This window comes from Christensenella massiliensis, from assembly GCF_040409835.1.
Taxonomy (GTDB): Bacteria; Bacillota; Clostridia; order Christensenellales; family Christensenellaceae; genus Christensenella; species Christensenella massiliensis.
Genome location: NZ_CP117826.1, coordinates 2,240,514 through 2,298,184, shown reverse-complemented (window position 1 = coordinate 2,298,184; position 57,671 = coordinate 2,240,514). Strand labels below are relative to the sequence as shown.

General features: G+C 51.4%; 54 protein-coding genes (1 of these 54 only partly in view). 7 read left to right on the top strand and 47 right to left on the bottom strand.

Going from position 1 to position 57,671, the window contains the following annotated elements:
* From fabF to PUP29_RS11240, 6 genes are all read right to left on the bottom strand, one after another.
* Window positions 1-665: the 5' portion of a beta-ketoacyl-ACP synthase II gene (gene fabF / locus PUP29_RS11265; protein ID WP_079545719.1), read on the bottom strand. Its footprint begins 580 nt before the window's first position; only the first 665 of its 1,245 coding nucleotides appear in the window; it begins with the start codon at window positions 663-665; its stop codon lies beyond the left edge, outside the window.
* 224 nt (window positions 666-889) lie between these two features.
* Window positions 890-1,621, bottom strand: a complete 732-nt coding sequence (gene fabG, locus PUP29_RS11260) for a 3-oxoacyl-[acyl-carrier-protein] reductase (RefSeq protein ID WP_353423366.1) — start codon at window positions 1,619-1,621, stop codon at window positions 890-892.
* Window positions 1,622-1,660: 39 nt separating this feature from the next.
* Window positions 1,661-2,599, bottom strand: a complete 939-nt coding sequence (locus tag PUP29_RS11255) for an ACP S-malonyltransferase (protein WP_079545723.1) — start codon at window positions 2,597-2,599, stop codon at window positions 1,661-1,663.
* A 77-nt stretch (window positions 2,600-2,676) separates the two neighbouring features.
* Window positions 2,677-2,895, bottom strand: a complete 219-nt coding sequence (locus tag PUP29_RS11250) for an acyl carrier protein (protein ID WP_079545724.1) — start codon at window positions 2,893-2,895, stop codon at window positions 2,677-2,679.
* A 58-nt stretch (window positions 2,896-2,953) separates the two neighbouring features.
* Entirely contained in the window at window positions 2,954-3,904 is a 951-nt protein-coding gene (locus PUP29_RS11245) for a 3-oxoacyl-ACP synthase III family protein (RefSeq protein ID WP_079545726.1), read from the bottom strand.
* Window positions 3,905-4,211: 307 nt separating this feature from the next.
* The gene (locus tag PUP29_RS11240; protein ID WP_353423364.1) at window positions 4,212-6,149 is read right to left on the bottom strand and encodes an aconitate hydratase; all 1,938 of its coding nucleotides are present in this window, start codon (window positions 6,147-6,149) and stop codon (window positions 4,212-4,214) included.
* A gap of 161 nt (window positions 6,150-6,310) precedes the next feature.
* On the opposite strand from PUP29_RS11240, the gene PUP29_RS11235 reads away from it, so the two are divergent.
* Window positions 6,311-6,580, top strand: a complete 270-nt coding sequence (locus PUP29_RS11235) for a hypothetical protein (protein ID WP_079545730.1) — start codon at window positions 6,311-6,313, stop codon at window positions 6,578-6,580.
* A gap of 14 nt (window positions 6,581-6,594) precedes the next feature.
* Here the strand turns inward: PUP29_RS11235 and PUP29_RS11230 are convergent, their stop codons facing one another.
* The gene (locus tag PUP29_RS11230) at window positions 6,595-7,179 is read right to left on the bottom strand and encodes a hypothetical protein (protein ID WP_353423362.1); all 585 of its coding nucleotides are present in this window, start codon (window positions 7,177-7,179) and stop codon (window positions 6,595-6,597) included.
* A 126-nt stretch (window positions 7,180-7,305) separates the two neighbouring features.
* Between PUP29_RS11230 and PUP29_RS11225 the strand changes: the two genes are divergently transcribed.
* Window positions 7,306-7,899 (top strand): TetR/AcrR family transcriptional regulator, encoded by a 594-nt coding sequence (locus PUP29_RS11225; RefSeq protein ID WP_353423361.1) that lies wholly within the window; start codon window positions 7,306-7,308, stop codon window positions 7,897-7,899.
* 92 nt (window positions 7,900-7,991) lie between these two features.
* On the opposite strand, the gene PUP29_RS11220 is transcribed toward PUP29_RS11225, so the two are convergent.
* The 7 genes from PUP29_RS11220 to PUP29_RS11190 form a co-directional block, all read right to left on the bottom strand.
* A complete protein-coding gene (locus PUP29_RS11220) occupies window positions 7,992-9,707 on the bottom strand; it encodes a DUF7507 domain-containing protein (protein ID WP_353423359.1) in 1,716 nt (571 codons plus the stop codon).
* 31 nt (window positions 9,708-9,738) lie between these two features.
* The gene (locus tag PUP29_RS11215) at window positions 9,739-10,803 is read right to left on the bottom strand and encodes a branched-chain amino acid aminotransferase (protein WP_079547776.1); all 1,065 of its coding nucleotides are present in this window, start codon (window positions 10,801-10,803) and stop codon (window positions 9,739-9,741) included.
* A 28-nt stretch (window positions 10,804-10,831) separates the two neighbouring features.
* On the bottom strand, window positions 10,832-11,467 hold the full coding sequence (locus PUP29_RS11210) for a YigZ family protein (protein ID WP_079545736.1): 636 nt from the start codon (window positions 11,465-11,467) through the stop codon (window positions 10,832-10,834).
* Complete coding sequence (tyrS, locus tag PUP29_RS11205) at window positions 11,467-12,699, bottom strand: tyrosine--tRNA ligase (RefSeq protein ID WP_353423357.1); 1,233 nt, start codon at window positions 12,697-12,699, stop codon at window positions 11,467-11,469. The genes PUP29_RS11210 and tyrS overlap by 1 nt, the downstream gene beginning before the upstream one ends.
* 20 nt (window positions 12,700-12,719) lie before the next feature.
* A complete protein-coding gene (locus PUP29_RS11200; protein WP_079545739.1) occupies window positions 12,720-13,910 on the bottom strand; it encodes a PLP-dependent aminotransferase family protein in 1,191 nt (396 codons plus the stop codon).
* A gap of 137 nt (window positions 13,911-14,047) precedes the next feature.
* Window positions 14,048-14,260: a zinc ribbon domain-containing protein gene (locus PUP29_RS11195; protein WP_079545741.1), complete on the bottom strand. Its 213-nt coding sequence runs from the start codon at window positions 14,258-14,260 to the stop codon at window positions 14,048-14,050.
* Between the two features lie 11 nt (window positions 14,261-14,271).
* Complete coding sequence (locus PUP29_RS11190; protein WP_434542807.1) at window positions 14,272-15,180, bottom strand: alpha/beta hydrolase; 909 nt, start codon at window positions 15,178-15,180, stop codon at window positions 14,272-14,274.
* Window positions 15,181-15,434: 254 nt separating this feature from the next.
* Between PUP29_RS11190 and PUP29_RS11185 the strand changes: the two genes are divergently transcribed.
* From PUP29_RS11185 to PUP29_RS11175, 3 genes are all read left to right on the top strand, one after another.
* Window positions 15,435-16,127 carry an iron-sulfur cluster assembly scaffold protein gene (locus tag PUP29_RS11185; RefSeq protein WP_079545744.1) on the top strand — a complete coding sequence of 231 codons (693 nt, stop codon included), beginning with the start codon at window positions 15,435-15,437 and terminating at the stop codon, window positions 16,125-16,127.
* A gap of 14 nt (window positions 16,128-16,141) precedes the next feature.
* Window positions 16,142-17,140, top strand: coding sequence for a GGGtGRT protein (locus PUP29_RS11180; protein WP_353423353.1), 999 nt, complete (start codon window positions 16,142-16,144; stop codon window positions 17,138-17,140).
* 603 nt (window positions 17,141-17,743) lie between these two features.
* The gene (locus PUP29_RS11175; protein WP_353424078.1) at window positions 17,744-18,145 is read left to right on the top strand and encodes a recombinase family protein; all 402 of its coding nucleotides are present in this window, start codon (window positions 17,744-17,746) and stop codon (window positions 18,143-18,145) included.
* A 12-nt stretch (window positions 18,146-18,157) separates the two neighbouring features.
* On the opposite strand, the gene PUP29_RS11170 is transcribed toward PUP29_RS11175, so the two are convergent.
* The 5 genes from PUP29_RS11170 to PUP29_RS11150 form a co-directional block, all read right to left on the bottom strand.
* Window positions 18,158-19,435, bottom strand: coding sequence for a DUF2971 domain-containing protein (locus PUP29_RS11170; RefSeq protein WP_353423351.1), 1,278 nt, complete (start codon window positions 19,433-19,435; stop codon window positions 18,158-18,160).
* Window positions 19,436-19,868: 433 nt separating this feature from the next.
* On the bottom strand, window positions 19,869-20,738 hold the full coding sequence (locus PUP29_RS11165; RefSeq protein WP_353423350.1) for a hypothetical protein: 870 nt from the start codon (window positions 20,736-20,738) through the stop codon (window positions 19,869-19,871).
* Window positions 20,739-20,761: 23 nt separating this feature from the next.
* Window positions 20,762-22,267 carry a rhamnulokinase gene (locus tag PUP29_RS11160; RefSeq protein ID WP_353423349.1) on the bottom strand — a complete coding sequence of 502 codons (1,506 nt, stop codon included), beginning with the start codon at window positions 22,265-22,267 and terminating at the stop codon, window positions 20,762-20,764.
* A 74-nt stretch (window positions 22,268-22,341) separates the two neighbouring features.
* Window positions 22,342-23,607: an L-rhamnose isomerase gene (locus tag PUP29_RS11155; RefSeq protein WP_353423347.1), complete on the bottom strand. Its 1,266-nt coding sequence runs from the start codon at window positions 23,605-23,607 to the stop codon at window positions 22,342-22,344.
* Window positions 23,608-23,995: 388 nt separating this feature from the next.
* Window positions 23,996-24,643 carry a hypothetical protein gene (locus tag PUP29_RS11150; protein ID WP_353423346.1) on the bottom strand — a complete coding sequence of 216 codons (648 nt, stop codon included), beginning with the start codon at window positions 24,641-24,643 and terminating at the stop codon, window positions 23,996-23,998.
* Window positions 24,644-24,842: 199 nt separating this feature from the next.
* Between PUP29_RS11150 and PUP29_RS11145 the strand changes: the two genes are divergently transcribed.
* Complete coding sequence (locus tag PUP29_RS11145) at window positions 24,843-25,727, top strand: AraC family transcriptional regulator (protein ID WP_353423344.1); 885 nt, start codon at window positions 24,843-24,845, stop codon at window positions 25,725-25,727.
* A gap of 75 nt (window positions 25,728-25,802) precedes the next feature.
* Here the strand turns inward: PUP29_RS11145 and PUP29_RS11140 are convergent, their stop codons facing one another.
* The 24 genes from PUP29_RS11140 to PUP29_RS11025 all read right to left on the bottom strand — a co-directional run bounded on the left by PUP29_RS11140 (window position 25,803) and on the right by PUP29_RS11025 (window position 53,237).
* On the bottom strand, window positions 25,803-27,119 hold the full coding sequence (locus tag PUP29_RS11140) for a hypothetical protein (RefSeq protein ID WP_353423342.1): 1,317 nt from the start codon (window positions 27,117-27,119) through the stop codon (window positions 25,803-25,805).
* 372 nt (window positions 27,120-27,491) lie between these two features.
* A complete protein-coding gene (locus PUP29_RS11135) occupies window positions 27,492-27,851 on the bottom strand; it encodes an L-rhamnose mutarotase (RefSeq protein ID WP_353423340.1) in 360 nt (119 codons plus the stop codon).
* 214 nt (window positions 27,852-28,065) lie between these two features.
* Window positions 28,066-28,875, bottom strand: coding sequence for an SGNH/GDSL hydrolase family protein (locus PUP29_RS11130; protein ID WP_079545761.1), 810 nt, complete (start codon window positions 28,873-28,875; stop codon window positions 28,066-28,068).
* Window positions 28,876-28,950: 75 nt separating this feature from the next.
* Window positions 28,951-30,276, bottom strand: coding sequence for a hypothetical protein (locus PUP29_RS11125; protein WP_079545762.1), 1,326 nt, complete (start codon window positions 30,274-30,276; stop codon window positions 28,951-28,953).
* Window positions 30,277-30,406: 130 nt separating this feature from the next.
* Entirely contained in the window at window positions 30,407-31,393 is a 987-nt protein-coding gene (locus PUP29_RS11120) for an ABC transporter permease (RefSeq protein ID WP_079545764.1), read from the bottom strand.
* Complete coding sequence (locus PUP29_RS11115) at window positions 31,393-32,883, bottom strand: sugar ABC transporter ATP-binding protein (protein WP_353423338.1); 1,491 nt, start codon at window positions 32,881-32,883, stop codon at window positions 31,393-31,395. The genes PUP29_RS11120 and PUP29_RS11115 overlap by 1 nt, the downstream gene beginning before the upstream one ends.
* A 95-nt stretch (window positions 32,884-32,978) precedes the next feature.
* Entirely contained in the window at window positions 32,979-34,103 is a 1,125-nt protein-coding gene (locus PUP29_RS11110) for a sugar ABC transporter substrate-binding protein (RefSeq protein WP_353423337.1), read from the bottom strand.
* A 691-nt stretch (window positions 34,104-34,794) separates the two neighbouring features.
* Window positions 34,795-35,799, bottom strand: coding sequence for a LacI family DNA-binding transcriptional regulator (locus PUP29_RS11105; RefSeq protein WP_079545769.1), 1,005 nt, complete (start codon window positions 35,797-35,799; stop codon window positions 34,795-34,797).
* Window positions 35,800-35,962: 163 nt separating this feature from the next.
* On the bottom strand, window positions 35,963-36,760 hold the full coding sequence (locus tag PUP29_RS11100) for an SDR family NAD(P)-dependent oxidoreductase (protein ID WP_353423336.1): 798 nt from the start codon (window positions 36,758-36,760) through the stop codon (window positions 35,963-35,965).
* A 67-nt stretch (window positions 36,761-36,827) separates the two neighbouring features.
* Window positions 36,828-37,667, bottom strand: a complete 840-nt coding sequence (locus PUP29_RS11095) for a sugar phosphate isomerase/epimerase family protein (protein WP_079545773.1) — start codon at window positions 37,665-37,667, stop codon at window positions 36,828-36,830.
* A 104-nt stretch (window positions 37,668-37,771) separates the two neighbouring features.
* Complete coding sequence (locus tag PUP29_RS11090; RefSeq protein ID WP_353423334.1) at window positions 37,772-37,927, bottom strand: hypothetical protein; 156 nt, start codon at window positions 37,925-37,927, stop codon at window positions 37,772-37,774.
* A 98-nt stretch (window positions 37,928-38,025) separates the two neighbouring features.
* Complete coding sequence (lpdA, locus tag PUP29_RS11085; protein WP_079545776.1) at window positions 38,026-39,411, bottom strand: dihydrolipoyl dehydrogenase; 1,386 nt, start codon at window positions 39,409-39,411, stop codon at window positions 38,026-38,028.
* Between the two features lie 9 nt (window positions 39,412-39,420).
* Entirely contained in the window at window positions 39,421-40,956 is a 1,536-nt protein-coding gene (locus PUP29_RS11080) for a 2-oxo acid dehydrogenase subunit E2 (RefSeq protein WP_079545778.1), read from the bottom strand.
* Window positions 40,957-40,971: 15 nt separating this feature from the next.
* Entirely contained in the window at window positions 40,972-41,964 is a 993-nt protein-coding gene (locus PUP29_RS11075; RefSeq protein WP_079545780.1) for an alpha-ketoacid dehydrogenase subunit beta, read from the bottom strand.
* An 18-nt stretch (window positions 41,965-41,982) separates the two neighbouring features.
* Window positions 41,983-43,029 carry a thiamine pyrophosphate-dependent dehydrogenase E1 component subunit alpha gene (locus PUP29_RS11070; RefSeq protein ID WP_079545782.1) on the bottom strand — a complete coding sequence of 349 codons (1,047 nt, stop codon included), beginning with the start codon at window positions 43,027-43,029 and terminating at the stop codon, window positions 41,983-41,985.
* A gap of 18 nt (window positions 43,030-43,047) precedes the next feature.
* Window positions 43,048-43,938, bottom strand: a complete 891-nt coding sequence (garR, locus tag PUP29_RS11065; protein ID WP_079545783.1) for a 2-hydroxy-3-oxopropionate reductase — start codon at window positions 43,936-43,938, stop codon at window positions 43,048-43,050.
* A gap of 33 nt (window positions 43,939-43,971) precedes the next feature.
* The gene (locus PUP29_RS11060) at window positions 43,972-44,736 is read right to left on the bottom strand and encodes an MBL fold metallo-hydrolase (protein WP_079545785.1); all 765 of its coding nucleotides are present in this window, start codon (window positions 44,734-44,736) and stop codon (window positions 43,972-43,974) included.
* Window positions 44,737-45,014: 278 nt separating this feature from the next.
* On the bottom strand, window positions 45,015-46,070 hold the full coding sequence (locus PUP29_RS11055; protein WP_079545786.1) for a uroporphyrinogen decarboxylase family protein: 1,056 nt from the start codon (window positions 46,068-46,070) through the stop codon (window positions 45,015-45,017).
* A 4-nt stretch (window positions 46,071-46,074) separates the two neighbouring features.
* Entirely contained in the window at window positions 46,075-47,295 is a 1,221-nt protein-coding gene (locus PUP29_RS11050; RefSeq protein ID WP_079545788.1) for an L-rhamnose isomerase, read from the bottom strand.
* A gap of 127 nt (window positions 47,296-47,422) precedes the next feature.
* Window positions 47,423-48,454, bottom strand: coding sequence for a LacI family DNA-binding transcriptional regulator (locus PUP29_RS11045; protein WP_079545790.1), 1,032 nt, complete (start codon window positions 48,452-48,454; stop codon window positions 47,423-47,425).
* 208 nt (window positions 48,455-48,662) lie between these two features.
* Window positions 48,663-49,811 (bottom strand): uroporphyrinogen decarboxylase family protein, encoded by a 1,149-nt coding sequence (locus PUP29_RS11040; protein WP_079545791.1) that lies wholly within the window; start codon window positions 49,809-49,811, stop codon window positions 48,663-48,665.
* A gap of 74 nt (window positions 49,812-49,885) precedes the next feature.
* Window positions 49,886-50,878 (bottom strand): LacI family DNA-binding transcriptional regulator, encoded by a 993-nt coding sequence (locus PUP29_RS11035; RefSeq protein WP_353423332.1) that lies wholly within the window; start codon window positions 50,876-50,878, stop codon window positions 49,886-49,888.
* Window positions 50,879-50,948: 70 nt separating this feature from the next.
* Window positions 50,949-52,031 carry a uroporphyrinogen decarboxylase family protein gene (locus PUP29_RS11030; RefSeq protein ID WP_079545795.1) on the bottom strand — a complete coding sequence of 361 codons (1,083 nt, stop codon included), beginning with the start codon at window positions 52,029-52,031 and terminating at the stop codon, window positions 50,949-50,951.
* Between the two features lie 105 nt (window positions 52,032-52,136).
* Window positions 52,137-53,237, bottom strand: coding sequence for a uroporphyrinogen decarboxylase family protein (locus PUP29_RS11025; protein WP_079545797.1), 1,101 nt, complete (start codon window positions 53,235-53,237; stop codon window positions 52,137-52,139).
* Between the two features lie 277 nt (window positions 53,238-53,514).
* On the opposite strand from PUP29_RS11025, the gene PUP29_RS11020 reads away from it, so the two are divergent.
* Window positions 53,515-54,384 carry a helix-turn-helix transcriptional regulator gene (locus PUP29_RS11020; RefSeq protein ID WP_079545799.1) on the top strand — a complete coding sequence of 290 codons (870 nt, stop codon included), beginning with the start codon at window positions 53,515-53,517 and terminating at the stop codon, window positions 54,382-54,384.
* 6 nt (window positions 54,385-54,390) lie between these two features.
* Here PUP29_RS11020 and PUP29_RS11015 read toward each other — a convergent pair whose 3' ends face one another.
* Genes PUP29_RS11015 through PUP29_RS11000 form a run of 4 tightly spaced genes read right to left on the bottom strand, consistent with a single transcriptional unit; the run spans window position 54,391 to window position 57,444 of the window.
* Window positions 54,391-54,723, bottom strand: a complete 333-nt coding sequence (locus tag PUP29_RS11015) for an L-rhamnose mutarotase (RefSeq protein ID WP_353423331.1) — start codon at window positions 54,721-54,723, stop codon at window positions 54,391-54,393.
* Between the two features lie 45 nt (window positions 54,724-54,768).
* Window positions 54,769-55,521 carry a fumarylacetoacetate hydrolase family protein gene (locus PUP29_RS11010; RefSeq protein ID WP_079545803.1) on the bottom strand — a complete coding sequence of 251 codons (753 nt, stop codon included), beginning with the start codon at window positions 55,519-55,521 and terminating at the stop codon, window positions 54,769-54,771.
* Between the two features lie 29 nt (window positions 55,522-55,550).
* Window positions 55,551-56,684: a glycerate kinase gene (locus PUP29_RS11005; RefSeq protein ID WP_079547777.1), complete on the bottom strand. Its 1,134-nt coding sequence runs from the start codon at window positions 56,682-56,684 to the stop codon at window positions 55,551-55,553.
* Between the two features lie 13 nt (window positions 56,685-56,697).
* Window positions 56,698-57,444: an SDR family NAD(P)-dependent oxidoreductase gene (locus PUP29_RS11000; RefSeq protein WP_079545805.1), complete on the bottom strand. Its 747-nt coding sequence runs from the start codon at window positions 57,442-57,444 to the stop codon at window positions 56,698-56,700.
* Window positions 57,445-57,671 lie beyond the last annotated feature (227 nt).

Sequence of the window (57,671 nt, the reverse complement as noted above, 5' to 3'; positions counted from 1 at the left end):
ATAGAGGCGCGGTCGAGCCGGTCCGTCGTTGTGACCGCATGCAGGCCAAGAAAGCCTGATATCGCCAGCATTTTAATGGGCGATTCCGCGCCGCCCGCAAGCATTGCATCCATATAACCGTCGCGGATCATGTGATAGGCGTCTCCAATAGAATGCGTCCCCGACGCGCAGGCCGTCGTGACCGTTGTGTTGTAGCCCCTCAGGTCATGCTTGATCGCAAGATAGCCGGAGCCCATGTTACTGATCATCATCGGTACAAGAAGCGGGTTGACGCGTCTGAAGCCCTTCGCATTCAGCTTCGTTACTTCCGTTTCCATCGTATCGAGACCGCCGATCCCGCTTCCGACCAGAACGCCGAAGCGGTACCGGTCATACGGCATTTCCCCGCCCGGTGTGAAGCCTGCGTCTTCCATTGCCTGATTTCCGGCGATGACCCCGTATTGGGAATACTCGTCGAGGCGGCGCGCCTCTTTCTTATCCAGATAATCGAGCACATCGAGGTTCTTCAGCTCGCCCGCGAAATGAATGGGCAGCCCCTCCGCTCCCGCCTTAGTCAGCGGTCCAATTCCGTTCACGCCGTTTTTTGTGTTTTCCCATGCCTCTTTTACCGTGTTCCCGTTCGGGGAAAGGATTCCGAGGCCCGTTACAACTACCCGTCTTGCCATAAAGGTTCCCTTTCAAGTCTATCGTTTCACAGGCGCAGCCTGACCGGGACTGCTGCCTGCTATTCTAAGCATATTCGGAACGGATACGCGAAAGCCGTTCCTATGTGATGCAGGATACGCGGATGAAGTTCGGTATTGTACCGGAGTGCTGAATGAAATCGTACATCCCGGTGCGCCGAGATCAGCGCGGAACCGAAAATCCAAGGTTCGCCGCGCAGGATGCGTCACATGTACATGCCGCCGTTCACCGAGAGCACATGCCCTGTGATATAGGACGCCTGCTCGCTCGCAAGGAACGCGACTGCGTCTGCAATATCCTTTACCGTGCCGCCGCGGCGGAGCGGGATGCTCCCTAACACTTCTTCCCGCGCCTTTGCAGGCATGGCATCCGTCATAGGCGTCTCTACAAACCCGGGAGCTACCGCGTTGACGGTGATATTCCTCGAGCCGATCTCTTTGGCGAGAGATTTCGTGAAGCCGATGATCCCTGCCTTGGAGGCGGAATAGTTCGTCTGGCCGCCCTGTCCGGAAAGGCCGACTACGGAGGCCATGCTGATGATCCTGCCGTGCTTCTGCTTCATCATATAGGGTACTGCGTGGCGGCAGCAATTGAATACGCTTTTGAGGTTGACGTTTATGACCGCGTCGAAATCCTCTTCCTTCATGCGTGCGAGAAGCCCGTCGCGCGTGATGCCTGCATTATTGACGAGGACGTCGATCGACCCGAACGTCTCCACCGTTTGCTTCATCATCGCTTCCACTTCGCTGAATTGACTCACATCCGCTTTGATCGCGATCGCTTTTACGCCTTTCTTTTCGATCTCCGCTACCGTGCCCGCATAATCTTCCTCTTCAAATAAATAGTTTACTACGATATCATATCCTTCATCCGCAAGCCGCAGGGCAAGCTCCCTGCCGATCCCGCGGGAAGCGCCTGTAATGAGTGCTGTGCTCATATTCCTTTCCTCCCGTCGCATCTATGCATACACAAACGTTCAGCGCGTTTTCAGCGCCTCGACCGTTTTTTCGTAAGATTCAAAATCATTGATGTTGCAGGTCTTCGCTTCCTTGCTGACGCGCGATACGAAGCCCGCGAGCGTTTTACCCGGCCCTACCTCTACAAACGTATCCGCGCCTGTCGCAAGCATAGCCCGTATACTCTGTTCGAACAATACCGGGTTTGCCGTCTGTTCCGCCATGACGGTCTTCATATTTTCCATGTCTGCCGGATCATAGGGCATTCCTGTACGGTTTGCATACAGCGTAAACTGCGGCATGCCAAATTCCGCAGTTTTGATCTCTTCATAAATATTCTGTGCAGCCCACTCCATGTGCGGCGAATGGAACGCCCCGTTTACCGGAAGCTTCATGCATTTTATTTTATTTTCCTTGCAATATGCCATCATGACCTCGATGAGGCTGAGGTCTCCTGCTACGACAGTTTGGCCCGGACAGTTATAATTGACCGGCAGAAGTATGCCGTCCTCCCGGAACTGCTCTGTGAGCGCTTCGACCTCCTCCGCCGTTTTGCCGAGCACCGCCGCCATAGCGCCGCTGTGTTCTTCGGCCGCTTCCTGCATCCATTCCGCGCGCAGCAGGACAAGACGCAGCGCGTCTTCAAAGGAAAGGACGCCTGCCGCCGCGAGCGCCGCATATTCTCCGAGGGAAAAACCCGCGCCCATATCCGGCTCGAGCCCCGCTGCCGAAAGCGCCGCCCATGCTGCAAAATCTACCGTGAATACGGCCGGCTGTGTATTGATCGTCTGGTTCAGCTCCGCCTGTTCTCCGAAAAAGCACAGCTCCGCGAGCCCCGGGCACACGGCTTCCGCACGGTCAAAAATATCCCGGGCCGCTTCCACGTTATCGTACAGGCTTTTGCCCATTCCTGTTTTCTGCGCTCCCTGCCCTGCAAAGAGCACTGCAAGTCTACCCAAATCAAGTTCCTCCAAAAGATAGCAGACAGACGCAAAATAACATTTTGCGTCCGCCCTCTACCCATTTTGTACGTTTTTTATTTATTGTCTTCGATATATTTTACAAGGTCTGCGACGCTCTTCAGATTCTCCGCATCTTCCACAGACACCTCGAATGCTTCTTCGATATCCATTACGATCTCCACCATGTCGAGGGAATCGATCTCAAGGCTCTCGAATGTAGAATCCATTGTGATGTCGTCAACATCGATATCCATTTTGTCGCTGATGATTTCGGCAATCTTTTCATAGATCATTTCAAATTCCTCCATTTAAGAAAACAATTTATTTTTTATTTGTCACGCTTTCGCGTTATTACCATTCATAGACTGCGCACCCCGATGAAAGCCCGCCTCCAAAGCCTGCAACAACGAGCGTATCGCCCTTTTTCAGCATGCCCTTTTTGTTCATCTGGTCGAGTGCGATCGGGATACTGGCGGCCGATGTATTGGACGTATCGTCGATATTGGAATAAAATTTATCCATCGATACGTCAAGCCGCTGTGCAATCGTTTTTGTGATGCGGTAATTTGACTGATGCATCAGGAACCAGTCGATCTCATCCGGGGTTTTGCCCGTTTCCTCCAGCGCGAGGCGAATGACCCGTTCTGCTTCGCGCGTCGCAAACACATAGACCTCTCTTCCCTTCAGCGCTGCATAGGACGGCTGCACTGCGCCGTCTTTGAGCGTATTCATACCGTTGATCGTGATGAGGCCCTCCGTATCCGGCTTGGAATACACCTCGAAATATTTCATATTATCGCCGCTTTCTATGACAACGGCGCCCGCGCCGTCCCCGAACAGGATACAGCTTGCGCGGTCTTCCATATTCATAAAACGCGAAAGCGTTTCGCTGCCGCACACGAGAAACGGTTTGCTGCCCGGCTTTACGAACCCCGACGCCGCTTTGAGCGCAAACATGAAACCCGTACACGCAGAGTTGACGTCAAAGCAGACCGCTTCCGGGATCCCGAGCTCCCGCTCGATCTGACTCGCAACGGACGGCACGCCCATTTCATTCGTCACGGACGCGACGATGATACCGCCGATATCATCCTTTGTGACGCCCGCCTCTTTCATGGCTATATTCGCTGCGATGACGCACATATCCTTGTTCCACATGCCGTTTTCCACATAGTGGCGGCGCTTGATGCCCGTACGTTTTGTGATCCATTCGTCAGACGTATCTATGATCTTTTCAAAGTCCTCATTGGTCATCACTTTTTCAGGCAGATAGCTGCCTGTTCCCATGATGCGTATACTCATATTTCCTCCTACTTTTTCGCATACACCTTCCGGTGCTCCGGAAGAACAGCCTTTTCCCCCACAGGGAACGCTGAGCATTTCCGTTTATCCATTGCCGGAGCCAGCCGCTTCATTCCGGCTCCTTACGCGGCCGGCCTGATTTGAGGCAGCTTTGACCGCACGAATCTATTTCAGAGACCTCCGGCAAACAGAGGCACATATAACTGCAAGCAAAATTAAGACAGTATAATGATATTCTAATCTTCCGTAAATGTCAATAAAAACGAAAAGACGGCAGGGCGGGAAACCGCCCCTGCCGCCGTATTTTTTATGACCGGCTCGCGTTTTTCGTGTAATTGAGAAGCCCGCCTGCAAGCAGCATTTCACGCAAACGCGGCGATGCGTCGAGCACGACTTCGAAACGGATGCCTTTCGTTTCGTCTTCTACATAAAAACGGTCTTTTCCCTCCACATTTTCACGAACACCCGCGAGCTTCAGCACGTCGCCCTGACTGATCTTATCGTAATCCGCTTCGTCCGCGAATGTAAGCGGCAGGATTCCGTTGTTGATGAGGTTTGCCATGTGAATGCGCGCAAAGCTCTTGGCAATGACCGCCTTGACGCCGAGATACAGCGGCGCAAGCGCAGCATGCTCGCGCGAGGAGCCCTGCCCGTAGTTCTGCCCTGCAATGAGGATCGATCTTCCCGCCTCTTTTGCACGCGCCGGGAAGGTCTCGTCCACCGGCGTAAGGCAATAATCCGCAAGATACGGGATATTGGAGCGGTACGGAAGCAGCTTCGCGTTAGAGGGCATGATGTGGTCCGTCGTGATGTTATCTTCCATTTTCAGCATGACTTCCGCTTCGATCTCGTCCGCGAGAGGCTCATGCTTCGGGAAAGGCTTGATGTTAGGCCCGCGGATGACCTCCACATCGGCAGCGTGCTCCGCCGGCGGAATGATCATATTATCGTTCACATCAAATTTCTCCGGCATTTCGACATCAAGTATGGAAAGATCCGGAAGCTCCAGCGCATCGGACAGATAGCCGTTGATCGCCGTGACTGCCGCCGTTTCCGGGCTGACGAGATAGACGCTCGCACTCTTCGTTCCGCTGCGGCCAAAGAAATTGCGGTTGAACGTGCGGACAGACACAGCATCCGTCGCCGGAGACTGCCCCATGCCGATACACGGCCCGCATGCGCATTCGAGGATGCGCGCACCTGCGTCTATCATGTCGGCCAGCGCGCCGTTCTTCGCAAGCATATTCATGACCTGCTTCGAGCCGGGCGAAATGGTCAGGCTGGTATGCGGATTTACAGTTTTTCCCTTGAGGATCGCGGCTACACGCATCAAATCGCGATAGGAAGCATTGGTGCAGCTGCCGATGCACACCTGATCCACCTTGATTTTCCCAATTTCTTCAATGGTCTTTACATTATCCGGACTGTGCGGCATTGCTGCCATCGGCGCAAGCGCGGAAAGGTCAATTACAATGTGCTCATCATATTCCGCGTCCGCATCTGCTGAAAGCGGCGCAAAATCCGCTTCCCTGCCCTGTGCAGCAAGAAATTCCCGCGTTACTTCATCGCTCGGGAAAATAGAAGTGGTCGCGCCGAGTTCCGCTCCCATGTTGGTGATGGTCGCGCGTTCCGGCACGGAAAGCGTTTTTACGCCTTCGCCTGTATATTCAATGATCTTTCCTACACCGCCTTTTACGCTCATCACGCGCAGGACCTCGAGGATCACGTCTTTCGCGGATACACCGGGCCTAAGTTCCCCTTTGAGCTCTACATTGACAAATTTCGGACAATTCAGATAGTAGGCGCCGCCGCCCATCGCAACTGCGACGTCAAGCCCGCCCGCGCCGATGGCGATCATGCCGATGCCGCCGCCAGTAGGCGTGTGGCTGTCGGAACCGAGCAGCGTTGCGCCCGGCACGCCAAAACGCTCCAAGTTGACCTGATGGCAGATGCCGTTCCCCGGCCGGGAAGCATAGATGCCGTGCTTTTTTGCCACACTCATAATATAGTTATGGTCATCCGCATTTTCAAAGCCGCTTTGCAGGGTATTGTGGTCGATATATGCGACCGAGCGTTTTGTCTTGACGCGGTCTATGCCCATCGCTTCAAACTGCAGATACGCCATCGTGCCCGTTGAATCCTGCGTGAGCGTATAATCGATACGGATCGATATCTCGCTGCCCGGGGTCATTTCCCCGGAAACGAGATGATCCTGTAAAATTTTATATGCCAGTGGTTTTCCCATTCTTTTTCCCCTCCATAATAACTTATAATACGGTGTTTATTTTATACGCTCGGCGCACTTTTTTCAAGTGCCGCGCCTTTCTTTTTGCCCGCTCTTCCGATATAATAAAGGAACGGTGCAAGACTGCGCCGTCAAAAATCCATTGGAAAAGGATGAAATGCATGCTGACATTATGGGGAAAGCTCTATCAGAACGGCAGGACGATATGCGCGGATACGTTCACAAGCCAGAAACCGGAAATATCCGACGCGATACTGGAATGCATCGAGCATTTTGCCAAAGAATTCGATATCGAGGTGCCTATGTGGCACACCAATCATACCAAGCAGCTCGGGCTGTTCCGCAAGGCCACGTTCAAGCCCGATGATTTTGTGGACCGTTTCCCCTATGATAAATTTGAGATACAGATCATCGATTCCGCCGATTCCTGATTTTTGCGGTGCTTTCAGAACAGCCGTAAAAAAAGGACCGCCAACAGCAGCGCGGCGATGGGGAGCATACTCCCGAGGATCAGCTCTTTCCATGTGTGTCTTCCCATGCGAAGCGACGCCCAATAGACCGCCCCTAAAACGGGCAGGCCAAACAGGGCGGCAGGTCCCAGTAAGCAGACAAGCAGCGCAAGCGGCCCAGCGACGCCGCACGCATGACCGCTCGCTTTTATTTTCAAGCCTTTATTGAACAATAAAATAAGACAGCCGGAAAACAGATAGGCAAGATAGACGAGCAGCATGCCCTCCGGTACTGCCGCCGCCACGGCATATAAAATGCCCGCTATATAACCGGCGACCGCCATGAGAATGGCAAGGCTGCGCTGTCCGCTCCTTCCTTTCTCTTTCCATCCCGGAAGCACCTTTTGCAGAGGATAGGCGAGCAACGGCAGCACTGTCAGAAAAAAGACCGCCGCCGCATAGTTCGCACCGCCGCCGAACATCCCGTTCCTTACGCCAAACAGAATACTCAGGGTCAGAAATGCCATGACGGGAGCAAGCGTAATGATACGCACTGCCTTTTCCGCACTGATTTTCCGCATCAAAGCTCCTCTCCTTACATTGTTTTATATTTATATATATGTTATACTAACATACAAATTGTTCAGCAAGAACAGGCACGTCTTATTTGTTACTTATTGATACAAAAAAACGAAAGTGTATGATTTATGGAAGATAAACGGATCGTTAAAACAAAACAGAATTTAAAGCAGACTATGATCTCCCTGCTTGCCCGTCTTCCCTTTGAGAAAATAACGGTCTCCGCGCTCTGCCGTGAAGGGATGACCAGCCGCATTACATTTTATACGCATTATGATGATAAATACGCTCTTGCCGAGGACATGTTCCGCGGTTATGTGGACGAAGCCGTACAGGACTATTACCGATTGCAGGCGGAAAACAATCCCTCCCGCGACGCCCTTCACGGTTATTATAATATGCTGGATTGCATCCTGAACCTGTATTACAACAATCTCTCTTTTTTTGCGTGGGCTTCTCCCGACCGGAATCCCTATTTATATTCTGCTTTCTATCATCATATCTTCGACAATGTCGACGACTATATCAAACGCCACAGCCGCCAGATGCCTTCTAAATATCCCTCGCGCCAGACAGCCGCGCTGCTCTGCAACGGCCTATGGGGAGTGATCAACGAATGCTATACAGGAGGTATTTCGAGGACGGGTATGCGCAGGACGCTTCATTCCATGTTCCATGATATTCTGACATCCGGTCTTTTTCAAAAATCAAACGAATTCTGACCGGTTTAAAAAATCATGCGCCGACAGGCGGAACAAACAAAAAACGGAACGCCGGCCGGGCGTTCCGTTTTTCAATTGTCGCCAATCGTTTCTTAGAATTTATTCCTATCGCTGTATCTTGTGTTCTTTTTATCCACGGGCTGCCTCTGCTGCTTCTGTCTTGGCTGCTGGCGGCGCGGTTCGATCTGTTCGCGCGGCATCTGCCGTTTCTGCTGCCGTGGCTGCTGGTGCACCTGCGGCGGCCTTTGCTGTCCATAAGAGCGTTCGGCCGGCCGGTTTCTCGTCGGCTCCTGCCGTGGGCGCTGCGGCACCTCTCTGCAGTCGCGCCGTTTTCCAAATGCGGTATATCCGGCTTTTTTATTCTTGTGGATCAGTACAGCCAATGCGATCGCGACCGCTATGATCGCTGCAATGATGACAACGAACAGAATGAGCATCGTTCCCATCCCGCCTGCAGCCTGTTTTACCGTCACAGTAGCGGGCTGCTGCGTCTGAGACTGCAGTTTGGTACCGTCCGGCAGCTCGCCGGAGATCGTAAACACATAACTCGTCGTCTGCGCGACCTGTATCTGCTGTGTGATATCCTGCTCGGCGGCCGTCATGGATTCGATCGTCGCGATCGTACCGAGCGTCGCTTCGGAGATCACGATATTTTTCAATTCCTGCCCGCTGTTGTTTTTTACCTTAAAAGTAAAGTCTACCGGCCCGGCCTGACTGATCTCCGGTATGAACGATACGTCCATCGTGAGTGCGGTCGTAAGGTCTACCGCATCGACGGTCACTTCGATCGGCTCCGATTTTGCTTCAACGGTGTTCCCGTCCTCATCTTCCGCTTTCGCCGTAAACACGAAATCCGAGGTTTCCTGCACAGTCAATTCCAGCGTTCCCTTTGCGGCGCTGCCCGCATCGAGCCTGTCGCCCGTAAAGTCGACTTCATTGCCGTCCCCATCCGTCACCTTGAGATTTTCAAGGTCGGCTGAGCCGTGGTTACGCACCGTGACTTCAAACGAGACCGTATCCCCTGCGCTGACCTGCGTTTTGTCAGCTGACGCGACGACCTCAAGGGAGTCCTCGTCCTGCGAGGCACTCGGCTCTGCGCCGTCCACCGTTACGGACACGCGGTCTGCCTTTGCGGTATGCTCTTCTCCGTCTGCCGTATAGGTAAAGACAGGGCTGATATCTACGCTTTCCTTGAGCGATACCGTCCATTTTAATATTTTAGTCTCGCCCGGCTCCAGCGTGAACGTTTTATGGAGCTGCGAGTCGCTGAACTGCCCGGAATCGGGAGAAGTCAGCGAGGCGTCCTCCAGCGTGACGTTCCCCTCGTTTTTCAGGCTGAACGTAAAGGTGACCCGCTCGCCGCTTTCTACCGAATCCTCAGAGGCGCTGGCCGAAGCGGACGCCGCTGCTTTTGAATCCTCCTTGGAGATCGTAAGCGGGTTGGTCTTTATCGTCTGTGTATCTCCGTCTTCATCCGTAAAGGAGGCGGAAAAGATGAGGTCCGTATCCAGCATATCCTCGGAAACGTGCCACGCGCTGTCTGACCGTGTGCCGGACTCTCCTGCCGCGATGCTCCCGATATTCTCAGAGTCGCCGTCCGGGAACTCTACCGTAACGTCATTTATTTCGCCGTCCGATCCATTTTGCACCGTTACCTTAACGGATACCGTTCCCGCTCCGGTGAGAGAGCCGGGGCTAACGCTGGCAGTAATTTTTATACTGCTCGCTGCAAACGCGGTAGCGCTCATGGAAATGCAAAGCGTTACCGCTAGAACAGCAGCCAGCAAAATCGCTACTATTTTCTTCAAACTAATTTACCTCCAAAAAGTGGCGGGGAAATCAGACCGTTTCCGTCCAACCGAATTTATCTTCGATCTCTCCATATTGTATCCCCGTCAGGATGCGGTAAAATTCGAGAGCAAGCTCTCCCATTTTTCCACCTGCGACCGTAACGGTTTCATCCCCGTATACAAATTCTCCGACAGGGCTCACGACCGCTGCCGTTCCCGTACCGAACGCCTCGCTCATCGCGCCGGATTTTGCCGTCTCGATCACTTCCTCGACCGATATCCTGCGTTCTTCTACTGTAATCCCCATATCGCGCGCGATCGTGATCACGCTGTCCCGCGTGATGCCGGGCAGAATACTTCCGTCGAGATCCGGCGTGACCAATTTCCCGTCGATCACGAACATCATATTCATGGAGCCGACTTCCTCCACATATTTGCGTTCCTCAGCGTCCAGCCACAGCACCTGATCACAGCCCTTTTCGTGCGCTTCTACGCCTGCGATGAGGCTTGCCGCATAGTTGCCTGCAGTTTTTGCAAAGCCCATGCCGCCCTTTGCAGCGCGGACATATTCCTGCTCGATCAGAATTTTGACCGGAGAAAGCCCGTGCGCATAGTAGGCGCCGACCGGGCCGGTCATGATGTAAAAAACATATTCCTTTGCCGCTGCAACGCCGATAAACGGATCGAGGCCCATATAGTTCGGCCGGATATAGAGCGACGTGCCTTTTTCATGCGGCACCCAGTCTTTTTCCACTGCGATCAGCTCGCGCAGCGCTTTATGCGCAAGCTCTTCATCGATCAGCGGCATCGCAAGACGTTTGGCTGAATTGTTGAGCCGTTTGAAATTATCCTTTGCCCGGAACAATGCGATACCGCCGTTTACCTGACGATAGGCTTTCAGCCCCTCGAATACCTCCTGCCCATAATGAAATACGGTGGCGGCGGGAGATACCTTAAAATCCTCATATTCTTTGATCTCCGCATCATGCCAGCCCTTTCCCTCGGTATACCGCATCAAAAACATATAGTCCGAGAAAATCCTGCCGAAGCCGAGCTTGCTTTCATCCTCCGGTTTTTTCTTCAGTTCTTTCGCTTGTAAAAATTTGATCTCCATGTTCAGTTCCTCTGCCATATAAAAATATTTATTCCGCCGGCTCTGTTATGTAACATTCGCCGTCTTTTTCATAAATGTCCGCACCCAAAAACGCTTCCCGCAGTTTTTTTTCCACCGCGCCGAGATCTTCCTGCCGGAAAACGGCGCGCGCCTGTATCTTTTCCCCGAAATCTGCGGTGAGCGCCGCGCGATATTCCGAAGCGATGCTTTGCAGCTTTCCATAGTCTGCATAGTCTATCCGGAAGCGCAGGGCTTCCGCCGGGATATGCCGTTCGGCCCGTGCATCCTCAAGCGCCTGTGCGACCGCGCCGCTATAAGCCCGGACGAGCCCGCCTGCGCCGAGCAGCGTTCCACCAAAATAGCGTGTGACCACTGCAAGGATATTGGTGAGCCCGCTTTTGCGCAGAACCTCAAGCATAGGAATGCCCGCCGTTCCCTGCGGCTCGCCGTCGTCCGAGCTTTTCTCGAAATCCCGGTTTGCGCCGAGGATCATGGCAAAACAATTGTGCCGGGCATTATAATGCTCTTTCCGCACCTTTTCGATCTCCTGCCGCGCCTGTTCTTCCGTCTCTGCCGGAATAAGCCGGCACAGAAAACGCGACTTTTTTATGACGAGCTCGCTCGCCGCTTCCTGTGCGAGGCACACATAGGGTTTCGGTATCATCAGCTGCGGATCAGCACCTTATGGAACACTTTCTTTCCCTTTTTGATCATGGCTTCTCCATCTGCAAAGTCCGCTTCTTTGAGCGCGCGGAATTCGTCCGTGACCTTTTCCCCGTTCAGGAGCACGCCCCCCTGTGTGATCAGACGCCGGCCTTCTCCGCGCGACTTCGTGAGTCCGCAGAGGACCATGACGTCGATCAGCTGGCCGTTTTCCGCGAGCTGCGCCGTGGTGATCTCTGTCGTAGGGATGCTGCCCCCTTCGCCGCCGCCGGCAAACAGCGCTTCCGCCGCTTTCTGCGCTTCACAGGCCGCCTGCTCGCCGTGCACCTGTTTTGTTATCTCAAATGCAAGTATCTTTTTTGCATCATTGATCTCATTATCCTGAAGAGACGAAAGACGCTCCACCTCATCCATCGGCAGAAAAGTGAGAAGCGAAAGACACGTCCGGACGTCCGCATCCGCAACATTTCTCCAATATTGATAAAATTCGTATGGCGAGGTCTTTTCCGGGTCGAGCCATACGGCGCCTGATTCCGTTTTTCCCATTTTCTTTCCGTCACTCTTCAAAAGAAGCGTGATCGTAAGGCCATACGCCTTTTTGCCCTCTTCCTTCCGCCGGATGAGGTCCGCGCCCGCAAGGATATTCGACCACTGGTCATCCCCGCCCATTTCAAGCGTGCAGCCGTATTTGCGGTTCAGCACCAGAAAATCATATGCCTGCATGAGCATATAGTTGAATTCAAAAAATGTGAGCCCTTTCTCGAGCCGCTGCTTATAGCACTCTGCCGTCAGCATCCTGTTGACGGAGAAGCATGTGCCGATCTCCCGCAGGAAATCCACATAATTGAGGTCTAAAAGCCAATCGGCATTGTCCACCATGATGGCCTTTCCCTCGGAAACGTCGAGAAAGCTGCCGATCTGCTTTTTAAAAATCTCCGCATTATGCGCGATCACCTCGCGTGTCATCATCCTGCGCATATCGGATTTTCCGCTTGGATCGCCGATCATCGTCGTTCCGCCCCCCACCAGAATGATCGGGATATGGCCCGCGCGCTGCATATGCGCCATCGCCATCAGCTGTACGAAATGGCCGACATGGAGGCTGTCTGCCGTCGCGTCGAAGCCCACATAGAACTTTACTTTTTCCTGAGCGAGCATTTCTCTCAGCCCTTCGTGGGTCGTCTGCTTGACAAAACCTCTTTCTTCCAATATATCAAAAACGTTTTCCGACATCGTTCCTAATACTCCTCTTGTTATTTCGTCAAATATTCATACTGCCGCATCACCTTGCTCATACGGTCTACGCCCGCATCGATCTCTTTGAGGCCCGGCATGGAAAAATTCATCCGCAGCGTGTTTTCGTGGCCTCCCTCCGCAAAGAACGGGCTTCCTGACACAAACGCTACTTTTTCGAGCACGCAGGCGTCGAACAGCTTACGCGCATTCATTTCCTCCGGCAGCGTGACCCAGATGAACAGCCCGCCCTGCGGCCGGGTATACGCTATATTATCCGGGAAATACATGTCGATCGCCCGAAGCATCGCGTCTCTGTGCTCCTTGTAGGTATTGCACAGCATCTCCACATGGTCGTCGTAATGCCCGCGCTGGAGAAATTTCAGCACGATCGCCTGCGACAGATTGGAGGTATGAACGTCCGCCCCCTGCTTTAAGAGGTTGAACTTCGCAATGATCTCCCTGTTTGCGACCGCATAGCCGACGCGCAGACCTGGAGAGATGGTTTTGGAAAAACTCGAAAGTTTGCATACGAGCCCGCAGTCGTCCATAGACTTGATGCTCGGGAGAGGCTCCCCCTCGTAGCGCAGCTCGGCATAAGGGTCGTCCTCCAATATCAGGACCCCGTACCGTTTGCACATCTCATAGACCTGCTTCCGTTTTTCGGCGCTCATCGTGATGCCGGACGGATTTTGAAAGGTTGGTATCGTATAGAAGAATTTGGGACTATACTGCTTTATTTTTTCTTCAAGCACACCGATGTCCGGGCCGTCTCCGCACAGCGGAACCGTTTTTACATCTGCGTCCGCCAGCCGGAACGTTTGAAGCGCCCCCAAAAACGACGGAGACTCCGCCAATACGACGTCTCCTTTTTCCACCATCGTGCGCGCGAGAAAATCGATCCCCTGCGACGAGCCGGAAAGCACGATCAAATCGTCGTCTTCCTTCATGAGCCCCTTATTTTTTTCTTTCAGCACGTCGATCAGCTGCGGGATCCCCATCGTTCCTCCATATTGGAGCACAGACCGTCCCTCGTCTGAAAGCACCTGTTCGCTGATATCTGCGATGGTGGACGCCGGAAAAAGCTCGGGCGAGGGGTTCCCGCCTGCGAAAGAAATCATTCCCGGCACGCCGAGAAGCCCGAATATCTTGCGGATCTCGCTTCCTCCCACGCCGTCAAAGCGTTCTGCAAATCGATACATCTTTTCCATCTGCCCTTCTCATATATAAATAATGATACGCATTATATTATACTTTCTACGGATTGCAAATACAAGCAAAAATCCGCGCCCCCTGCGAGTTTCAGGGCCGCGGATCTCATTTTTAACAATTTATTCATTTTTAAGTTTCAGCGGCCTACCAAAAAATCAAGGATATTCCAGCCGTCCGAGGTCTTTCCTTTATATAGCTCCGTATAGCCGCACTTCGCGCAGCTGACCGTAACGAATTTTTTGTTCTGTACGTCGAACAGTTTAGAAAAATTTCCTCCCGTTGCCTGAAACTGGTCGCTTTCGTATCTCATGCAGCCGCATTTCGGACAGACATATTGTGTTTTTTCCATAGAAGCTCTCCTTAATCAAGATATTTCCCAACGAACGCATGGACCGTATCCCAATAGCGCTGCGGCGCAAGCTGAGCGGCTTCGCCATGCTGTGCGCCGTGCACGACCAGCTTTTCCTTCTCGCACGCCGCCGCGCTGTACACTTGGTCCAACATAAAGAACGGCACGAACGTATCCTTATCTCCATGGATAAAGAGCGTAGGCGTTTTAGATTTTTTTACCTGACAGACTGCCGAGGCTTCCTGAAAGGAATAGCCTGCCCGGCGCTTTGCCATAACATTTGCGATATGCATGATCGGGAACTGCGGAAGCCCGAACACCTTTTTCAGCTGGAGCGTAAATTCCTCCCATACGCCCGTATAGCCGCAGTCCTCCACTGCCGCGCGCACATTTTCAGGCAAAGACTCGCCCGTAGTCATCATGACAGCCGCCGCGCCCATGGAGACCCCATGCAGAACGACCTGCGCTTCCGGGTCTTCCTTTAAAATGACCTCTTTTATCCAGCGAATGATATCGAGGCGGTCCAGCCAGCCCATGCCGTAATAGCTCCCCTCGCTGTCTCCGCTGCCCCGCAGGTCGGGCAGGAACACATTCCAGCCCTGCTCATGCCAATGCTTTGCCGCAAGACCCAGCCCAAGGCCGCTGCCGGAGAAGCCGTGGATACAAAAGGCCCACAGGTGAGACGGCTGTGCGGCAGGAAGCGTGTGTGCCGCGAGGACAAGGCCGTCACAGGAGCGCATGCGGCATACCGCGGGCTCCTGTGCCCGCAGCCATTCATTCGCCCGCTCTTTTTCAGAGCGTTCCTTCGGAGTGCCGTCCGCATTTTTATTCGCGTTGGTCTTCAGCACCTTTTCCTTTGTTTTCCCCGCGTTTACCGCAACGTCGAATATCTTATTTGCCGCTGTCAGTACGACCGCCATGAATACGGCGGCCGCAGCGAGTATGACGATGACCGGAATCACCCGTATCTTCTCCTTCCGCTCCCGTGCCTTTTTTCCAGAATAGCACTCTCAGCCTTTTTATTCAACCGCCGTCCTTGCTTTTCGTATATTCAGGGAGCAAAATATTCGCAAAAATATAATGACGCTGCCGTCTTTCCTATGCTATAATGTATTTTGTATAGCTTTGTATTTTATTATGAAAGCAATAAATTTTAAGGAGGTCAAAAAATCCCATGCAATACTCGAAAGAAGTAGAAGAAATGGTATGCGTGAAAAAGGGCCCGCATCACGGTCCGGCTCCGATACCTGAAGAAGGCAAATGGGTAAAATCCAAACAGATCACGGACATTTCCGGCCTCACGCACGGCGTAGGCTGGTGCGCTCCCCAACAGGGTATGTGCAAGCTGACGCTGAATGTGAAGGACGGCATCATCGAGGAAGCGCTGATCGAAACGAGCGGCTGCTCGGGCATGACGCATTCCGCCGCCATGGCGGGTGAAGCCATCGTAGGCAAGACGCTTCTTGAGGCGCTCAACACGGACCTCGTGTGCGATGCGATCAACACCGCGATGCGCGAGCTGTTCCTGCAGATCGCCTATGGCCGCACGCAGACCGCGTTTTCCGAAAACGGCCTGCCCATCGGTGCGGGTCTTGAGGACCTTGGAAAGGGCCTGCGGTCGCAGGTCGGCACCATCTTCTCCACCAACAAAAAGGGCGTTCGCTATCTTGAGCTGGCAGAGGGCTATATCCTCGAGATGGGTCTCGACAAAAACGATGAGGTCATCGGGTATAAGTTCGTACGTCTCGGCAAGATGATGGAGGATATCCGGAACGGCGTAGAGCCGAGAGAAGCATATCAGAACAACATCGGCACATACGGCCGGTATGACGAAGCGGTCAAATATATTGACCCGCGCAAAGAATAAGGAGGGCGATCGATATGGTTACATTTGAAGGTTATGAGAGAAGAATTGCCCAAATTGAAAAGTGCATGAAGGAATATGGCTTCACTTCTTTGGAGGAGGTCAAGCAATATACGGTCGATAAGGGCCTTGACGTAGACGGCATCGTGCGCGGTATCCAGCCGATCGCATTTGAGAATGCGGTCTGGGCATATACGCTCGGCGCCGCCGTTGCTCTCAAAAAGGGCTGCAAAAAGGCTTCTGAAGCGGCTGAAGCGATCGGCATCGGCCTGCAGGCATTCTGCATTCCCGGCTCCGTCGCAGAGCAGCGCCTCGTTGGCCTCGGCCACGGGAACCTCGCCGCGATGCTGCTGGAGGAAAAAACGAAATGCTTCTGCTTCCTCGCGGGGCACGAATCCTTTGCCGCTGCAGAGGGTGCGATCGGCATTGCCAAAACTGCCAATAAAGTCCGCAAGGAGCCCCTTCAGGTCATCCTGAACGGCCTTGGCAAGGACGCGGCGCAGATCATCTCCCGTATCAACGGCTTTACGCACGTTGAAACGGAATATAATTACGCGACGGGCGAGCTGAAGATCGTTTCTGAAACGAAATACTCGGACGGCGACCGCGCGAAAGTACGCTGCTACGGCGCGGACGACGTAAACGAGGGCGTTGCGATCATGCGCCATGAAAGCGTTGACGTTTCCATTACCGGTAATTCCACGAACCCGACGCGGTTCCAGCACCCGGTTGCAGGCACATATAAGAAATGGGCCATCGAGAACGGCAAGAAATACTTCTCCGTTGCTTCGGGCGGCGGCACGGGCAGAACGCTGCATCCCGACAACATGGCGGCAGGCCCTGCTTCGTACGGCATGACCGACACGATGGGCCGTATGCACGGCGACGCGCAGTTCGCGGGCAGCTCTTCCGTTCCGGCTCACGTTGAAATGATGGGCCTCATCGGCATGGGCAACAACCCGATGGTCGGCGCTTCCGTCGCGGTGGCAGTTGCTGTGGAAGAAGCGATGAAATAAGGCTTCATAAAGCCGTTTTTTGGCGAATAAAAGCCAATTCATTTTAGATTTACAGTTAGACACATCATTTGTGCAAAAATACAAGTGATGTGTCTAACTTTTTTATCGGACACATCATCATGATGGCGGGAGCCTTTCGCAAATGAAAAAATCAGCATGGTGCAGGATAATGGATTGATCTTTAAAGATGACTGCAAGCCCTCGACGATTGCAGGCAGCAGAATTTAAGGAATGCAGCCATTGGGCGCTACAGACGATCGTATAGGCGTAATCATCTTTAAGTCTAATAATGCCTAAAGATGTTCTTATGTCATTAAAGTATACTCTATTAGCAAAGCGCGAAGGGATAAAAATGTATTTCATATGAATTGGTTTTGCTTTTTTAAAATATTACAATAAAGATTGCGTTCTATTGACATAGAATGTATATCCCTTATAATACGATTGAATTATCACAAAGAAAAGAAGCATGCGGAAATGGCAAAGCTTGGATATATATGGGTATCGACGGAAAAACAAAATACGGCGCGGCAAGACGTACAGCTTAGGGGATAAACTCTATCTTGAGAAGCAGAGCGGCAAGAACGCAAACGCGCACTCGGAATTAAAAAAGATGATGAACTTTGTGCGCGAGGGAGATATAATTGTGGTAGAAAGCGCAATACAAAGGATTTACTTTTCCTCGCGGACGAACTCAAAGAGAAAGGCGCGGATTTTGTCAGTTTAAAAGAATCCATCGACACGACAACGCCGCAGGGACAATTTATGCTTACGGTATTTGTGGCAATGGCACAGCTTGAAAGAGACTGCATTTTAGAATGCCAGCGCGAAGACATATTTTGCGAAGGAGCAAGGCAAGTAACAATGATTCAAATCGACGAGAACACCTTTCAAGCAGAATGTGCGAAGTGGCGCGCGGGAGAGATTACAGCTGCCGCAGCCATGAAGCGATTGGGGCTAAAGCCGAATACATTTTATAGAAGGGTAAAAGAAGCAACCGCTTAATTCGCTTCTTTATTATTCCAAAATTGGGTTTTCTATCAATTTATATTCTGTTTCTGCCAATTGCATTTTTGATAATTGTAATTTCTTTTCCTGACAAAGCTCAACTAACTGATTTTCGTAATAGGGTTCAATATTACACCCTAAGACTATTTTGCTTATGCAATCAACGCTAAATTTGCTATCTTTTAATTTTTTGATTTCATCATATAATATGAGCCGCCATTCATCCTCATATTGCCAAATATCACTTTTTTGCAGAAGAGAAAGTATCAAATCAACTGTAGTAATATTGTCTGTAGAAACTTTTATATTTTCCATATCAGAATAATTAAATAGGCTGTCCGGAACCATGGCTCGTTTTTTTGTATATATGACCGGGAATAGGTTTATGAGCAAATCGTCATCAATTTTTGCTCGCTCTAAATCGTACTCCACACAAAATCCTTTATGCTTATTGGCATAATGCGCCCACATCAGCGCATTATCAAAAGAGGTAGAAAAACAAGCTACATAAAATGTATTATTAATAGTATCTCTCATTTTTTTAATTGCTTCACTAATCTCTGGACGAAGACTGCTCATTTGTGCTTTTAGCCCTTTTGTAGCTTCCTTCATCTGTTCCAATCCTAAGGACTCCGCTTGTACACCAAACAGTTGAGGATAGCTAATTATCCCCCGGAGCATTTCACTGATTATTGATGCAGGATTGTTTGAACATGCAGTAGCTAAATCATTTATTTCCGCTTTTCCGCTTATCCCATCTTGGAAAATTTTCCCCATCATTTTCACCATTCCCGCTGTTCTTTGTTCCTCTGTCAAATCCCCCCATTTCAAAAGTTCTGGAATGTCTTCCATTATTTCTAATAAATAACTAAGATTTGGACTTTGTTCATCTTCAGTAAAGCCATCATTTAGAATACCTTCAACCAAAAGAGGTATTGATTCTTCAACTACAGAAGAATTGAAAGATTGGTTTGAGAGTGATTTCGCAACAATTTTTCCAATTGCCGCTTCCATAGAAAAACTGACATATGAATCGAATGGATCATTAAAATTTTTAATTTTCGACATATACAATATTGAATTTTCAATATTCTCTATCGCATATTGTTGTTGATGTTGCACTTTCCCGTTTTTATCAATTACGTCATCTAATATAGGGCAATACTTGTAAATTTTTCCTTTTAGCTTTTCCCTTTTCTGCAACAAGAATTGTGGAGTCAACGAAGGATTCTCAAAACAGTCTATTAATTGTTCACGAACCCATATTTCTTTCTCAATACTATTCATTATCTATTTCCCCTTTACTATGTATTATACTATAGACAGAGTTAAAAATACGGTTCTTCCTAAAATAAGGGGTAATCATTTTAAGAGTAATATTACCTTTTCCATTAAAAAGGTATATTAATATAGCATAATAAAGCAGGCACAAGATGTGCGCGATGAATCGCGCAAAAACGAGACTGGCTTATAAAATTTAAATAAGCTATCACCCGAAAAATCTGATTCCGCAGGGAATTTTGTCTCATGCCAAATTTGCGCGAAATCTCTTCCATCGTATTTTACGTTGAAATGATATGTCTCATTTTGTATATAAACCGATATGTATCAAAAAAGATTCCTGCCGATATCAAAAAATCGGCAGGAACCTTTTGAACCTTCCACAAGAAGCGGCTGGGCCGTTCTTCCTATCATTTATGCCGCGCAATCCGCAGCTGCTTTATGACTGTGACTGCTTCGGCTCACCGCCAAACACGATCTTAGACAGCATCAGGTTTGCAAACGCCGGCTTCCCGCCGAGCGTCACCACTTCACTGAACAAAAATCCGATGAGGCTTCCCTCTCCTATCGTTACCCGCTCGTCAAGCAGCGTATTCACGCCCGCGCAGCCGAATACGATCGTTTTCGGCGTATTGGCAAACCGGTTTGCCGCCTCCTGCGCCCCTTTCCGCGTGGAAAATCGCAGTTCGATCTCTTCCGTATCCAACGCCGCATTCGCGTAAAGTCTGCCGTCCCGCTCCGTAAAATGGACATTTTTCCCATTGTCTTCCGAAAGCGTCAACTGTTCATAGCAAACCGTTCCGTCCGTATACCGCGCCGCCTGTCTGCGATACCATTCCGCCGCGTCCATGCCGTCGATCCGGTCGACATACCGGCCGTCGCATTCGATCATGACGCTGCCTTTCTTTTCATGCACATTCCCTGCAAATACCTGCGTGGGCTCTCCCACGAGCATTACGGCCACCTCTCCCTCTCCCGGCAGCACTCTCGGCCCATGCTCTTCCGTTTGCGCCGCTGTGCCTCCCGCACAGGGCACACCGGGAAACAGTGCAGAAAACGCTTTGATGAATGCTTCGTTGCCAACATTCTCCCGGAAGAGGATCATAGCGCTGTATATCGTTTCTTTCGCATCAGCGGCATACCGCTCGAGCCCGCTCAGCACGGACTCATAGCTTCCTCCGAACGCTTCGCCCAGCACCGTCATGGCAGCGTCCGCAGGATAGCATTCGCTTGCTGTCAATCCGAACGTTTTTCCATCGTCTTCCCGCTTTTCACCCGGCAGGAAAAAACGAAACTCCCAATTTTTCATTCTGTCTCCTTCCTGCGCATCCGCTATTCAATCGGCGCTAAACCGCATACCCGTTTGAAATCCTCATAGGCCTGCGCCCATTCCCGCCTGCTTTCTTCCTCTGCGTCGAATACATCGAAATCATTCGAGTTCCGCACGATATCCCGAAGCTCCTGAAGCGACCCGATCTCGCCGCAGCCATACGCCTGAAGCAGGAGATTGCCGGTTCCCGTCGCCTCTGCCGGCCCGGTGATCACCCGGAACCCCAGCGCATTCGCCGAAAACTGGTTGAGCAGCGCGTTTTTGGTACCGCCGCCAATGATATGCAGTACGCCGACATTCTTTCCCGTCGCCTTTTTCAGCAAGTCTACCACATAACGGTATTTCAGCGCAAGGCTTTCATATACGATGCGCGCGACGGTTCCGATATCGCTGAGGTCTACGCCCGTTTGCCCTGTTCTTTCCAAATATTCTCCGATCGCGGCGATATTATCGTGGGGCGCAAAGAACAGATCGTCGTCAGGCTCGATGAAAGCCGCGAATGGCTTTGCTTTCACAGCCCGTTCCACGATCTCCGGATAGTCGAGGTCCGGCATCGTCCGGTTCCACGCTTTTTTGCACTGCTGGATGATCCACAGCCCCATCACATTTTTCAGGAAAAGATTTTTTCCCAAGCTGCCGCCCGAATTGGATATATTGAGCGCGAAGCTCATATCGTTGATAACGGGCGCGTCCGTCTCTACACCGACCATGCACCATGTTCCCGAGCTGATATAGGCCCAATCGTCCCCCTCCGCCGGAATAGACGCCGCGGCGCTTGCCGTATCGTGTACGGCCGGCACGACGATCTTCACGTCAGGAGCAAGGCCGACTTCTTCCGCGACCGCCGGGTCTATCGTGCCCAGAACGTCGCCCGCAAAAATCATTTTGGTCTTTAGCTTATCGGGAAAGCCGAAGCTTTGGAAAATTTCTTCCGACCAATCCTTTTTGTATGCGTCCAGCATCTGCGAGGTCGATGCGACTGTAAATTCCGCCGCCTTTTTCCCGCTGAGCAGATAGTGCAGGATATCTCCGATGAACAGCATATCCACCGCTCCGTCAAAACGGTCCGGCGTATCGCGCACGACCGAGATCATTTGATTCAGAGTATTGATATTCATAAACTGAATGCCGGTAATATCATATACCTTTTTCTTTCCAAGCTTTTTCTCTATGAACTCAGCGGTGCCGTTGGTACGGCTGTCTCTGTATTGATAGGGCATTTCGAGCAAAGTACCGTCCTCTGCAAGAAAGCCGTAATCCACACCCCATGTGTCTACGCCGATGCTTTCAAGCTCGCTACCGTATTTTGCGACGTAGCTCCGCATGCCCCGTATGATTTCTTCATAAAACCGATATACATTCCAACGCAGCGAATGATGCACGAACATACTTTGCGTAGGGAAACGATGGATCTCCTCCATCGTGAGCCGTCCGTCCTCAATGCTTCCTACGATCGCCCGTCCGCTCTCCGCTCCAAAATCGAATGCCAAATGCCGTTTGACTGCCATGCTGTTTCCTCCGTTTCACACCAAATAGAAGAAGCGGCCCCGGGCGAAATCACCCGGGGTCGCCCGTTCCTATTTTAGTCTCTTCCCAACAAAACGTCTTTTTCATACTGCTTTACTTCGCCGAACCAATCCATGCCGACCGGAACGCCGTTCTTTTCGCAGTAGTAATCCCATACTGCATTGACGGGCATGTTCTTCATTTCCTCTACCAATGCCAGACGGAACGTCGTATCTCCTTTTCTCTCCGCATCCAGAAGCAGCTTCTGCGGCTCAAGCAATGCGGACAGAAGCGCTTTCTGTGTAGCCCGTGTTCCGATTACCCATGCCGCGATACGGTTGATGCTTGCATCGAAGAAGTCGAGCGCGATATAGACTCTTTGGAGCGCATTCGCGCGGACGATCTCCTGCATCAGCGCCATCGTCTCGTCGTTCTGGAGCACAACGTGGTCGCTGTCCCAGCGAACCGGACGGCTCGTGTGTACCAGCATCTTATCGAGGAACTGGAGGACTGCCGATACTTTATCCGCAACGCTTTCCGTCGGGTGGAAATGCCCGAGGTCGCACGTCAGAAGAATATCGCGGGAAACCGCATACCCGAGCGCAAGCTCGCCGGAGCCGACCGTAAAGCTCTCGAGACCGATCCCGAACAGCTTGCTCTCGATCGCGTCCAGAACATAATCCTTGGAAATGTCTTTGGAACGAATCTCATCGAGGCTCTTGATGAACAGGGCGCGCCTGTCATAACGGTCTACCGGAGCGTCCTTGCTGCCGTCCACCATCCAGTGGTTGAGCACGCACGGACTTCCCTGACGCTTTCCCATTTCCGCCGCGATATCACGGCAGCGGATCCCATGCTCTACCCAGAATTTCCGGATATCTTCATCATAGCTCGCCAGCGTATAGCCTGCATCCGCTTTGGGATGTGAGAACATGGACGTGTTAAAGTCCAGATTGATGCCCTGTTCCTTTGCCCACTGCATCCAGTTTTCAAAATATTTTACTTCTACTTCATCGCGGTCGACAAATTTGCCGCCTGTCTCCAGATAAAATTCGTGCAGATTCGCACGCTTCTTCCCGGGGATGAGCGAAAACGCTTTCTCATAGTCCGCACGGAGTTCTTCTGCGTTACGCGCACGGCCCGGATAATTTCCTGTCGTCAGGATGCCGCCTGAAAGCTCCTGCCCGCTTCCCTCGAAACCGATCACGTCGTCTCCCTGCCAGCAATGCATCGATATTTCTGTTGCGTCCAGCGCGTCCATCGCCGCATCTGTGTCTACTCCGAGCTCTGCAAAACGTTCCTTTGCCGCTTCATATTGGCTGATTATGCTTTCTTTCTTCATCTTCCCGTATCCTTTCTATTATTTCTCTCTTGTCGCAAGCCGGAAATATACTCCGGGTATTAAACCGTTTTAACGATTTTTTCAGGGCCATTTGTCCCATGGGGCAAACAGCGTTCCTCTGCCTAATCGATATTTCTTTTTAGTTGGGTTCTTATCGTCTGGATTCTACTTCTATTATACGCCTGCCTCCCGCGCTTGCAATATAGATAATTGCGAAAAAATTTCATATTATTGCCTGTTTCTCAAAAATACATTTCTCTTTTAAAGCACTCTAAAAACTGCTTATGATACAGGCAATATTGTTTCCGCGGCTGCAGGAAGCCGTCTTCTCTTTCTTAAAACTTTAAATATCTTGACTGCAGCATTTACCGGTTTGCCGTTTGGCAACCTATTTCAGAAATGCTCTCTTAAACAGCTCCTCATTTCTCAGGGCATTGAACAGGAAACCGATTGCAAGCGGAATGACGACCGCATGCGCGATCCCAAACAGCGCTTCATAGACGATCGCCACATCTGTAAAGGCTAAAGAGGTCAGTTTATAGTAAATGAACCATCCCGACAGAAACGCGGAGGCCAAAAGCCCTACCCACGATATGGCGCGCGCAAGCTTTTTGTCTTCCGCATTCCATTGACAAAGGACTGCGATCAGCGTTGCCACAAGGCATAGGCTCGGAATATATTCCGATACATAAATCAACCCCTGCTGGAATGTCATGAGGGCAAAATTGAATATATTCACGAAAAACTGCGCGCCGAAATGGTAGGCTAACAAAATAATGCCCCACAGAAAAATACGGATATACACCGCCTTTTTGTTTGCTTTGGAAAGCGCGATCACCGCCACAGCCGCAAGGCATATCACCGTGAATCCGCCGTAGGCATAGAACGTATATACCACCTGCGCAGGCGTGACCGCATCTCCCATCGTAGCTCCATATACGAAAAGGCCGTAAGTCACAAAAAAGGCAAGGCATGCCAAAAGAAGTATACACGCGAGAACAACTGCCGATTTCCGTTTTTTCACCGTTGTATCCATCCAACTATCCTTTCATGAAAACGTTTTAGTAAATCCCGTCCAAACAAGCTTCCGGAAAACATTGAAACCTCTATAAATTATGTTTTATTGCAGGAAAAATTTATGTTTTTTGTTTATTCTTTTATTATATATGATAAAATAAAAGAAGCAATAGAAAAGTTTGTTTATTTTTTTAAATATCTTGTGGAGTAATTTAAATATGGAAACATTAACAAAGGAATTTACTACCGATCTGACAGAAGATTCCACTTGGATCTTCAATACTCCCGGCGAGCTTACAAAATCTTTTCTTTTATATGCGCAGGAGCTCGGATATTTCAAAGCTTCTTCCAATTATTATACCTGTCAGGAAAATATTTCTTCTTATTTGATCATGCTTACGCTTGCCGGACAGGGAACGTATACGGCGGGCGGCAGGCAATATGAGCTTATGCCCGGCGACCTTGTCTTTGTGGATTCCATGGAGCCGCATACGCACCGCACCAGCAAGCAGTCCAAAGGAAACTGGCATATCCTCTGGGTACAGTTCAACGGCATCACCGCGCGCGGCTATTATTCCCAATATAAGACAAAAGATATTCCGGTGCTCGATACCTCGGGCAATCCAAAGATACAGCTCCTGATGGAAAAGCTTCTGTCTGCCAACAAATCAAAAAGCATCGGCGCAGAATTTCTGACCTCCCGCATTTTAGTGGAGCTGCTGACAGAGCTTCTGTTTACTGCCAGGGCAGTCGTTTCGCCTAAAATCAACATGCCCCAGTTCATTCAGGCGGCGCTTTCGGATATTGACGCGCATTTTCCCGAGAACCTGAATCTGGAATATTTTTCGGACAAGCTGCGCCTCAGCAAATATCATTTTGCAAAGGAGTTCAAAAAATATACCGGTTATTCCCCTGTGGAATATCTCATCAACACCCGCATCAACCACGCAAAGGAATATTTGCAGTATTCCGACCTTACCATTACGGATATATCGGAGGCGGTGGGGTTCAACAACACCTGCCATTTCATCAATATGTTCAAGCAAAAGGTGGGAGTCACCCCACTGAAATTCCGCAAGCAATATCAGAACGTTTCCAAATAGGACGGCTGCTCTGTACGCAAAACGCGCCCCGCACAACAGCGGGGCACGTTTGTGTTTGCTTTTCTCTTGCTTTTCTTAAATACGGACGCAGGCGAAGCCCATTGCTTCTGCGAACACTTCCACTTCCTGAGAAATATCCCCGATACCGAGCGAATTATGATGCTGCGGTCCTTCCTGACACCACTCGTTGACAAACTGCGGGATCGGCTTGGATATCTTCAGCCGTCCGTTCGGGTTGCCGACGTGGAGGATATCCCCGTCTACGACCTCTCCGACCGTATAGATCAGCTTGAACGTATCGACGTCCGGGTCGCTCTGCGTCATATTGACCAGCGTGACCGGCCCTTTCTTCAGGTTGAAGTCTACGCCGAGGCCGCGGCCCGTCTTGCCGTGTTGAATATCCAGATGCTGAAGCACCGGTTTTCCTTCGGATACGTTGAAGTTGACCGGGCCGTCGTGGCTGATGAGAATAAAATCATTGTCGTAATCGATCGTATTGAACTCAAGGAACATGCCGCCAGCGCCGACGAGGTCCATAAACTTCATGGCCATTGCCGTCTTGACATCGCCTTCCGTTACGCCCGGGCGGCCCATGGAAGCAAGGCGGGAGCCTGCGATGGTCGACTGTGCACGCAGATGCGTGTAGAGATCGGAAACACCCCACCAATAATAACCGTAGCCGCTGATATCATATTTCTGTTTGATGATCTTGTCGTAGACGACAGCGATCTTCGCGGATTCGTACATGTGCTCGTCTGTTACGTTGTCTTCTACTGCGTAGAAATCACGGAACTGCGCGTTCATGTCTTTGATCTCGTCTTCCGTTACTTTATTGTACTCCACTTCAAATTCTTCGATCTCGGGACGTACGAACATTTTTCCCGTCGCCGTAATCAACTTATGATCGTCCGCCGGCATATCCGTCATATTTGTATAGGGAGCCCCAATGATCGCAAAGTTGAGTTTTTTGAATTCGCGCGCAGCGGCAGCGCCGATCGCATCCCGCTTGATCTCCGTCCAGAACCGTTCGTCCTTGAGAGGGCCGGTGATCACCTTGAATTTACGGTGCATCCGCACGAGGATATTCGCATATTCCGGTACGCAGCAAATACCGCTGTGATGCAGGAAGTCACTTGTAGATGCGGTCTTGAGATCGTAGGTGGAATCCTCATGCGTGACGAGGAGCCGCACCGGTATCTCTGGGCGAAGCGCCCGAACCGCAGGCACGATAATCATGCCTGTTGTATAGCCGAAGGGCAGGATATAAAGAATATCGATCCCCTCTTCTACAAAGCGCTTTCCGGCTTCTTCCGCACGCTCCGGCGTATCTACAAATTTTTCCAGAACGACTTCCCCTACCTGTTCAAACCGCTTCATATAGCGTTCCAGCATTTTCGCCCCGATATCGAGAAATTCAGGGAACTACGGCCAATAGGCTTTCAGTCCTGTGTACATCACACCGATCTTCGGCGTTACCTTTGGTTCCAATTTTGCCATGATTCATTTCCTCCGATTATTTGAATAATACATGCCGCCGCGTATTTTCCTCACATGCAGCCGCAAACTTTTTGCAAAATATTTATATTTATTAATAGGATTTTGAATATTCTTGGATTCTAAAACCATGATATTATTTATTTTTCCGCATGTCAAACAAATATATCCGAAAAGATTTGATTGTAAAATTATACAGCAATATTACTATATTTTTTTGATTTCCACTGCACAACTCAGCGATAAAAGCATGCCAAGAAATCAGAATTGTTACTCCATAAAAAAAACCGGCTCGACACAGACCTCCATCACGGGAACGCCGTCCTCCTGTACAAGGAATCCGTCCATATAGCTTTGCCAGCGCTGCCCCGCCTCACTCTTCGTGATGATATCCAGCGTCTTTTGATAGTCTTCCGCTTCAAAATAGGCATACAACGCCGTGCCGATCATGAAGATACTATAATTTCTGATCCCCGCCTCTTTGTGGACCCGCCACGTTTCCCGGCATAGTTCGAGCTCTTCCGGCGTCGCGTTCCCGTCCGCTTCCCGGTTCATCAACAGGGCATGCCTCCTGACATATTCTTTTTCGCCGCCCGGCTTTACCTGCATTTTCATAAACACTCTCTGCATAGTATCACCCTCCTTTTCTTTCACTATAAAACCCTTTTCCTCCCGGGGCAATCAAATAAATTGCTTAAAAATTTCAGATTTTTGCATGGAAAAAGGCGCCCGAAGCTATCCTGCTCAAGAGCGCCTTTTTCATGGATGGATGAGCTGTATCGCGCAGGCCGGGCCTGCGACGCTCAAATCCAAAACCTATATTTTTATGGTTCTTGGCGGCATGCTACTTCAGCAGCTTCGCCATTTCAGGGAACACCTTTCGGATCAGTATCCCATGTCCCTTTGGGTTCAGGTGCAGTCCGTCTTCGATCGTGATATCCGCCGGGTCATATTTTTCATATTCCGCCCGCATATCGACGAGCACCGCGCCGTTTTTCCGCGCGGTCTCAATGATCACATCGTCATACTCTTTCTGCACATCCCTGCGGTAGAGTATCTCCCACCCGGCAAGGGCGGGTTTCATCTTTTCCATACAGAACGGCGGCAGTGTGATGGCGATCACCTTGCACCCCATTTTCCCAAGCTTTTCAACAAGATAGGCATAATCCCGTGCAAAATGCTCAACGGGCGTATGCGTATACTGATATTCGTCGTCTGTGATGCGCATATCGTTCGTACCGATCATCATGACCGCGATATTCGGCGCAAAATCATTGATGCCCGGATAAAACGCCGTAAAGAGATCGCTCACTTTCAGCCCGGCAATCGAAAAATCCTTGATGAAAATATTTTCATAGGGCGCAAGGAGCCGCTGCATGATGCAACGGTGGCTCATGCGGTAGCTCGTGATGGAATCGCCGAGATAAGCGATACGGAATTCTTTTTCCGCATTCACCTCGGGTGTGCCGTATTCGTGCAGCACCGCTTCCATATTTTCCCGATTACATTTCTCAAAGCCTTCCAGTACGCCGTCTATCTGATCCAGAGGAATATCATAGATACAGGACATTTTCACCTTATCATCATCCCGGAGCCCGATATCTGTATAGGCCTTATGCAGATTGAAGCTTAAATTGAATTCACTTTCAAACATGGTTCCATCCTCACGCTTTCCGCTTCCAACGCAAAAACAGACAACGCCGCCGCCAGACGGCCTTTCAGGTCTGCGTCAGATGCCCACTGTGTCCTTGACCATTTTTACCCATTCGGGAATACGTCCGATATCCCCGGCAACGTCATAAACGTCGCGCACAATAAACTCGACCGGCTGGTTTTTCGTACAGTTCCACGTACGCCCGATATCCTGCCGCATACCGTCCCAATTGCGGTCCGCTCCGCTGATGTAGGCCGGATTCGGTTTCCGGCAATATACATAATCCTTTCCCAGCGCTTCTGCGACACTCTCAAAATTGTTCCAACCCGATACCGAAACCGTGCGAAGCTTCGGGATCGCCTTTTTGATATATTCAATGCGGTCGTCCACCGGCTCGCAGCAGCCATAGGTCACAAGGCCGAACATATTCGCAAACTCCGCTAAATAGGGCAGGAACAGTTCGTTAAACATATCGGGCGAATACAGATTCGTTTCCTGCGACTCGACCCATGTCCAGCAATTTTTCGGAACAGGCTCCGCGCCGCTTTCCACGCCGGGCAGCTCGGATACATAGCCATAGCCGGACGGCCCCGCAAACTGGTTGTCCGTATTGAGCGCCATAATTTTTTCATCCTGAAGCCACCGCACGAAGCGCCGGCGGTCTTCCATCAGGAAGTCCATCAGCTGTTTCAGAGCCTCCGGATGGTCGTAGGGCCAGAACATCAGATTGTCGTTGCCCACAAGCTTAAAGAGGTCCATCGTGATGACAGGCGCATTGTTCCCGCAAAACGGATTGAACCCAAGATCCGGGAAAAAATTGTCATAATTTCCCACTCGTACGGGCAGGATATCTCCGAATATTTCCTCCAGAGTCTGCTTGAATCCAAGCGTGCGCTCCCGGTCCACATAAAATGTGCGCGGACGCAGCTTTTCAAGGTCTTCCGGCGTTCCAATCGGGAAATTGGACATATAGCCCATAGAATCTTCCGCATGATGTTCGACGATCTTTACGCCGTAATCCGAACGAATCACGCGCCACGCAAGCTGAAAATAGTTTTCAAGCACGATATCGTCCTGCACGAGCTCATATTGCTTGATCGCATGCAGAAATGTTTTTTCCGCATTTCTAAGATAAGGATCTTCACATTCCAGTTCGTCTTCCCTTACAAAGCCCGTGACCGAAAACGTTTCGAACAGGATCATCGGCCGTTCCGGCTTTAAATCGCGCAGTGCCGTCCACTGGCGCTTTTTCATTTTCATATCGTCGCTCTGCGCGATCTCCGAATAACGCGCCGCAAGATTTCTGAGCCTCGCCGTCTCTTTTTCTGTAGGTTTGATCTCAAGTCTGCCTACGTCTTCTACCGTTTGCTGATTTGTATAGATCTGATATTTCTCCGCCATTTTTCTCCCCACTTTTCCGTCAAAGCCGTTTCAAAAAATAGAATTTCCGCAGATGCATCTCCCCACGCATCTTTACAGAAACAACAGGGGGCGAACGCCGCCCCCCGCCAATCTTGTGTCTTGGAACAAATCACTGTTTCTTGAGCGCTCCGCTGCGGATAACGTCTATCAGGACTGCGAGTACCAAAATGCATCCTGTGATGACCCACTGCAGATACTGGGAAACGGACAGAAGCTGCAGGCCGTTGGCGACGATCTGGAGGACCAGAATACCAAGCAGCGTGCCTACCATGGAACCGCGGCCGCCCGAGAGGGAAAGTCCGCCAAGGACGATGGCTGAGATAACATCCATTTCAGTACCGTCGCCGTTTTGCGGCAGAGCCGCGCCAACCTGTCCTGCGACGAGCATGCCCGCAAAGCCGGCTGCCAGTCCGCTGATCAGGTAGCAGATGAATTTCACCTTGTTCGCATTGATACCGGACAGACGGCTCGCCACTTCATTACCGCCGACCATATATACCTGACGTCCGAACCGCGTATACTTCAGCAGGAAGAACGCAAGGAAGAAGAAACCGAACGCGATGATGACCGATACCGGAACCAAATCTCCGATGTAACCGCGGCCCATGAAGATCCATGATTTATCAGAAACCTGCAGGGTCACGTCTGTGATCAGCCACGCGATGCCGCGGAATATCTGCATCGTCGCAATGGTCGTGATGATCGGATTGATCTTGAGATAAGCGATCAGCACGCCGTTGATGGCGCCAAAGCCAAGGCCTACGCCGATGCCGATCAGAATCACGACCCAAAGCGGAGCGCCCATGGAAAGGGACGCCGTCGAGCAGACAACGCCGGCGATCGCGCCTACCGAGTTTTGCGAAAGGTCCATGCCGCCCGTGATCATAGCGATCGTCGCACCGGACGCCCGGATGAGCGTGATCGCCGAGGCGAGCAGGATATTCATCATGTTATTGAATGTAAAAAAGTGCGGAGATGCGATACTCATCGCGATGCACAGGCCGATGATCGCAATAATAAGACTCAGATTATTGCCCATGCTCCCCATTTTTTCTTTAAAGCTTCTTTGCCGCAAAGCAGCCTCATTCGTACTCATTATTCTCCTCCTGCCGCAATTTGTAGTATTTGTTTCTGTGTGAAATCTCTCCGATTGAATTCACCTTTGATCTCGCCCTCCTTGAAAATGAGGATACGGTCGGCAATACCGACGGTCTCCGGCAATTCAGACGATATCATAACGACCGCGATGCCCTGCTGGCAAAGCTCCTCCAACAGCTTATAGATCTCTACCTTCGCGCCTACGTCGATGCCGCGCGTCGGCTCGTTAACGATGAGCACCTTCGGGTCTGCCGCCAGCCACTTGGCCAAAACGACTTTCTGTTGGTTGCCGCCCGAAAGGGAATCCACCGACACATCCGGCGACGGTGTTTTGATCTGCAGCTTCCGGATCCACTGATCGATCATCGCCGTTTCTTTTTTCTTATCGATGATCCCGCCAAGCTGGTCCAAGACTGTGATCGACGTGTTGTTGCGTACCGAGTGCATCAGGACAAGGCCTTCGTCTTTCCGGCTGGCAGGCACATAGGCAAGGCCGTACTTTTTGGCGTCGATCATATTTTTGATCGTGACCTTTTTGCCTTCCACATAAACCTCTCCGGCCGTCATTTCCTTCTTGCCGAGGATGCCCTCCACAGCTTCCGTACGCCCCGAGCCGAGCAGTCCGAACAGACCTAAAATCTCGCCTTTGCGTACCTCAAAGCTGATATCGTGTGCGATCTCGCAGTCGACATGCTTCACCTCGAGGATCACGTCGCCGATTTCCGCCTCTACCTTGGGATACATATCCGATACCTCGCGGCCGACCATCAGTTCGACCAGCTCTTCCTCCGTGGTATCCTTAGTATTGAGATAGCCTACCCGTTTCCCATCGCGCATGACCTGAATTTTGTCTGTCACAGCAAACACTTCATCCAGCTTATGCGAAATATATATGATCGCTACGCCTCTCGAGGCCAGATCTTTGATAAATCCATATAATTCCTGCACTTCCGTTTCCGAAAGGGAGGACGTCGGCTCGTCCATAACAAGCACTTTGACGTCTTTGGAAACCGCACGCAGGATCTCGATCATCTGCTTTTCCGCCGTCGTCAGGTTCCCGACCTTTGTGAACGGATCGTATGGCAGATCGAACCGTTTCAGCAGTTCCTGCGCCTGCTGTTTCAGTTTTTTGTAGTCAACTGTCTTTAAAGCGCCTTTTACGGGCAGTTCTCCCATAAAAAGGTTCTCGGCAATCGTCATCTCATCCAAATAATTCAGTTCCTGATATATGATCGCAATCCCCATATCGAGGCGTTCCCGCGCATTCTTTTCCGGCGGGACCAGCTCTCCGTCCAGATAGATCTCTCCTTGGTCATTCACAAGCGCACCGGAGAGTATCTTCATCATTGTGGATTTTCCGGCGCCGTTTTCGCCGATCAGTGCGAGCACCTCTCCTGCTTTCACCTCTAAATCGACATTGTCAAGCGCAAGCACACCGGGGAATTGCTTTGTAACACCTTTCATCTGAAGCCTGTATTCGCTACCCATAGTTTCTCCCCTAATTTGTTTGGAATTTCTTCATGAAAACGGCCGCCGCGCCACGCGGCGGCCGTTCCCCCTTTACTTTGCTTCAAGCCGGACTCTTATTTGATCGTCCATGCAGCCTTATATTCTTCGTATTCTTTGTTATATTCTTCTACCATATCCGGTGTGATGAATACATGGTCGACTGTGATCTTTTCTTCGGGATCTGTGTTTTTGCCGGAAGCAATATCCATTGCAAGCGGAACGATGTATTCACCGTAGCGCTCCGGATAGTAGGCAACGGAACCGGTGTAGCCTTCATACAGGTCGCCGGACAGAGCCGCATCGATGTATACCTGGCTTACATTGTGGGAAGCAAAGATGCAGTCTTCCTGACGTCCGAGCGTCTCAGCCGCTGCCAAAGCGCCCGTCGTCGTTTCGTCATTGACTGCGACCACGCCTACGCTGTGGGCGTCCGGGTGAGCCGTCAGCCATGCCGTCATTTTGTCACGGCCCTGAATCGTCGTTTCGGAACCGCCGCCGCCGAGGTCGATATATTCGATGTTCTCTTCCGGAACCTCGATGCCCTTGCTCTTCAGACCGTCGATTGCGCCGCTCATTCTCTTTTTCACTTCGTCGCCGTTCTCAGAGTTGTAGAACAGAACCAGATATTCGACTTTTCCGTCTTTGTTCTCAAGCGCATAGTCCGCAATCGCCTGACCGCAGAGCTCGCCAGCTACCTGATTGTTTGCGCCCATAAACCACGCTTTTTCGCCGCTTGCGGAAATATATTCCACGTCAACGCCGATGACGCCCTTGCCGCCCGCTTCCTTAACAACATCGATGAGGTTGCCGCCAACCTGACCGTTCACGTTGAAGTCAACGATGACGTTCGCGCCCTGCTGAAGCAGAGATTCCACTTTCGGGATGATCTGTCCGGCATCGAATTCGGATACCGCATACAGAACTTCCACACCATTTTCCGCCGCAACGTTCTTGATGCTGTTGTTTACGTCGCTGTGGAACTGGTTCGATTCTGTGCCGGCATTGAGGCCGATGACACAGGTGGCGTCTCCATCTGCCGCCGGTTCGCTGGCTTCCTCAGAAGCCTCTGTGGTTGCTTCCGTCGATGCTTCCGCGGAAGCCTCGGTCGAAGCAGAGGGCTCAGCTGCAGGTGCGGAGCATGCCGCGAAAGCGAACAATGCAACCAGTACTACTGCTACTACTACTGTGATCTTCTTCATTTCTTTTCCTCCCAGTTTTATTATTTGCGTCTATTTTTCTTTATCTGCCGTTCGAGGCAGATAAACCATTAAATCGTTTTAGCTGCGTTAGCATTAATTAAAACGTTTTAGTTTCGCCGGTAATACGTAAAATTCCTTTTCTTTTTTTCACTTTTGTTTTTGAATCAGTATGCCAATGATGAATTCGGCTAAACGCCTTTGTGTGTAAAGCACAGTCTCCCTTTACAGACTGTTCCGTGTTCTTCCTGCTTTACTGGTTAAAAATTAATACCTTGATAACCGCCACAATATAGTTACCATTACGCGCATAAAAAGGCGCGTTTTTTTGTGGTCAAATTTTTATACGTTTCGCATCAGACAAAATGTTCCTTTAACGTTAAACTTATTTTATTCCAAAAAGAATATCTTGTCAACCATTTTTTATTTCTTTTCTGTAATGATTCTTCCACCCTTGAAATTCTATGTTGTCTTGTGTTTTTTAAATCATAAAGCATAATTACAATCTTGTCAATGATATTTCAACGCATATACTTTAAAATTATAATTTTGCAACAAGATTATTATATTTTTATCTTTTTTTCGCAAAATAGAATCGAATCTTCCAAGCCTCCGGCGACACTATCATGCGCTGACGAAAGCGGCCTACCCTAAAACAGCCGTCTATTGCGCGCTGACACAGCAACTCTCTTTTTCAGGTAGAATGGCGCAGGACAAGGTCCGGACGCAGAACGATATTCTGCCGTTCCTCAAATTTTCCCTGTATCTTATCGATCAGGATCTCCGTTCCCATCCTGCCGATCTTATATTTCGGCTGGCGCACGGTCGTAAGCGGGACCCGCAGATAGGCCGCATATTCGATATCGTCATAGCCTGCGACACGAATATCCTCCGGTATCTTAAGGCCTGCCTCTATGATTGCCTCCATCGCCCCGATAGCAATGACGTCGCAGCCGCAGAACACCGCGTCGACGTCGCCTCCGGACGCAAGTATCCTCTTCATTGCCGAATATCCGTCTTCCACTGCAGGCTTCGCGCCATATAAAAAGCGTTCGTCAAATTCGATGCCGTTTTCCGCGAGCGCGCGCTTATAGCCCACCATTCTGTCTGAATACGACATGATCTTCTCATAGATATTGATAAAATAAATATTCTTCGAGCCTGTTTTGATCAGATAATCCACCATTTGGAAGCTGCCGTTTATGTTGTCGTTCACCACATAGTCGCTCTGATCGCTCTCGCTTTTCCGAATCACAAACACGTACGGTATCCCAAAGGAATCCAAAAATTCCCGATGGTCTTCCCCATTCAGCATCGAGGCAGCGAGAATCAGCCCATCCACACGCTTATTGGCAAGAATACGCACCGATTCCTTTTCCTTTTCCTCATTGGAATAAGCGTTGCACAGGATGATATTATATCCATATTCCGCCGCCGCTTTTTCCACCCCTTCGATCACGGGCGTAAAAAAGGAAAAGGAGCTGTCGGAAACAATGAGCCCTAACGTTTTCGTCGTATTGGTGCGCAGGCTTTTTGCGACCGAATTCGGCATATAATTCATCCGCTTCGCGGTCTCTTTTACGCGCTCCACGGTTTCCCTGCCGATCCCCGGCTCTCCGCGCAGCGCTTTGGAGACCGCTGTGATCGACAGCCCTAATTCCTCGGCTATATTTTTTAAGGTAACTACTTTTTTCGGCACCGAACGCTCCTTTCCGGGCAGATCCCCTCGCCAGAAAGCTTTAGTTTATTTTTAGTTAAATCGTACTAAAATAAACTATTTATGTCAATAGCTTCGGATCGCAGAGGCACAGTATTTTTCCGCAATATTCTTAAATTTTCGTGCAAAAAATCCACTGCCGCGATCAATCGTCATATTTTGCCGTATCCCATTCCGCACAGGCAAGATAGCCGCCGTCCACAATGAGGGATGCCGCCGTTACGCCCGCCGAATCCTCGCACGAAAAAAACAGGCACGATTTTGCGATATCGTCCGGATAAAGCTGACGTCCGAGAGGTACGCGGCGCAGCCTGTTTTTATAATGCGCTTCCGGGTCTTTTTCCGCATTCAGGTGCGTCCGCAGCATGGGCGTCTCCGTAATGCCCGGGCATACACAGTTGCAGCGGATACCATAGCGCGCATAGTCGAGCCCGATGGATTTAGAGAGATTCAGCACCGCTCCTTTGGAGGTGGTATAGACCGGAGTACAGTCCTGTCCGACAAAGCTCGAGATGGAGCCCAGATTGACCACATAGCTGTGTTCATGTTCTTTCAGATATGGAAACGCGTATTTAAAGGAAAGGAATATGGAGCGCACATTGAGGTCCATGACCCAATCCCAATCCTCTACTGTATATTCATGCAGCATTTTTACATCAACGATCCCTGCGTTATTGACGAGAATATCGACCGTGCCGTACCGCTTCACCGTTTCTTCGATAGAAGCCTTGATGTCTTCTTCCTTCGTGACATCGCACCGGAAAAAGAATGCTTCTCCCCCTGCTTCTTTAATTTCCTGCGCGATCTTTTCGCCTTCGGAGACCGTGCGGCCGATCATCGCTACCTTTGCCCCTTCCGCGGCATATAAACGCGCGATGCCTTCGCCGATCCCTTTGTTTGCCCCGCTTACCCACGCAACTTTATTTTCAAGCTTTCCTGCCATGTCAATTCCTCCTTTTATCTTTCCGCCGCTTATGCCGCGCCACATTCTGCGCGGCTGCCGGCTGAGCCTATTTCATTGCGGCTTCCATCACTTTCCGAAGCTGTATCCCCTCGGAGATATTATCTACCCGGTTGGCATTCTGCCATTCCATCCAGATATATTCTACGCCGATAAAGCCCTCATAGCCTACCTGCTGCATCACTTCAACGATGCGCGGATAGTCGATCGTATTTTCCCCGATCACCGCCTGCAGAACGCCTTTCGCTGCGCCGCGTGCGTGGAAATGAGAGGCGTATTTGATCAGCGGCTCCACTTCGCTGTCCGGTATGCCCTCGATGGCAAAATGCGTATAATCGAGCGTAAGCGTGAGCCCCGGCACTTCCCGCACAAGCCTTTCCGCACGCGCAGGCGTATCGGCCACGGAACCGGTATGCGCCTCTGTTCCAAAAATGAGGCCCGCCTCTTTCGCGCGCTCCACACGCCACGCCAATTCCTCCTTTGCGCGAACAAACGAGGTCTCATAGTCTTCCCCTGCAAAGCATACGCCCGGCAGGCAGGTAACATGCTTGCTTCCGCAGGCATTCGCATACTCCAGCGTTTTCAGGAACCAATCGCGCACGCCCTTGCGTATCTCTTTATCCGGGTGATTGATCGCCTTCGGCTCAAAGTCTACATCGCTTTGCAGGAATACATCTGCAACTACGATGCCTGCATCATCTGTTTTTTCCCTGAGCAGCCGTCCGTTGCCCGCCGCATCGCCGAATACGGCCGATGGCTGGAGATGTCCGCGGTTTTCAAACAGTCCGATATCGATCCCATCGAACCCAAGAAGCCCGATCAGCTTGATCACCTTATCATGCTCGAGCAGCGGGAACGTGAAATCTGCACTTGCAAATTTGTATTTCATTCAAACGACTCCTTTCGCTGGTGTTTTCTAAAACGGCCGCCTCAGCCGCGGCAAAAAAACGCGCGACCGCAGCGCTTTTCCACCGGGCTGGAACGATAGACCGTTTATGACTCCTTCTTTTCTGCTTCTTCCCTGCATTTGCTGCATTTCCAGCCGCAATATTCCGCCGGGCAGAAGCAAACCCCATCTTCATAGCATAATCTTATGCCGCAAACCGGACACACTGTTTCTGTGCATTCCGGATTCCGTTCGATCGCCATAGTATTTCCTCCTAAACCGAGCCGTCCGGAAAAAGCTTTCCGGATGCTGTGCGGAACGGGCGCGCGGCTCAAGCCCGTGCGCCGCCCCACAGCGTTCATTAAATATGGATGGCTTCTCCGTTCGCAATATGCGCCGCTTCCATAATGGCCTCGCTGACCGTTGGATGCGGATGGACGACCTCCGCCATCTCTTCGACCGTCATTTCCATTCCAAGATAGCCAACGGCACCCCAAATCATTTCCGTGACATGAATGCCCGTCATGTGCATACCAAGAAGCTGACCGTATTTTTTGTCATAGACCAGTTTAACAAAGCCCGTATCATCCCCGTAGGAAATCGCTTTTCCATTTGCAGACAAAGGAAATACGGCCGTTCCGACATCATAGCCTTCCTCCCGCGCCTTTGCTTCCGTAAGCCCTGCGCTTGCCACCTCGGGCACGGCATAGGTGCATTTCGGAATATTATGATAGTTGATGGGTTCACCCGCTTTTCCGCAAATATGGTTCACCGCACGCATTCCCTGCGCGCTTGCCGTATGTGCGAGCGCCAGCTTGCCCGTTACGTCGCCTATTGCATAAATCCCGGGAACGCTTGTGCACATGTTCCCGTCGACCTCGATATAACCCCTGCGGTCCATTTTGATCCCGTAAAGTTTGAGGTTCAAGCCCTCCGTATTCGGACGGACTCCCGTCGCCGCAAGGATAGCCCTGCTTTGCAGTTCGAACATCTTTCCATCTTTTTCAAACTGCGCGCGGACTGTTTTCCCGTCGTTTTTCACTCCGGTCAATTTCGTACCGGTGTGTACATCAAAGCCTTTTTTCCTGAATTCCTTTTCAACGAGTGCGGAGACCTCCGCGTCTTCATTGGGAAGTACGCGGGGCAGCATTTCTACGATATGCACTTCCGCGCCGTAGGAGCGGAATACCGTCGCAAATTCCATTCCGATCGCCCCGGCACCTATGATTATAATACTTTCCGGTACCTGCGTCACCTGCAGCGCTTTTTTCGAATCCAGCACATTGGGCATCGAATAATCGAGCATCGGAAGCGCAAACGGCTTGCTGCCCGCAGCGATGATGATATTTTCCGCTGTTAGTTTCTCACCGGAGGCGGCAAGGGAAAGCTCTTTTTTCCCCGAAAAGGATGCGGAATCCCGATATACCGTGATTTTATTTTTCTTCATCAGGTATTCGATCCCCTTGACGAGCCGCGCGCTTACCTCGCGGCTGCGCTTTTGCGCAGCCGCATAATCTGTCCTCACTTCTCCGACCGAAAATCCGAATTTGTCTCCCTCCGAAAGGTCCCGCACGATCTCTGCGTTCCGCAACAGGGATTTTGTTGGGATGCAGCCCCAGTTGAGGCATACGCCGCCCAGATTCTCTTTTTCCACAAGCGCCGTCTTTTTGCCGCTGACCGCCGCTTTGATCGCAGCCACATAGCCGCCCGGGCCGCCGCCCAGCACGATCACATCATAACTTGCCATAACAACTCCTTATTTCGCCAAAAGCGCCATGAAGTTCTCCAGCGTCCTGCACAGCTCTTGCGCAAACCGCGACGCCGGCGCGCCGTCCAGCGCCCTGTGGTCGTACGTCAGCGATATCCCCATCGCCTGATACGGCACCGCTTCCCCGTCCACCATCTTAAGACGCGTCTGGATATTGTTCACTCCCAAGATGCCCGTCTGCGGCGGGTTGATCACCGGTGTGAAGTGCTCTACCCCGAACGTTCCGAGGTTCGATACCGTGAACGACGCCCCGCTCAAAAGGTCCGGCGAGATCGTCCCCTCCTGTGCCTGCTTCGCAAGCTCCTTTGCCTTGAGCGCGATCTCGTTCAGCGACAGCTTGTTCGCTCCAAAGATCGTCGGCACCAGCAGCCCTCTCGGCGTATCTACCGCCATACCGAGGTTCACGTCCGTGAAGTATCTCATCTTGTCTCCGAGAAAATGTGCGTTCAGGTCCTTGTGCTTCGGCAGCACGCGCGATACCGCGTACAGGATGATATCGTTGAACGTGATGTTCGCCAGCCCAAGCTTTTCCGCGTTCTCTTTCACGAGCTTGCGGTATGCCATGATCTGCGTCGCGTCGAACGAGAACGAGTGCGTCAGCTGCGCCATTTCCGACAGCGACGCGTGCATCGATTTCGCGATCACCTTCCGGATATTCGGCATCGGCACATCCTCGTACTCCGCCGCCGGCACTGCCGCCCCCGCTGCGTTCGCTGCCGCTGCGCCACCGCTTTCGAGGAAGCGCAGTACATCCTTTTTCACGATCCGTCCGCCCGGTGTTTCCGGGGGGACGAGACGGAAATCGATCCCGTTTTCCTTGGCAATTTTTTTCGCCAGAGGAGAGATCCTAACGCGCGCTCCTGCCGGCACCACAGCCGGAGCCGCCGATGCGATCGGAGCCGGAGCAGGTGCTGCAGGAGAAGCAGCCTCCTGCGCTTTCGGCTCTTCCGCTTTTTCAGGAAGGTCTTCTTCCTTATATTCTACGCCCTCGTCTACGAGCACCATAATATCCGAATAGCATTCCACCGTCTGGCCCTCGTCTGCAAGGAGTTTCGCAACGATCCCGCTTTCCGTCGCATAGATCTCCTGCGTAGACTTATCCGTCTCCGCCTCTATGATCGGATCGCCCTCGTTCACCTTATCGCCCGGCTTTACGAGCCACTTTGCGATAACGGCTTCCGTCATGTTTACGCCTATTTTAGGGAGCTGCATCCTGCGCACGCCCGCCTGAGGAGCAGCGGCTTGCTCTTTTTGGGGTTCCGCTGTTTCTTCCTGATATTCCTCACCCTCGTCTACAAGCACCATGATGTCTGAATAGCACTCCACCGTCTGGCCCTCGTCTGCAAGGAGTTTCGCAACGATCCCGCTTTCCGTCGCATAGATCTCCTGCGTAGACTTATCCGTCTCCGCCTCTATGATCGGATCGCCCTCGTTTACCTTATCGCCCGGCTTTACAAGCCATTTTGCGATAACGGCCTCCGTCATGTTTACGCCTATTTTAGGCAAAGCCATTTTTCTTGCCATAATCCTACCCTCTGTTTATTTGTTGTCGAGAACCTTGTATACTGCATCCTTGATCTTCTGTTCATTCGGGATGCACAGGTCTTCAAGGCCCTTGTTATACGGCATCGGAACGTTCAGGGCGCCTACGCGCACCGGCGGCGCATCGAGAAGATCGAAGCCTCTGTCGATAATTTCGGAAACGATGTCTCCCGCCATTCCGCCACGGAGGTTTGCCTCCTGACACACAACGACGCGGTTCGTTTTGGCGATAGAATTCATGACTGTCTCGTAATCAAGCGGCAGCAGGGAGATGAGGTCAATCACTTCGCAGGAAATTCCTTCCTTTGCGAGCTCCTCCGCAGCTTTCTTTGCACGGATCGCCATCATGGAATAAGCGACGATCGTAACATCCGTACCCTCGCGGCGAACAGCCGCTTTTCCAAACGGGACCGTATAGTTCTCCCCCTCTTCGCCGTCCGGAACCTCGCCCTTGAGCTGATAGCTTCTCTTATGCTCGAAGAAGATAACCGGGTTGTCGTCGCGGAGCGCCGTTTTCATCATTCCCTTTACGTCATACGGCTCGATCGGCGCGACCACCTTGAAGCCCGGGACATGGTTGAACCATGCTTCGAACGACTGGGAATGCTGCGCCGCAATGCCGCCGCCCGCACCAAACGGAGCACGTACTACGAGAGGCATATGAACCTTTCCGCCAAACATATAGCGCATTTTTGCCGCCATATTGACGAGCTGGTCCATACCAAGCGTGATCCAGTCCGAATACAGGACCTCCGCCACCGGGCGGAGCCCCGTTGCCGCCGCGCCCACACATGCGCCCACAAATGCGGGCTCGGAAATAGGCGTATCGATCACGCGGTCTTTTCCATACATATTCATCAGGTCGAGCGTGATGCCGAACGGGCCGCCGCGCACACCGATGTCGCACCCCATCATAATAATCGTAGGGTCTATTTTCATTTCTTCCTTAAAGGCATCGTTTAATGCCTGTCTTACGGTTATGACTGCCATGTTTCGTTCCTCCCAACCTTAGTAGATGATCTCGCCGTCTGCATAGATATCGTCATAAAGCGTATCTGCCGGCGGTTCCGTACATTCGTTCTGCGCGTACTGAATGGCGTCTGCGATCTCTGCAATCGCATCCTGCTGGATCGCGTCTACCTCTTCTTCGCTCAGAAGTTTGTTGCTGATGAAATATTCTTTCATGCGCTTGATCGGCTCGTATTCCCAGAATATCTCGTCTGCTTTCAGGTCTCTGTACCACTGGTCATCTGCTACAAAGTGGCCGAGCAGGCGGATGTAGCGCGCTTCGATGAGCGTGGGGCCGCCGCCGCTTCTTGCCTTTTCCACCGCCTTTTTCACCGCGTTGTATACGTCGAATACATTGAAGCCGTCGATCTGTACGCCCTCGATGCCATAGCCGATCGCGCGCTTATAAAGGTCTGTCTCTTTCGCGACCCAGCCGAGCTTGGTCGCAATCGCATACTGGTTGTTTTCGATCAGGAAAATCGCCGGCAGGTTCCATGCAGCTGCCATGTTGATGGATTCGTGCCATACGCCCTGATTCGTGCCGCCGTCGCCGTGGAAGCAGATAGTAACACGGTTATTTTTCAGTACCTTTGCCGAAATCGCGCTGCCGATCGCAATCGGCATACCGCTTCCTACAATACCCGTTGCGCCCAGCATTCCGATATCGACGTCTGCAATGTGCATCGAACCGCCTTTTCCGCGGTTGAGGCCCTCATACTTTCCGTGAAGCTCTGCCATCATCGCACGTACGTCCGCGCCCTTTGCGATGGTGTGGCCGTGTCCGCGGTGAGTGGAGGTAATGAAGTCATCCTTATTCAGGTTTTCGCATGCGCCTACCGCGATCGCCTCTGCGCCTACATAGGAATGCGCGAGGCCGTAGATCTCATTTTTCATCCACAAAGTCTTTACCTGAGAGTCGAATTCCCGGATGAGGCACATCTGGCGGTACATCCGCTTCTGTTCGTCAAGCGACATCCCCTCAGGCGCCTTCAGTTCCTTGAGTGCCGGCAATGTTTGTTTTACATAAGCCTGTGTTTTCTTATCCATGATTTTTCCCCTTTTGCTTTAATCTCTTCTGACTTCCACGCCCGCCAGTTTCTCATAATGACGGATGATCGCGTCGTGATCGTTTTTCTCCATGCCTGCGACCTTCAGCGCCTGCATGATCTCCATTACTTCCGCCGTCAGCGGTATGGGTGAATTGACTGCGTGCGCGCAGTCGAGCGCATTCTGCAGGTCTTTGATGTGCAGTTCAATGCGGAAGCCCGGATTGAAATTGCCGCTTAAAACCATCGGCATTTTAGCATCGAGCACCGTAGAGCCTGCAAGGCCGCCGCGAATGGCGTTATACACCTTTTCCGGGTCTACGCCGTTCTTTGTTGCGAGCACCATCGCCTCGCTCATGGCCGCGATGTTGAGCGCCACGATGATCTGGTTTGCCAGTTTGGTCACGTTTCCGCTCCCGATCCCGCCTACCAGTACCGCAGACGATCCCATCTTAAGAAGCATTTCCTCTACTTTTTTGAAAGCCGCCTCGTCGCCGCCCACCATGATCGCGAGCGTGCCGTCGATCGCTTTCGGTTCTCCGCCGGATACCGGAGCGTCGAGGAGCGTTACGCCTTTCTTGCTGCATTCCGCAGCGATCTCCTGCGATGCGATGGGAGAGATGGAGCTCATGTCCACGACGATCGTTCCCTCTTTCGCATTTTCCAGTACGCCGCCCGCACCGAGAACGACTTCCTTTACATGCGGGGAATTCGGCAGCATCGTCACGATGACGTCTGCCGCCTGTGCAACTTCCGCAATGGAAGCCGCCGTCTGCGCGCCCGCTTCTCCGAGCTCTTTCACCGCCGCGTCTACGATATCATAAACGATCAGATCATAGCCCGCTTTTACCAAATTCTTCGCCATGGGCTTTCCCATGATTCCAAGACCGATAAACCCTACTTTTGACATATTATTTTCTCCTTTTTCAAATGGAATGCTCTTTTACTTTTTGACCGGATATTCAAATATTCCGCCCGGATCCAGCACGACCGGCTTCGGCGCTTCGGCGCCGTTCTGGTCCCTCATCAGGTTGAGGAGACGCTCGAACTCGCGCACGTCGTCGTTGTCCTTATCCGCATAATGGCATGCTATTGCGTAATCAAGATGCAGCCACTGGCAGGCAAGCGCCGCTTCATACGGCGTCATCTCGCCGGTCAGAAATTCGGGCAGGAAATCGAAGCAGTTTTCGATCGTTACGTTCATCAGGCCGACATGCGGCTTGTGAAGCTCGCCGATCAGCTTCATGTCGGAGAACAGAGCCGTATCGCTCGCGTTGTATACCCGCGTGCCGTCCGGCAGATAAATGATGAAGCCGAGCGAGAAGCCGTCCATCGCCGTGCCGTTGGAAAGTCTTACGGAGGAACGGTGCATGCTTACCACCGGCCTCACCCGGATCCCGCATTCTTCGACCGTCAGCCCCCACACGCTGTTGGTAATCTGCTCTTTCGGGACGCCCTGATCGATGAGCAGGTTCATCGTCTCCCCGCCGCAGATGATCTTGCTGCCGTCGCGCAGCGCGATCTTCGGCGTATCCTTCATGTGGTCGAATGCGCCGTGACTGACCAGTATGAGGTCGATCTTCGGCAAATCATCCGTTTTCAGCGGCGCTTTTGGATTGTCGTCAATATACGGGTCAATGAGGATCGTGGTTCCGTCGTCCGTCGTGATCAGGAAAGACGCAAATCCTAAAAATTGAAACTTTGCCATATTTTCCTCCTTCAAGTTTTGTTCCGAGAGATAACTGTTGTTTGTGCTTTCGAGATTTTTGTTTAACGTTAAACTAATTTTAACAAGCGATGTTCTGCTTGTCAATTCTTTTTTCCAAAATGCCAAAATAGTAAAATTATATATCAAAAAAGCGAAATTATATCTGTGTTTTTCTCAATCTAAACATGATCTGTATTTTTCTCAAAATAAAAACGGACTGTTTCCGTCGTTTTCAACCGGTCAGTCCGTTTTTATAAAGATAATTTATTTTAGTTTAATTATATTTCACCATTGGCAATCTTCTCAAGCGCCTGCGTATCCAGCGGATAGACGCCGAGCTCGCAGACCTGCTCCAGAAAATATTTATAATTGTCCGGGGCGATGCCTTTATGGATGGAATTGCTGGACGAGATGATATGCCCGCCGCCTGCCGAAGCATCCAGAATGCAGCGCGCCGTTTCTTTGCGTACGTCTGCAAGTGGTTTTTCCACCAACGTTTTCACGCAGTCGATATTCCCTTTCAGGGCTATCCTGCCGCCGTACGTTTTTTTCATGTAGGCAATATCCATAGAGCCAAGCGGGTCTATGGGGTCGAGACAATCGATCCCGGAGTCCACAAGCTCGGGCAATACCGCGCGGAGGTCGCCGTCTGAATGCTTGATGACATACAGCCCCTCTTTCTTCAGATTTTGGACGAGCTGCTTAAAGTGCGGATATACCTGTTCTACATACATCTCCGGCCGCATCAGAAGTCCCGTATTGTTGGCGATATCGTCTCCTACTACCACGACCTCTATGCCGAGCTCCCGCAGATTATGGCCGATGCGCGTGCTGTGTTCCACACACATCTGCATCAGCTGGGCCGCAAGTTCGGGTTGCAGATAGAAAGACATCAGAAAATCTTCAAATCCCATCATGTCGCGCGGCAGGGAAAAGATGTCTTTTACACGTGCTACCACGCCTATTTCCCCGTCTGCTTCCCGGAGCGCCTGTTTGATCGAATCAAAGCGGTATTCCGCATCCGGATCCGGCACCTTGAAATTTTTAAAATCGTTCTCGTCTTTGATTGGATAGCCTACGGGCGTGGGATATTCGTCATAGCTGATGCGCGTTACGCCCCATTCATCCACAAAGTGCCGGTCATCTATTTTTTCTTTTGTGTAATTCAGCGATACCGCCACCGCGTCCACGCCCATCTTTTTCGCAAAAGCGATCTGATCGCGGTCCCCGGTGATCGCCTCCGTCACATCGGGGTTCAGCACCCATTCCATGGTGGGTATGCGGTCCGGCTGCTGTCTTTTTAAAGCGGTGAGTATCCTTTCTTTTCCCGTCATTGATTCAACCTCCCAGTGTATTGATCCCGTCAAAGCCGCGCTCCTTACGTATTCTTTCGGCGTGTCCGCCCTGCCGGTAGTTGCGGAGCGGATCCGTATCGGAAAGCCCGAGCTCTATGCGCGCCTCCTCGATCAGGGGCTGCACATCCGTATTGAACGCATCCATCACGATCTTATTCGCGCCCACTACGTCATAGGCTTCCTGCGCTTCTTTCAGCGCAGTGCGGTCGATGATAAGCGCCCGTGCGTAAGCAGTCTGGGCATTCATGACAGAATAGATGATTCCCTCGATGCTTGGCTCGATGTTGTGCGACTGATCCAGCATATAGGTGATATCCGTTTTGACGCCGTCCTGTTCTGCGTCGATGATCTCCTTATAGATCAGGAACAGGTCCATTGGATTGACGGTTCCCGTAATGAGGTCGTCGTCTGCATATCGCCTGTTGTTCATGTGGAAGCCGCCCAGCATATTTTCATCGAGCAGCGTCGAAATGATCTGCTCGATATTGACGCCCGGCAAATGATGGCCGAGGTCTACAAGCACCTTCGCACGTTCGCCGAGTTTATTACACATGAGCATGGACATGCCCCAGTCCGCTATGTCAGTCGTATAGAAAAACGGCTCGAACGGCTTATATTCGATCACGAGCTTCATATCCTCGTCCATTGCGTCATATAGCACCTTCAGGCCTTCGTACAAGCGGTGCTTGCGCTCGCGCAGGCTGTCCTGCCCCGGATAGTTCGTTCCGTCCGCGACCCACATGCCGATCACTTTGGAGCCCATTTCCCGCGCAACGCGGACGCAGTCGAGAAAATGCTGTTTTGTAAACTCCCGTACTTCCGGCTTGGGACTGCAAATGCTTCCGAAAATGTATTCCTGCCGCGAAAACACATCCGGATGTACGGTCCCGATCTTAAGGCCCTTTTCCTCGGCATATTTGCGCACAGGCGCATATTGCCCGTCTTCCGTCACATCCCATGCAACATGGGACGCCATAACAGGCGTAATACCGAGGACCCGCTGTATTTCCGCACAGTCGTCTATCTTATCCCATATTGTACGCGCGGAGCCTTCCTCGCGGAACGTACCGTAGCGCGTGCCCGAATTGCCTACCGCCCACGACGGAAGCTCGATCACCTGTGCCTTTAAACGCGTCAGTACCGCGTTCACGTCCACGCCTTTCTCTGCCAGACTGTCTGCAAGCCGTTTGAAACGTTCGCTCATTTCTTCTTTCCCCCTGTGCCTTTTTTCGTTCGGGCTATTTCGTTAAAACGTTTTAATAGCCCACCTTATCAATCACCGCCTGCGGCGGTTGGAAGCGTTGATGATGAAGCTGTTCTCCATTGAAAATTCAGCAGGATTCCCTGATAATGATCTTCTGCGGAAGAATGACGTGTTTTACTTCCCCTTCTTCGCCTGCAAGAGTCGCTTTCATGATATCCCACGCTATGCGGCCCATCAGCACCTTATCCTGCTCTACTGTCGTAAGCTTTGGCTCGATGAAATCGGTAAACGCGATATTATCGAACCCGACGACGCCGATCTCCTCCGGAATGCGGAAGCCCGCTTCTTTAAAGGCGCGTACTGCGCCGATCGCCAGAAGATCCGTCGTTGCAAAAATCGCATCGGGAAGATTTTCGCGTTCTGTATTTTCCAATATGCGCTTGATATACGCATATCCTTTTTCAAGATTGTTCATTTCCATATCTTCGCTGATATAGACAAGCTCCGGATTTACCTGAAGCCCATTTTCCACAAGTCCTTTTTTATAGCCCTCATAGCGGTCGTTCAGGTTTCTCAGCCGCGTGGATTCGGAAAGGAAGCCGATACGCTTATAGCCTTTTTTACACATCATGCCGATTACCTTACTGCATGTTTCGACATTGTCGAATTCCACAGTGGGAAGCTCCAATTCGTCCACTCTGCGGTCCGCAATGACGATTGGGATCCCCTCCGCCTGCATACGCCGGAGCAGTGCAACATCTCCGCAGCCGTTGAACAGGAGGATGCCGTCTACATTTTTATCCGCAAGGCGCTCCATCTCTATCTCTTCCCGCTTACTGCTGTATTGATAGCTAACCACGAGGACCGTATAGCCGTCCTGATGTGCGCTGTCTATAAACGAGCTTAGGACCGGAGAATAGAAGTCGTTCGTTACATCCGGGAGCAGAAAACCGATCACATAGGATTTTTTGGTGCGCAAAGCCCGCGCGATCGAATTGGGCTTATAGTCAAGCGCCTTGATCGCCTTTAAGACCCGTTCCGTCGTTTCATCGGAAATAGGCGCCGTTTTATTGATCACATGCGATACTGTTCCGATCGTGACGCCCGCTTTCGCGGCTACATCGACCATCGTAGGTTTTTTTACTTTCTTTCCTGCCATCGGAATATCCTTTACGGTCTTTGATATGCCTTACTAAAACCTTTTAATCAGAGTATATGGGATATTTCAGCCTTTGTCAAACCGATTTTGATAAAATCCCATTAAAAATTCATTTTTCATCCTATTTTACGTTATTTTCAGAAATCTTTCCCGCTTCAGCGTAAAATGAACTCTGCTCCGGCAGAAAACACCGCCGGAGCATTGCCGGTCATAATCTTCCGCTGCACAGCTTTTGGAGTCCGTCCATATAATAAAGAAAATTATCATAGCTGACATCCGGCGGCACAGAGTGATCGAGCCACGGAATATAGCCGCCCTCCTCGACGAGCGGCGCTACGCGCCGAAGCTCGTCGTCGATATCCTTTCCGCCCGTGATGAGCGCGCGTTTATTGATGCCGCCCATCATGAGCAGCTCTTTGCCGTATTCCCGGCGGAACGCGTTGACGTCCATGCCGCACTGTACTTCAAACGGCAGGATGCCGTTCACGCCCGCTTCCAGCCAAAGCGGAACGAGCTTGGTGACGTCTCCGTCGCTGTCCACAAAGATCAGGTCCACCCCCTTGCTGCGCAGCAGGTCTGTGATCTTCCGGTAGCGGGGCACCAGATATTTTTTGAACATCTCCGGCGAAAGCAGCGGCCCGTTTTTATAGCACATATCTTCCCAGAACACAAAATAATCGAAATCCGTATCCTCCCAAATCCGGTTGATGATGCGCGTCATGCATTCCACCTTCTGGTCGAGCACCTCTTCTATGAAAGCAATATCATCATAGAACAGATAGGAAAGCGTCTCAATGCCGAACAGATTGCGCAGCGGCCCGAAGAAGCCGCCCTCGCGATCCGCCCACATACGCAGCGGAATGCTCCGGTGCTTCCACAGCTTGCATTTGTCCTGCCAATTTTCCGGAAAGCGCTGCTCAAAATTCAATTCCCACCGATACAGGTTTTTTCGGAAATCCTCCCGCGTTTTGATGGGAAAATCGAGCCAATGCGGCATAGAGGTCTCCCGTCCCTCTTTCAGCTCCTGCATGACGATCCCCTCGTGGTTACGGAACGTAACGGTCGTTTCGTCTTCCCCCAGCTTTTCATATTCAAATCCCGGAGAAAAACCGTAATAGATGCCTACCTCATCCTGACGGTCGCACCCGAAATAATCCCAAAAGCTGAGATCGCCCGCGCCGCCGTGCTCCCCGATCTGCTCCGCGAACATATTCGTATGGCCCTCCTGCGCCCAGCGCTTCCACGTTGTCGCCCACACGTCGAGCGGAGGCCACATCGTGACCCGGTCGACCGGCTTATAGCGCAGCTGATTCAAAAACCGTTCCCGCTCCGTTAAGAATCCACTTCCAAAGCTCATTGTTTTCCCTCCCCTTTAAATGGTATCGTTACCACTTTTGTCTTATAAAAAACACAGCATCCGCTATGCTTTCGTTATCCTGTTGTTTCCCGCAAAACAAGCCCGCCGCCCAAAAGAAGCGTGAACGGCTCCTCTTCCGGCGAGCTCATGCGGGCAAGCAAGCGCTTTACGGCTGTTTCCCCAAGCATGCGCTGATTTTGCGAGATGGTTGAAAGGCGCGGCCGGCTCCACAGGCAAAGCGGTATATCGTCAAAGCCGATCACCCGGACGTCCCGGGGCACATTCACCCCGTTTTTTCCAAACCAATCGAGCGCGCCGAGCGCCAGCATATCCGTCGCCGCTATAAGCGCATCCGGCTTTTGTCTCATCAGACGGCACGCCGCCTGCGCACCGCCCTCCATCGTAAATTCCGCCGCTTCCACAAGCCGGACATCAAACGCAAGCCCTCTCGCATCAAGCCCGTCCAAATAACCGCGGAACCGTTCCGCCGTCGCGTCATAACCATGCAATCCGCGAATATAAGCGATACGCCTGCACCCCTTATCCGCAAGACAGCACACCGCTTGTTTCGTCAAAGCCTGCCCGTCCACCCGGACGCAATCGAGCCGTTCTCCCTTGAGTACATTGTCCATCACAACGACTGCAATATCCCTTGATATCCGTTCCAGATAGTTCAGGCTTTTCGTATTTCGGCGATAGGTGAAATAGAGAATGCCATCTACGCGCCGCCGCACCATTTCCCGCAGATATTTCTCCTCGTACCGTCCGTCTTTTCCCGTCGAGCATACGAACGTCATATACCCGCTGCGGTTCGCACAGCTTTCGACACCCGCCAATATCTCCATATAACCATAGTTATACTGTTCGGGCAGCAGTACGGCGATCGTGTGCGTTGCATTGCGCCGCATTCCCTGCGCGAAGCCATTCGGCACATAATCGAGCGCCTGCATCGCCGCGTTCACTTTTTCCAGTGTCGACGGACGCACATTTTTGTTTCCGCTCAAAATTTTGGAGACCGTCGTTTTAGAGACTCCGGCCAGCCTTGCTACATCGTAGATCGTGCTCATCGCAGCGCCCCATGGGTCATCGCTGCGGGAGCGCAAAACGGCCCCGCAGCTCCTTTTTCACCAGCATTCTTTAATATTGTCCGTATTCGATGATAGTATCGATCATCGCCTTATAGTTTTCCACTTTTACGTCGTTCATGATACTGTGGTTTGAACTGCAGATATACCGCCCGCCCGGCTTGAGACGTTCCAGATGCTCGCGCACTTCCGCGCGAACCTCGTCCGGCGTTCCGATCGCAAGCGGGCCTGCAACGTCGATATTGCCGCTGATCGTGATCTTATCGCCGTATTTTTCCTTGATATCATAAATATTCATGGAATACGGCTCGATCGGGTTGATTGCGTCTACGCCAAGCTCCATAATGATATCGTCAAAGATATCCGTGATATTCCCGCAACTGTGGAACATGACCGGCACGCCCGCCTGTTTCGCCATGCTGACCATCTTCTTATAGCGCGGCAGCCACATCTCCTTGAATTTAGCCGGATTCATGAACGTGCCCGAACCAAACGCGATATCGTCTCCGAGGAACAGGAATGTCAGATTGCTGTCGAGCGCGACCTCGATCACTTTCATATAGTAATCCATACATTTATCCATCATGACCTCGATGAACTCCGTATCCGTATAGGCCATCGCAAAGAAGTCCTCAAAGCCGATCAGGAACTGATAGCAGGTTTGGAAGATCGCCCCTGTGAGAATGAACGTACCGACTCCGGTGCCTTCTATCGCCTTATTATAGATATCGAAATACTCCTTGCGCGGCGCGAAATCGAGCTCCCAGTTTGGCTCCACGACCTTTTCCAGATCCTCGAAGCTTTTGATGCGGCCATCGTTTACGATGTGCAGCTCCCCTTTTTCGTCTTTATATTTGAACGGTACCCACAGCGCCTCAAAGCCCATGACGTCCTGTCCGTTGAAATTCAGAATCTCCAGATAGTCCTTCGGATCCATCGGCGGAGCCACGAACGTCCTGTCGGACGCGCCGCGCGCCGCTGCGAGCGTCGAGCCTACGTCGCGGCCCAAGATCGCTTTGGTCACATCCTCTTCGATCGCCACCTCAAAATGCGGCACCCGGTCCGGTATTTCTCCGCGCAGAGCCGCCAGCGTGCGTTCCTTATCCGGTTTCCTTAATTGTTCCAAGCTTGCCATGTGAATCTCCCCTTTCCTTTTCTCCCCAAACTTGCATCGTTACCACTTTTATTTTTTGATAAGGCGCGCGCTGCAATTCGCCCGCGCGCGCCCATTTTTTCCGGTTCAGTATTGCCCGTATTTTTTGCACATTTCAATGAAAAACTCCACCCGTTCCGGCGATACGTCCGGCTGCATGATGTGCGCGGGAGCGATCATATAGCCGCCGCCCTTACCAAGCACTTCACACTTTTCCCTAATATCCGCTTCCACCTCTGCGTCGGTGCCCTGCGGGAGCAGATATTGCTGGTCGATGGCCCCCCAGAACGCGAACACATCGCCGAACTCGTCTTTGATCTCCTGCGGAGAATGCCCTGGTACGCCGGGCTGCACCGGATTGAAAATATCGAAGCCGATCTCCTTGATGTCCGGAAGCAGCGGCTTTACGGCGCCGTCCGAATGCAATGCCATAACGATATCCGGATTTTCCGCTTTCATCGCACGTATCAGATCCGCATAATGATCTTTCAGCATACTGCGGAACATATCCGGCGAGAACAGCAGGCTCTGCTGAGATCCGAAATCGTCGCCCACCCAAATGCAGTCTACGCCGCGGCGCACGAGCTCTATGCCTACCTGCGTTTGGAAATCCGCACATTTTTTAAACAGGTATTCCACATATTCTTCCTGCATGGCCATATCAAGCAGCAGCTTTTCAAGGCCCACAAGCTGCTGTGCCAAAGAAAGTATCGTGACTTCTATATCGCCGATAATAAAATAATCGTCTTTATATTTTTTGATGTAATATTCAGCGTCCGTATAGCGCGACGGCTCGTGCGGGTCCGGCCACTCGTAGGCGTCGATATCCTCTTTCGTATGTGCATTGGCAAGCGGATAGTCGAGTATCTCCACATAGATCGGCCCCTGCTTCATGCGCATGCCATATTCGTTATACCAGCTTCCGTCCTCAAGCTTCTCCGGCTTGAAATCCGCCCGCTCCGCCGCGCCGACGATGACCGCGTCGCTTCCAAGCGCAAGACGCACCTCATTCCCGCTGATCCGGTAGGTGACGTCCTCGAATAAATTATTGGTATATTTGGATTCGATGCCCAGTTTTTCCGCAAAATGATCCTGAAGCTGCCTGCAAAGGTCGAACTGTACCGGGATGCGGTCAGGCATTCCCTCTTTTATTTTCAAGGCTCTCAAAACGCGTTCTCTGCTATTCATTCAAATTCCTCCTATACACTTTTTTTGCTTTTTTATCTTTTCTGATTCGTTTTGCAATATTGCCGCAGGCGGCGCAGGCAATTACGGCGCCGCCTGCTGTCCAGTCTACCTGAAACGGCCAAATTCTGCTGTTTATTTGTGCTTTTTCTGTTTCCAAAATGGATTCGATGTTGTCTTTTGCTTCTGTATTTTATATAATGGTAACATACCGCGATAAAATTGTAATCATCTTTTCGTGCCATATTATATACTTTTCTTGCTGTTTTGAGGAACTGCTATGATCGTACGCGAGCCAAACCGGGAATATAATCTCGATATCACCGATGAATCCTGCGGCGTGATTGCCAATGCTTCGGCGCTTGCACGCAGCCTGCCCTTTTTTGTTTACTGTGCGGGGCAGATCGGTGCAAAAAAGGAATGCTATACTAAAACATGGTATCTCGACGGCGTATTGCTGCTTGTCACGACGCGCGGGCAGGGAAGCTTCTCGTTTCAGGGGAAGACCTGCGTCCTCAATGCGGGCGACGCTGTTTTTATCGACTGTACACAATATCACGAATATCATACGCTTGGAGATTTCTGGGAAAATTATTATATCCGTTTTGACGGGAGTGCGGCGCGCACATACCTCGATTATATCAACAAGGGCGGCTGGCGCACGGTCCCGTGCAGCAATATCGAGACGACGCGAAAATGGATCGGCGAGATCATCAATCTATGCATCACGCCGGGAGACCATGCCCCTCTCGAGATCTCTCTTGCTCTTTCCCGCATTTTGACCGACCTTGCCATCAATGCGGACAAGGGAGCGGCCGGTCCTGACCTTTCCGTTCCGGTCATGCATGCAAAGGAATTTATAGACCGGCATTATACGAACCAGATCACGCTGGATGAGATTGCCCGTGCATCGCTTTTGAGTCCTTATCACCTGTCCCGCATTTTCAAAATGCAGACGGGCCTTGCTCCGCACGCATATCTGCTTCGTCAGCGCATCGACAAGGCGAAGCGTCTGCTTCTCACGACACAGATGAGCATTCAGGATATTTCCGAGCAGGTAGGGTTTTCCAACGTGAATATTTTTATCCGCTCATTTAAAAACGCCATGGGAATGACTCCCACGGCGTTCCGCTCCAAAAATTTCTATTGATTCTTTTCAATCAGCGCGGAGTTCTCCCTCAAGCTGCTGATTCAGATCGAAAATCTTTTCGCACATGACGGGCTCCGCCGCAAACCACGGGCAGACCGTGACATCCCATTTCTTGCAGATATCCGTTGCGCGCAGGCGTGCGTCGCATTCCTCATGCGTCGTATCGTCCGGGCATTCCAAATAGATGATGCTCTGGTCCTTATAGTAAAACAGCGCCTCGTTCGTATAGCCCGCATCGCGTATCGCTTCCAGCATTTCCCTCCACGGATTGTTGTGGATACCGATATATTCATCTCTGCATTCCGGCTTGATCTCGATCACACATAAATATTTTCTCATTGCCGATCTCTCCTTTTATAAATTCCGGCCGCTTTGCCCGCACCGTTATTTGACATAGTTTACAAGCTCTCCGATCCCTTCAATGACCACTTTGATCTCGTCTCCGCTCTTCATCGGGCCGATCCCGCCCGGCGTGCCCGTCGTTATGATGTCGCCCGGATACAGTGTCATAAAGCCGCTGATATATTCCACCAGCTCCGCCGTGCTGAAAATGAAGTCTGCCGTCGTATCGTCCTGCACGACTTTTCCGTTCAGGACGGCCTGCAAATGCAGATTATCACCGTCGACCTCCGTTTCGACCCACGGACCGAACGGCGAGAACGTATCGAACCCCTTGCAGCGCGCCCATTGCTTGGTCATATCCTGAAGGTCGCGCGCCGTTACATCGTTCATACAGGTATAGCCGAGGATATAATCCCGCGCTTCCTCTTTTTTCACTTTGCAGCAGCGCCTGCCGATCACAATGGCAAGCTCCGCCTCATAATCGAGCTGTTTGCATACGTCCGGCTTTACGATCTGCTCGAACGGATTGATGACGGAGCTCACGAATTTAGAGAAAATCAGCGGCTCCGGCACAAGAGGCATTCCAATCTCCTCCGCATGCTTCCTGTAATTCAGCCCCACCGCAACAATGCTTTTGGGGACCGTAGGCGCAAGAAGCTTCACCTCGCCGAGCCCCGCATGCTCTCCGGTCGTCCGGAGCCCGTCATAAGGCTCCCCCGCAAGAAAGGAAATCTCATCCCCCTCGAGTATCCCATAAAAAATATTTCCTTCTTTTTCAAATCTGCACAGTTTCATATCGTCCTCCCGGCTATTTCAAATCCATTTTACCTTACTGCACAGTAAAAACGCAGCAATGATTCCGTCAGGAATTTTAAATCCTCCACGCTCGTCCGGCGTGCCTGCTCATAGGGAACCGCGGCCTTATTTGTCGAAAAGATCGCGGTGATGCCCTCCTCGTAGAGTTCTTCATATCCGGCGCCTACATCGCCGACAAGCGCAACAACCGGCACATTCTGCTTTTTCGCGCGCCAAGCGACGCCCACCGGCACCTTGCCCTGCTTGCTTTGGCCGTCTATCTTTCCTTCTCCCGTAATGATGAGGTCCGCCCCTTGTATTTTTTTATCGAAATCCGCCGTATCGAGGATCAGGTCGATCCCGGGCAGCATCTTGGCATGAAGAAATGCTTCCAGCGAGAGACCGATGCCCCCTGCCGCGCCCATACCGCTTTTGTCCTTCCGGTCGACGCCCGTATGCCGGGTAAGCACGCCGTTATAGTGCAGCAGGCCCGCATCAAGAGCCTCCACCATTTCGGGCGTCGCCCCCTTTTGCGGCCCGAACACATGCGCCGCCCCGTTTTTTCCCGCGAGAGGATTTTTGACATCGCAGGCGATCGTCAGCGTGACGCCGCGCAAAGCTTGGCAAAGCCCGGATTCGTCGATAGACTCGATTTGTGCGAGTCCTTTTCCATCCGGCGTGACCGCTTTTCCGTCCGCATCGAGAAAACGCACGCCGAGCGCCGACAAAGCGCCGATCCCGCCGTCATTGGTCGCACTGCCGCCGATGCCCAGTATGATTTTCGTGCATCCGCTTTCCACCGCATCTGCAATCAGCTCTCCCGTGCCGAACGTCGTTGCGTCCATAGGAGATTTTGGCCCGTCTACAAGCGGAAGCCCGCTTGCCGCAGCCATCTCGATCACCGCCGTCTTCCCATCCGGCAGTATGCCGTATTCCGCCTCCACCGGTGTTCCCATCGGTCCTGTTACAGTCTTTTTACGGCGCGTTCCGCCGATACCGGAAAGATACGCGTCTACCGTTCCCTCGCCTCCGTCGGCGATCGGCACCTTTACGACCTGCGCTTCCGGCAAAAACGCCGCGATCCTTTCCCCGATGTAATTGCAAATTTCAATAGAAGTCATTGTGCCCTTAAAAGAGTCGGGCGCTATAATGATTTTTTTCAACACTGTGTTTTCCTCACCCAAAATACATGCCGCCGTTTACGTCTACGATCGCTCCCGTCATAAACGAAGCCTCATCCGAACACAGGAATACGGCCACCCCTGCGATCTCTTTTGTTTTTCCAAACCGCCCCAACGGAATTTTAGAAACCAGCTCGTCAATTTTTTCCTGCGGAAGCGTGTCGAGAATCCCCGTATCCGTAGAACCCGGGGCGATCGCATTGACATTGATGCCATACTTTGCCAGCCGCGCGGCAAAACCGCGCGTCAGGCCGATGATGCCCGCCTTTGTTGCCGAGTAGCCAAGCCCGTTGGCAATACCGCCGTTCCGCCCTGCAAGCGAGGATAGGTTGAGCACCTTTCCATAGCGCTTTTCTTTCATATAGGGAAGCACTGCCTGTGTTGCAAAAAATACGCTCTTCAAGTTGATGGCCACGATGTTATCCCATTCCTCTTCCGTAATGTCTTCAATGGGCGTAGTATGCAGAATGCCCGCATTATTGATCAGGATATCTACCGTTCCAAACGTATCTGCAGCCGTTTCTACCATAGCGCGCACGTCCCCGACCGATTTGACGTTGACCTGTACCGCTTTTGCGGAACAGCCTTTTTCTTTCAGCGCCTTTTCCACTTCCTGTGCGCCTGCCAGGTTCATGTCTGCGATCACTACGTTCGCGCCGTGCTGCGCGAGCAATTCACAGCAGCCGCGGCCTATTCCTTTCGCGCCGCCCGTCACGATCGCCGTCCGTCCCGAAAAATTCATAAAATCATCCCCTTGATTCTCGTGATAGTTTTTCCAATCGGATCTATTTCTGACTTTATATTAAGTTTAACGTTAAACTTAATGCTTGTCAACGTATTTTTCCTTCCTCCTCTCCAAATATCGGGTGTCCGGGTCATATTTTACAAACATTCGGACCAAATTGACGGCAAATAAATTTTAATCACATCCGATAAAAAGGCTGTTCCGAAAATTTTTCGGAACAGCCT

Bases quoted from the DNA above. Each gene is read 5' to 3' on its own strand.
- PUP29_RS11180 (WP_353423353.1), top strand. From the start codon at position 16,142: ATGGTTACATTTGAAGGTTATGAGAGAAGAATTGCCCAAATTGAAAAG.
- PUP29_RS11020 (WP_079545799.1), top strand. From the start codon at position 53,515: ATGATCGTACGCGAGCCAAACCGGGAATATAATCTCGATATCACCGAT.
- PUP29_RS11135 (WP_353423340.1), bottom strand. From the start codon at position 27,851: ATGCAGAGAGTGTTTATGAAAATGCAGGTAAAGCCGGGCGGCGAAAAA.
- PUP29_RS11015 (WP_353423331.1), bottom strand. From the start codon at position 54,723: ATGAGAAAATATTTATGTGTGATCGAGATCAAGCCGGAATGCAGAGAT.
- garR (WP_079545783.1), bottom strand. From the start codon at position 43,938: ATGTCAAAAGTAGGGTTTATCGGTCTTGGAATCATGGGAAAGCCCATG.
- PUP29_RS11050 (WP_079545788.1), bottom strand. From the start codon at position 47,295: ATGAGCGAACGTTTCAAACGGCTTGCAGACAGTCTGGCAGAGAAAGGC.
- PUP29_RS11250 (WP_079545724.1), bottom strand. From the start codon at position 2,895: ATGATCTATGAAAAGATTGCCGAAATCATCAGCGACAAAATGGATATC.
- PUP29_RS11210 (WP_079545736.1), bottom strand. From the start codon at position 11,467: ATGATACCGAAACCCTATGTGTGCCTCGCACAGGAAGCGGCGAGCGAG.
- PUP29_RS11070 (WP_079545782.1), bottom strand. From the start codon at position 43,029: ATGGATAAGAAAACACAGGCTTATGTAAAACAAACATTGCCGGCACTC.
- PUP29_RS11115 (WP_353423338.1), bottom strand. From the start codon at position 32,883: ATGGGTAGCGAATACAGGCTTCAGATGAAAGGTGTTACAAAGCAATTC.
- PUP29_RS11145 (WP_353423344.1), top strand. From the start codon at position 24,843: ATGGAAACATTAACAAAGGAATTTACTACCGATCTGACAGAAGATTCC.
- PUP29_RS11090 (WP_353423334.1), bottom strand. From the start codon at position 37,927: ATGGCGATCGAACGGAATCCGGAATGCACAGAAACAGTGTGTCCGGTT.
- PUP29_RS11075 (WP_079545780.1), bottom strand. From the start codon at position 41,964: ATGGCAGTCATAACCGTAAGACAGGCATTAAACGATGCCTTTAAGGAA.
- PUP29_RS11125 (WP_079545762.1), bottom strand. From the start codon at position 30,276: ATGGCGGAGAAATATCAGATCTATACAAATCAGCAAACGGTAGAAGAC.
- PUP29_RS11165 (WP_353423350.1), bottom strand. From the start codon at position 20,738: ATGAAAAATTGGGAGTTTCGTTTTTTCCTGCCGGGTGAAAAGCGGGAA.
- PUP29_RS11110 (WP_353423337.1), bottom strand. From the start codon at position 34,103: ATGAAGAAGATCACAGTAGTAGTAGCAGTAGTACTGGTTGCATTGTTC.
- PUP29_RS11025 (WP_079545797.1), bottom strand. From the start codon at position 53,237: ATGAATAGCAGAGAACGCGTTTTGAGAGCCTTGAAAATAAAAGAGGGA.
- PUP29_RS11200 (WP_079545739.1), bottom strand. From the start codon at position 13,910: ATGGAAAAGATGTATCGATTTGCAGAACGCTTTGACGGCGTGGGAGGA.
- PUP29_RS11120 (WP_079545764.1), bottom strand. From the start codon at position 31,393: ATGAGTACGAATGAGGCTGCTTTGCGGCAAAGAAGCTTTAAAGAAAAA.
- tyrS (WP_353423357.1), bottom strand. From the start codon at position 12,699: ATGTCGGAAAACGTTTTTGATATATTGGAAGAAAGAGGTTTTGTCAAG.
- PUP29_RS11245 (WP_079545726.1), bottom strand. From the start codon at position 3,904: ATGAGTATACGCATCATGGGAACAGGCAGCTATCTGCCTGAAAAAGTG.
- PUP29_RS11215 (WP_079547776.1), bottom strand. From the start codon at position 10,803: ATGGAGATCAAATTTTTACAAGCGAAAGAACTGAAGAAAAAACCGGAG.
- PUP29_RS11160 (WP_353423349.1), bottom strand. From the start codon at position 22,267: ATGGCAGTCAAACGGCATTTGGCATTCGATTTTGGAGCGGAGAGCGGA.
- PUP29_RS11080 (WP_079545778.1), bottom strand. From the start codon at position 40,956: ATGGCAAGAAAAATGGCTTTGCCTAAAATAGGCGTAAACATGACGGAG.
- PUP29_RS11060 (WP_079545785.1), bottom strand. From the start codon at position 44,736: ATGGCAAAGTTTCAATTTTTAGGATTTGCGTCTTTCCTGATCACGACG.
- PUP29_RS11170 (WP_353423351.1), bottom strand. From the start codon at position 19,435: ATGAATAGTATTGAGAAAGAAATATGGGTTCGTGAACAATTAATAGAC.
- PUP29_RS11140 (WP_353423342.1), bottom strand. From the start codon at position 27,119: ATGCTGGAACGCTATATGAAGCGGTTTGAACAGGTAGGGGAAGTCGTT.
- PUP29_RS11240 (WP_353423364.1), bottom strand. From the start codon at position 6,149: ATGGGAAAACCACTGGCATATAAAATTTTACAGGATCATCTCGTTTCC.
- PUP29_RS11045 (WP_079545790.1), bottom strand. From the start codon at position 48,454: ATGGCAGGAAAGAAAGTAAAAAAACCTACGATGGTCGATGTAGCCGCG.
- PUP29_RS11055 (WP_079545786.1), bottom strand. From the start codon at position 46,070: ATGACGGGAAAAGAAAGGATACTCACCGCTTTAAAAAGACAGCAGCCG.
- fabG (WP_353423366.1), bottom strand. From the start codon at position 1,621: ATGAGCACAGCACTCATTACAGGCGCTTCCCGCGGGATCGGCAGGGAG.
- PUP29_RS11010 (WP_079545803.1), bottom strand. From the start codon at position 55,521: ATGAAACTGTGCAGATTTGAAAAAGAAGGAAATATTTTTTATGGGATA.
- PUP29_RS11195 (WP_079545741.1), bottom strand. From the start codon at position 14,260: ATGGAAAAAACACAATATGTCTGTCCGAAATGCGGCTGCATGAGATAC.
- PUP29_RS11130 (WP_079545761.1), bottom strand. From the start codon at position 28,875: ATGTTTGAAAGTGAATTCAATTTAAGCTTCAATCTGCATAAGGCCTAT.
- PUP29_RS11030 (WP_079545795.1), bottom strand. From the start codon at position 52,031: ATGGCAAGCTTGGAACAATTAAGGAAACCGGATAAGGAACGCACGCTG.
- PUP29_RS11095 (WP_079545773.1), bottom strand. From the start codon at position 37,667: ATGAAATACAAATTTGCAAGTGCAGATTTCACGTTCCCGCTGCTCGAG.
- PUP29_RS11235 (WP_079545730.1), top strand. From the start codon at position 6,311: ATGCTGACATTATGGGGAAAGCTCTATCAGAACGGCAGGACGATATGC.
- PUP29_RS11230 (WP_353423362.1), bottom strand. From the start codon at position 7,179: ATGCGGAAAATCAGTGCGGAAAAGGCAGTGCGTATCATTACGCTTGCT.
- PUP29_RS11155 (WP_353423347.1), bottom strand. From the start codon at position 23,607: ATGAAGAAAGAAAGCATAATCAGCCAATATGAAGCGGCAAAGGAACGT.
- PUP29_RS11150 (WP_353423346.1), bottom strand. From the start codon at position 24,643: ATGGATACAACGGTGAAAAAACGGAAATCGGCAGTTGTTCTCGCGTGT.
- PUP29_RS11035 (WP_353423332.1), bottom strand. From the start codon at position 50,878: ATGAGCACGATCTACGATGTAGCAAGGCTGGCCGGAGTCTCTAAAACG.
- PUP29_RS11190 (WP_434542807.1), bottom strand. From the start codon at position 15,180: ATGGCGGTCGTACTGACAGCGGCAAATAAGATATTCGACGTTGCGGTA.
- PUP29_RS11100 (WP_353423336.1), bottom strand. From the start codon at position 36,760: ATGGCAGGAAAGCTTGAAAATAAAGTTGCGTGGGTAAGCGGGGCAAAC.
- PUP29_RS11040 (WP_079545791.1), bottom strand. From the start codon at position 49,811: ATGAGCTTTGGAAGTGGATTCTTAACGGAGCGGGAACGGTTTTTGAAT.
- PUP29_RS11185 (WP_079545744.1), top strand. From the start codon at position 15,435: ATGCAATACTCGAAAGAAGTAGAAGAAATGGTATGCGTGAAAAAGGGC.
- PUP29_RS11000 (WP_079545805.1), bottom strand. From the start codon at position 57,444: ATGAATTTTTCGGGACGGACGGCGATCGTGACGGGCGGCGCGAAAGGA.
- lpdA (WP_079545776.1), bottom strand. From the start codon at position 39,411: ATGGCAAGTTATGATGTGATCGTGCTGGGCGGCGGCCCGGGCGGCTAT.
- PUP29_RS11225 (WP_353423361.1), top strand. From the start codon at position 7,306: ATGGAAGATAAACGGATCGTTAAAACAAAACAGAATTTAAAGCAGACT.